At 56.4% G+C, this 55,142-nt stretch carries 58 protein-coding genes (2 of these 58 cut by a window edge); 25 read left to right on the top strand and 33 right to left on the bottom strand.

Annotated elements, in window-relative coordinates; genetic code table 11:
* The 5 genes from typA to fabY all read left to right on the top strand — a co-directional run.
* On the top strand, positions 1–333 hold the 3' portion of the coding sequence (gene typA, locus MKZ79_RS20610; protein WP_336144488.1) for a ribosome-dependent GTPase TypA. 1,491 nt of this gene lie to the left of the window's left edge; only the last 333 of its 1,824 coding nucleotides appear in the window; its start codon lies off the left edge, out of view; the stop codon is at positions 331–333.
* A 153-nt stretch (positions 334–486) separates the two neighbouring features.
* Positions 487–1,086 carry a glucose-1-phosphatase gene (yihX, locus tag MKZ79_RS20605; RefSeq protein ID WP_336144487.1) on the top strand — a complete coding sequence of 200 codons (600 nt, stop codon included), beginning with the start codon at positions 487–489 and terminating at the stop codon, positions 1,084–1,086.
* The gene (locus MKZ79_RS20600; protein WP_442897180.1) at positions 1,043–1,975 is read left to right on the top strand and encodes a virulence factor BrkB family protein; all 933 of its coding nucleotides are present in this window, start codon (positions 1,043–1,045) and stop codon (positions 1,973–1,975) included. Before yihX ends, MKZ79_RS20600 begins: the two co-directional genes overlap by 44 nt.
* Positions 1,923–2,360 (top strand): D-aminoacyl-tRNA deacylase, encoded by a 438-nt coding sequence (gene dtd, locus MKZ79_RS20595; protein WP_336144486.1) that lies wholly within the window; start codon positions 1,923–1,925, stop codon positions 2,358–2,360. The genes MKZ79_RS20600 and dtd overlap by 53 nt, the downstream gene beginning before the upstream one ends.
* A 47-nt stretch (positions 2,361–2,407) precedes the next feature.
* Entirely contained in the window at positions 2,408–3,349 is a 942-nt protein-coding gene (fabY, locus tag MKZ79_RS20590; protein WP_336144485.1) for a fatty acid biosynthesis protein FabY, read from the top strand.
* Here the strand turns inward: fabY and rluF are convergent.
* From rluF to MKZ79_RS20575, 3 genes are all read right to left on the bottom strand, one after another.
* On the bottom strand, positions 3,346–4,245 hold the full coding sequence (rluF, locus tag MKZ79_RS20585; protein ID WP_336144484.1) for a 23S rRNA pseudouridine(2604) synthase RluF: 900 nt from the start codon (positions 4,243–4,245) through the stop codon (positions 3,346–3,348). The genes fabY and rluF overlap by 4 nt on opposite strands.
* An 87-nt stretch (positions 4,246–4,332) precedes the next feature.
* Positions 4,333–6,012 (bottom strand): AsmA family protein, encoded by a 1,680-nt coding sequence (locus tag MKZ79_RS20580; RefSeq protein ID WP_336144483.1) that lies wholly within the window; start codon positions 6,010–6,012, stop codon positions 4,333–4,335.
* Between the two features lie 104 nt (positions 6,013–6,116).
* Positions 6,117–7,499 (bottom strand): uracil-xanthine permease family protein, encoded by a 1,383-nt coding sequence (locus MKZ79_RS20575; RefSeq protein WP_336144482.1) that lies wholly within the window; start codon positions 7,497–7,499, stop codon positions 6,117–6,119.
* A 169-nt stretch (positions 7,500–7,668) separates the two neighbouring features.
* Between MKZ79_RS20575 and MKZ79_RS20570 the strand changes: the two genes are divergently transcribed.
* Positions 7,669–8,331 carry an SDR family oxidoreductase gene (locus MKZ79_RS20570; protein WP_336144481.1) on the top strand — a complete coding sequence of 221 codons (663 nt, stop codon included), beginning with the start codon at positions 7,669–7,671 and terminating at the stop codon, positions 8,329–8,331.
* Between the two features lie 16 nt (positions 8,332–8,347).
* Here the strand turns inward: MKZ79_RS20570 and recG are convergent, their stop codons facing one another.
* Genes recG through gmk form a run of 5 tightly spaced genes read right to left on the bottom strand, consistent with a single transcriptional unit; the run spans position 8,348 to position 14,217 of the window.
* Positions 8,348–10,429 carry an ATP-dependent DNA helicase RecG gene (recG, locus tag MKZ79_RS20565; protein WP_336144505.1) on the bottom strand — a complete coding sequence of 694 codons (2,082 nt, stop codon included), beginning with the start codon at positions 10,427–10,429 and terminating at the stop codon, positions 8,348–8,350.
* Positions 10,426–11,124, bottom strand: coding sequence for a tRNA (guanosine(18)-2'-O)-methyltransferase TrmH (trmH, locus tag MKZ79_RS20560; protein ID WP_336144480.1), 699 nt, complete (start codon positions 11,122–11,124; stop codon positions 10,426–10,428). The genes recG and trmH overlap by 4 nt, the downstream gene beginning before the upstream one ends.
* A gap of 3 nt (positions 11,125–11,127) precedes the next feature.
* Positions 11,128–13,242 carry a bifunctional GTP diphosphokinase/guanosine-3',5'-bis pyrophosphate 3'-pyrophosphohydrolase gene (gene spoT / locus MKZ79_RS20555; RefSeq protein WP_336144479.1) on the bottom strand — a complete coding sequence of 705 codons (2,115 nt, stop codon included), beginning with the start codon at positions 13,240–13,242 and terminating at the stop codon, positions 11,128–11,130.
* 22 nt (positions 13,243–13,264) lie between these two features.
* On the bottom strand, positions 13,265–13,540 hold the full coding sequence (rpoZ, locus tag MKZ79_RS20550) for a DNA-directed RNA polymerase subunit omega (RefSeq protein ID WP_016191359.1): 276 nt from the start codon (positions 13,538–13,540) through the stop codon (positions 13,265–13,267).
* A 53-nt stretch (positions 13,541–13,593) separates the two neighbouring features.
* Positions 13,594–14,217 (bottom strand): guanylate kinase, encoded by a 624-nt coding sequence (gene gmk / locus MKZ79_RS20545; RefSeq protein WP_336144478.1) that lies wholly within the window; start codon positions 14,215–14,217, stop codon positions 13,594–13,596.
* A 252-nt stretch (positions 14,218–14,469) separates the two neighbouring features.
* On the opposite strand from gmk, the gene ligB reads away from it, so the two are divergent.
* Positions 14,470–16,134, top strand: a complete 1,665-nt coding sequence (ligB, locus tag MKZ79_RS20540) for an NAD-dependent DNA ligase LigB (protein ID WP_336144477.1) — start codon at positions 14,470–14,472, stop codon at positions 16,132–16,134.
* A gap of 5 nt (positions 16,135–16,139) precedes the next feature.
* On the opposite strand, the gene MKZ79_RS20535 is transcribed toward ligB, so the two are convergent.
* A complete protein-coding gene (locus MKZ79_RS20535) occupies positions 16,140–16,757 on the bottom strand; it encodes a trimeric intracellular cation channel family protein (RefSeq protein ID WP_336144476.1) in 618 nt (205 codons plus the stop codon).
* Positions 16,758–17,017: 260 nt separating this feature from the next.
* Here MKZ79_RS20535 and MKZ79_RS20530 point away from each other — a divergent pair, with 260 nt between their 5' ends.
* Positions 17,018–17,419, top strand: coding sequence for a hypothetical protein (locus MKZ79_RS20530; protein ID WP_336144475.1), 402 nt, complete (start codon positions 17,018–17,020; stop codon positions 17,417–17,419).
* A gap of 71 nt (positions 17,420–17,490) precedes the next feature.
* Here the strand turns inward: MKZ79_RS20530 and MKZ79_RS20525 are convergent, their stop codons facing one another.
* Complete coding sequence (locus tag MKZ79_RS20525; RefSeq protein WP_336144474.1) at positions 17,491–17,829, bottom strand: zinc ribbon domain-containing protein YjdM; 339 nt, start codon at positions 17,827–17,829, stop codon at positions 17,491–17,493.
* A 252-nt stretch (positions 17,830–18,081) separates the two neighbouring features.
* Here MKZ79_RS20525 and MKZ79_RS20520 point away from each other — a divergent pair, with 252 nt between their 5' ends.
* Complete coding sequence (locus MKZ79_RS20520) at positions 18,082–18,702, top strand: SHOCT domain-containing protein (protein WP_336144473.1); 621 nt, start codon at positions 18,082–18,084, stop codon at positions 18,700–18,702.
* A gap of 81 nt (positions 18,703–18,783) precedes the next feature.
* Here MKZ79_RS20520 and MKZ79_RS20515 read toward each other — a convergent pair whose 3' ends face one another.
* The gene (locus tag MKZ79_RS20515; RefSeq protein WP_336144472.1) at positions 18,784–19,647 is read right to left on the bottom strand and encodes a YicC/YloC family endoribonuclease; all 864 of its coding nucleotides are present in this window, start codon (positions 19,645–19,647) and stop codon (positions 18,784–18,786) included.
* A gap of 683 nt (positions 19,648–20,330) precedes the next feature.
* Between MKZ79_RS20515 and MKZ79_RS20510 the strand changes: the two genes are divergently transcribed.
* The 6 genes from MKZ79_RS20510 (at position 20,331) to pyrE (ending at position 26,580) form a co-directional block, all read left to right on the top strand.
* Positions 20,331–22,028 carry a lysophospholipid acyltransferase family protein gene (locus MKZ79_RS20510; RefSeq protein ID WP_336144471.1) on the top strand — a complete coding sequence of 566 codons (1,698 nt, stop codon included), beginning with the start codon at positions 20,331–20,333 and terminating at the stop codon, positions 22,026–22,028.
* A gap of 74 nt (positions 22,029–22,102) precedes the next feature.
* Entirely contained in the window at positions 22,103–23,047 is a 945-nt protein-coding gene (locus MKZ79_RS20505) for an HlyD family secretion protein (protein ID WP_336144470.1), read from the top strand.
* Positions 23,040–23,963: an ABC transporter ATP-binding protein gene (locus MKZ79_RS20500; protein ID WP_336144469.1), complete on the top strand. Its 924-nt coding sequence runs from the start codon at positions 23,040–23,042 to the stop codon at positions 23,961–23,963. The genes MKZ79_RS20505 and MKZ79_RS20500 overlap by 8 nt, the downstream gene beginning before the upstream one ends.
* The gene (locus tag MKZ79_RS20495) at positions 23,956–25,083 is read left to right on the top strand and encodes an ABC transporter permease (RefSeq protein ID WP_336144468.1); all 1,128 of its coding nucleotides are present in this window, start codon (positions 23,956–23,958) and stop codon (positions 25,081–25,083) included. Before MKZ79_RS20500 ends, MKZ79_RS20495 begins: the two co-directional genes overlap by 8 nt.
* A gap of 85 nt (positions 25,084–25,168) precedes the next feature.
* Complete coding sequence (rph, locus tag MKZ79_RS20490; RefSeq protein ID WP_336144467.1) at positions 25,169–25,885, top strand: ribonuclease PH; 717 nt, start codon at positions 25,169–25,171, stop codon at positions 25,883–25,885.
* A 53-nt stretch (positions 25,886–25,938) separates the two neighbouring features.
* Complete coding sequence (gene pyrE / locus MKZ79_RS20485) at positions 25,939–26,580, top strand: orotate phosphoribosyltransferase (RefSeq protein ID WP_336144466.1); 642 nt, start codon at positions 25,939–25,941, stop codon at positions 26,578–26,580.
* Positions 26,581–26,610: 30 nt separating this feature from the next.
* Here the strand turns inward: pyrE and slmA are convergent, their stop codons facing one another.
* From slmA to coaBC, 3 genes are all read right to left on the bottom strand, one after another.
* Positions 26,611–27,207, bottom strand: coding sequence for a nucleoid occlusion factor SlmA (gene slmA / locus MKZ79_RS20480; protein ID WP_336144465.1), 597 nt, complete (start codon positions 27,205–27,207; stop codon positions 26,611–26,613).
* A 97-nt stretch (positions 27,208–27,304) separates the two neighbouring features.
* On the bottom strand, positions 27,305–27,763 hold the full coding sequence (gene dut / locus MKZ79_RS20475) for a dUTP diphosphatase (protein WP_336144464.1): 459 nt from the start codon (positions 27,761–27,763) through the stop codon (positions 27,305–27,307).
* Positions 27,741–28,952 (bottom strand): bifunctional phosphopantothenoylcysteine decarboxylase/phosphopantothenate--cysteine ligase CoaBC, encoded by a 1,212-nt coding sequence (gene coaBC, locus MKZ79_RS20470; protein ID WP_336144463.1) that lies wholly within the window; start codon positions 28,950–28,952, stop codon positions 27,741–27,743. Before coaBC ends, dut begins: the two co-directional genes overlap by 23 nt.
* A 185-nt stretch (positions 28,953–29,137) precedes the next feature.
* On the opposite strand from coaBC, the gene radC reads away from it, so the two are divergent.
* The 4 genes from radC (at position 29,138) to mutM (ending at position 31,399) form a co-directional block, all read left to right on the top strand.
* Complete coding sequence (gene radC / locus MKZ79_RS20465) at positions 29,138–29,806, top strand: RadC family protein (RefSeq protein ID WP_336144462.1); 669 nt, start codon at positions 29,138–29,140, stop codon at positions 29,804–29,806.
* A gap of 283 nt (positions 29,807–30,089) precedes the next feature.
* Positions 30,090–30,326 (top strand): 50S ribosomal protein L28, encoded by a 237-nt coding sequence (gene rpmB / locus MKZ79_RS20460; RefSeq protein WP_004154798.1) that lies wholly within the window; start codon positions 30,090–30,092, stop codon positions 30,324–30,326.
* A 16-nt stretch (positions 30,327–30,342) separates the two neighbouring features.
* Positions 30,343–30,510 (top strand): 50S ribosomal protein L33, encoded by a 168-nt coding sequence (rpmG, locus tag MKZ79_RS20455; protein WP_001051798.1) that lies wholly within the window; start codon positions 30,343–30,345, stop codon positions 30,508–30,510.
* Positions 30,511–30,589: 79 nt separating this feature from the next.
* Complete coding sequence (gene mutM / locus MKZ79_RS20450; protein ID WP_336144461.1) at positions 30,590–31,399, top strand: bifunctional DNA-formamidopyrimidine glycosylase/DNA-(apurinic or apyrimidinic site) lyase; 810 nt, start codon at positions 30,590–30,592, stop codon at positions 31,397–31,399.
* Position 31,400: 1 nt separating this feature from the next.
* Here mutM and coaD read toward each other — a convergent pair whose 3' ends face one another.
* The 8 genes from coaD to MKZ79_RS20410 form a co-directional block, all read right to left on the bottom strand.
* Positions 31,401–31,883, bottom strand: coding sequence for a pantetheine-phosphate adenylyltransferase (gene coaD, locus MKZ79_RS20445; protein WP_336144460.1), 483 nt, complete (start codon positions 31,881–31,883; stop codon positions 31,401–31,403).
* Entirely contained in the window at positions 31,880–32,671 is a 792-nt protein-coding gene (locus MKZ79_RS20440; RefSeq protein ID WP_336144459.1) for a glycosyltransferase family 2 protein, read from the bottom strand. Before MKZ79_RS20440 ends, coaD begins: the two co-directional genes overlap by 4 nt.
* On the bottom strand, positions 32,672–33,946 hold the full coding sequence (gene waaA / locus MKZ79_RS20435; RefSeq protein WP_336144458.1) for a lipid IV(A) 3-deoxy-D-manno-octulosonic acid transferase: 1,275 nt from the start codon (positions 33,944–33,946) through the stop codon (positions 32,672–32,674).
* 103 nt (positions 33,947–34,049) lie between these two features.
* Positions 34,050–35,183 (bottom strand): glycosyltransferase family 4 protein, encoded by a 1,134-nt coding sequence (locus tag MKZ79_RS20430; RefSeq protein ID WP_336144457.1) that lies wholly within the window; start codon positions 35,181–35,183, stop codon positions 34,050–34,052.
* A complete protein-coding gene (gene rfaQ, locus MKZ79_RS20425; protein WP_336144504.1) occupies positions 35,176–36,255 on the bottom strand; it encodes a putative lipopolysaccharide heptosyltransferase III in 1,080 nt (359 codons plus the stop codon). Before rfaQ ends, MKZ79_RS20430 begins: the two co-directional genes overlap by 8 nt.
* Before the next feature lie 70 nt (positions 36,256–36,325).
* Complete coding sequence (locus MKZ79_RS20420; RefSeq protein ID WP_336144456.1) at positions 36,326–37,327, bottom strand: glycosyltransferase; 1,002 nt, start codon at positions 37,325–37,327, stop codon at positions 36,326–36,328.
* Between the two features lie 2 nt (positions 37,328–37,329).
* Positions 37,330–38,427: a glycosyltransferase family 9 protein gene (locus MKZ79_RS20415; RefSeq protein WP_336144455.1), complete on the bottom strand. Its 1,098-nt coding sequence runs from the start codon at positions 38,425–38,427 to the stop codon at positions 37,330–37,332.
* Between the two features lie 216 nt (positions 38,428–38,643).
* Complete coding sequence (locus MKZ79_RS20410; protein WP_336144454.1) at positions 38,644–39,729, bottom strand: glycosyltransferase; 1,086 nt, start codon at positions 39,727–39,729, stop codon at positions 38,644–38,646.
* Positions 39,730–40,039: 310 nt separating this feature from the next.
* Between MKZ79_RS20410 and MKZ79_RS20405 the strand changes: the two genes are divergently transcribed.
* A complete protein-coding gene (locus MKZ79_RS20405; protein WP_336144453.1) occupies positions 40,040–41,002 on the top strand; it encodes a deacetylase in 963 nt (320 codons plus the stop codon).
* Between the two features lie 15 nt (positions 41,003–41,017).
* Here MKZ79_RS20405 and MKZ79_RS20400 read toward each other — a convergent pair whose 3' ends face one another.
* The 8 genes from MKZ79_RS20400 to envC form a co-directional block, all read right to left on the bottom strand.
* The gene (locus tag MKZ79_RS20400; protein ID WP_336144452.1) at positions 41,018–41,935 is read right to left on the bottom strand and encodes a glycosyltransferase family 2 protein; all 918 of its coding nucleotides are present in this window, start codon (positions 41,933–41,935) and stop codon (positions 41,018–41,020) included.
* On the bottom strand, positions 41,932–42,915 hold the full coding sequence (gene rfaC / locus MKZ79_RS20395) for a lipopolysaccharide heptosyltransferase RfaC (protein WP_336144451.1): 984 nt from the start codon (positions 42,913–42,915) through the stop codon (positions 41,932–41,934). Before rfaC ends, MKZ79_RS20400 begins: the two co-directional genes overlap by 4 nt.
* Entirely contained in the window at positions 42,903–43,952 is a 1,050-nt protein-coding gene (gene rfaF, locus MKZ79_RS20390) for an ADP-heptose--LPS heptosyltransferase RfaF (RefSeq protein ID WP_336144450.1), read from the bottom strand. The genes rfaC and rfaF overlap by 13 nt, the downstream gene beginning before the upstream one ends.
* A 16-nt stretch (positions 43,953–43,968) precedes the next feature.
* Entirely contained in the window at positions 43,969–44,901 is a 933-nt protein-coding gene (rfaD, locus tag MKZ79_RS20385) for an ADP-glyceromanno-heptose 6-epimerase (protein WP_336144449.1), read from the bottom strand.
* Positions 44,902–45,034: 133 nt separating this feature from the next.
* A complete protein-coding gene (locus MKZ79_RS20380; RefSeq protein ID WP_336144448.1) occupies positions 45,035–45,943 on the bottom strand; it encodes a hypothetical protein in 909 nt (302 codons plus the stop codon).
* Entirely contained in the window at positions 45,936–47,171 is a 1,236-nt protein-coding gene (locus MKZ79_RS20375; protein WP_336144447.1) for a glycosyltransferase, read from the bottom strand. The genes MKZ79_RS20380 and MKZ79_RS20375 overlap by 8 nt, the downstream gene beginning before the upstream one ends.
* A gap of 45 nt (positions 47,172–47,216) precedes the next feature.
* A complete protein-coding gene (locus MKZ79_RS20370; protein ID WP_442897182.1) occupies positions 47,217–48,095 on the bottom strand; it encodes a divergent polysaccharide deacetylase family protein in 879 nt (292 codons plus the stop codon).
* A gap of 48 nt (positions 48,096–48,143) precedes the next feature.
* Positions 48,144–49,445 carry a murein hydrolase activator EnvC gene (envC, locus tag MKZ79_RS20365; protein WP_336144503.1) on the bottom strand — a complete coding sequence of 434 codons (1,302 nt, stop codon included), beginning with the start codon at positions 49,443–49,445 and terminating at the stop codon, positions 48,144–48,146.
* Positions 49,446–49,758: 313 nt separating this feature from the next.
* Between envC and MKZ79_RS20360 the strand changes: the two genes are divergently transcribed.
* The 5 genes from MKZ79_RS20360 to cysE are packed head-to-tail and all read left to right on the top strand — an operon-like array spanning position 49,759 to position 52,859.
* Entirely contained in the window at positions 49,759–50,190 is a 432-nt protein-coding gene (locus MKZ79_RS20360; protein WP_336144443.1) for a rhodanese-like domain-containing protein, read from the top strand.
* Positions 50,191–50,207: 17 nt separating this feature from the next.
* The gene (gene grxC, locus MKZ79_RS20355) at positions 50,208–50,459 is read left to right on the top strand and encodes a glutaredoxin 3 (RefSeq protein WP_336144442.1); all 252 of its coding nucleotides are present in this window, start codon (positions 50,208–50,210) and stop codon (positions 50,457–50,459) included.
* A 48-nt stretch (positions 50,460–50,507) separates the two neighbouring features.
* Complete coding sequence (gene secB / locus MKZ79_RS20350) at positions 50,508–50,975, top strand: protein-export chaperone SecB (protein WP_336144441.1); 468 nt, start codon at positions 50,508–50,510, stop codon at positions 50,973–50,975.
* Positions 50,975–51,985: an NAD(P)H-dependent glycerol-3-phosphate dehydrogenase gene (gpsA, locus tag MKZ79_RS20345; RefSeq protein WP_336144440.1), complete on the top strand. Its 1,011-nt coding sequence runs from the start codon at positions 50,975–50,977 to the stop codon at positions 51,983–51,985. Before secB ends, gpsA begins: the two co-directional genes overlap by 1 nt.
* 52 nt (positions 51,986–52,037) lie before the next feature.
* On the top strand, positions 52,038–52,859 hold the full coding sequence (gene cysE, locus MKZ79_RS20340; RefSeq protein WP_336144502.1) for a serine O-acetyltransferase: 822 nt from the start codon (positions 52,038–52,040) through the stop codon (positions 52,857–52,859).
* Positions 52,860–52,907: 48 nt separating this feature from the next.
* On the opposite strand, the gene trmL is transcribed toward cysE, so the two are convergent.
* The 3 genes in view from trmL to cpxR are tightly spaced (at most 42 nt apart) and all read right to left on the bottom strand, a layout consistent with a single transcriptional unit that may run on beyond the window.
* Positions 52,908–53,381 (bottom strand): tRNA (uridine(34)/cytosine(34)/5-carboxymethylaminomethyluridine(34)-2'-O)-methyltransferase TrmL, encoded by a 474-nt coding sequence (gene trmL / locus MKZ79_RS20335; protein ID WP_336144439.1) that lies wholly within the window; start codon positions 53,379–53,381, stop codon positions 52,908–52,910.
* 42 nt (positions 53,382–53,423) lie between these two features.
* Positions 53,424–54,800, bottom strand: coding sequence for an envelope stress sensor histidine kinase CpxA (gene cpxA / locus MKZ79_RS20330; protein ID WP_336144438.1), 1,377 nt, complete (start codon positions 54,798–54,800; stop codon positions 53,424–53,426).
* Positions 54,797–55,142: the 3' portion of an envelope stress response regulator transcription factor CpxR gene (cpxR, locus tag MKZ79_RS20325; RefSeq protein ID WP_336144437.1), read on the bottom strand. The gene runs 353 nt beyond the window's last position; only the last 346 of its 699 coding nucleotides appear in the window; its start codon lies off the right edge, out of view — the gene reads right to left on this strand; it ends in the stop codon at positions 54,797–54,799. The genes cpxA and cpxR overlap by 4 nt, the downstream gene beginning before the upstream one ends.

The raw sequence follows: 55,142 nt of genomic DNA, 5'->3' as shown, positions 1-55,142 counted from the left end.
GCGTTCGCCCTGTACAGCCTGCAGGATCGCGGCAAGCTGTTCCTGGGTCACGGTGCAGAGGTTTATGAAGGCCAGATCATCGGTATTCACAGCCGCTCCAACGACCTGACCGTGAACTGTCTGACCGGTAAGAAGCTGACCAACATGCGTGCTTCCGGTACTGACGAAGCGACTACGCTGGTTCCGGCCATCAAGATGACCCTTGAGCAGGCGATTGAGTTTATCGATGACGACGAGCTGGTGGAAGTGACTCCGCTGTCCGTACGTATTCGTAAGCGTCACCTGACCGAAAACGATCGTAAACGCGCTTCACGCGGCAGCAAAGACGCTTAATTCTCGTTTTTAAGCTGTTAGACAGGGCCGGAGCTTTCCGGCCCTGTTTTTTTCCTCAGTGGAACCTTCCTTCCATATTTCAAATTCCCGCCCTGTTCAGCTTCTCTTTTTACCGCTAGAGTGATTATCTTGCCGGAACAAATGGAGATGACCATGCTGTATATCTTTGATTTAGGTAACGTCATTGTTGATATTGATTTCAACCGGGTGCTGGGCGTCTGGAGCGATCTGGGACGCGTACCGCTGGCCACGCTGCAAAGCCGCTTTACGATGGGCGAAAGCTTCGAGCGTCATGAACGGGGAGAAATCAGCGACGAGACGTTCGCCGACCAACTGTGCGACGAGCTGGGGCTGGCGCTGAGCTTCGAGCAGTTTACCGCCGGCTGGCAGGCTGTTTTCGTCGGTGTCAGGACGGACACTATCCGTATTATGAATACACTGCGCGCCCGCGGCGAACGCGTGGTGATCTTATCCAACACTAACCGCCTGCATCATCGCTTTTGGCCGTCGCAATACCCCGAGGTACAAAGCGCGGCAGACAAGCTCTACCTCTCTCAGGAAATGGGGATGCGCAAGCCGGAGGCGCGGATCTGGCAGCAGGTATTGAGCGAAGAAGGCTTTACTGCCGACCAGGCAATCTTCTTTGACGACAACCAGGAAAATATTGCAGCGGCGCAGGCGCTGGGTATCCAGAGCGTGCAGGTTTTCGATGCGACGACTATTCCGGCCTTCTTCGCTAATGCGGCGGATTAACCATCGCTCGCGTGCTATCTGGCGCTGGATCAAACTGCTTTGGCTACGTATAGAAGAAGACGGCATGACCACGCTGGCGGGTCATCTTGCCTACGTGTCGCTGCTGTCGCTGGTGCCGCTTATCGCGGTGGTGTTTGCGCTTTTTGCCGCTTTCCCTGCCTTTTCCGATATCAGCAGGCAGCTCAAGCTCTTTATTTTTGAAAACTTTGTGCCGGCTTCCGGCACGGTGATCCAGAGCTATCTGGAGCAGTTCGTCGCCAACGTCAACAAAATGACGGCGGTAGGCGCCTGCGGCCTGGTGGTGACGGCGCTGCTGCTGATGTATTCCATCGACAGCGCGCTGAACGTTATCTGGCGCAGCAAGCGCAAGCGGCCCATTGTTTACTCCTTTGCGGTTTACTGGATGATCCTGACGCTTGGTCCACTGCTGGCGGGCGCCAGCCTGGCGATCAGCTCTTACCTGCTGTCGCTGCGCTGGGCGTCGGTTACCGGCGTCAGCGGGCTAATCGATTACGGGCTGCGTATTTTTCCGCTGCTGCTGTCGTGGCTCTCTTTCTGGCTGCTCTACAGCATTGTGCCGACGCGCCAGGTGCCGGGCAAAGATGCGCTGGTCGGCGCGCTGGTCGCCGGACTGCTTTTCGAGCTGGGTAAAAAGGGTTTCGCGCTCTATGTTACGATGTTTCCTTCATACCAGCTGATTTACGGCGTGCTGGCGGTGATCCCGATACTGTTTCTTTGGGTTTACTGGACATGGTGTATTGTCCTGCTGGGCGCGGAAATCACCGCGGCTCTTGGCGACTATCGCCAGCTGATAAAAGAAGAAGAAAAGGAAGAGAATGATAGCCTTAATTCAACGAGCGCTGAACGCCAGCGTGACGGTGGCCGGTGAAACCCTCGGTGAGATCGGGCCAGGATTGCTAATCTTGTTGGGCGTGGAAAAAGGCGACGACGAACAAAAGGCGCAGCGGCTGTGCGATCGCGTGCTGGGGTATCGCATCTTTAGCGATGAGAACGGCAAAATGAACCTTAATGTGCAGCAGGCGGGCGGCAGCGTGCTGGTGGTTTCACAGTTTACGCTGGCGGCCGATACGCAAAAAGGGATGCGCCCGAGTTTTTCGGGCGGCGCGGAGCCTGCCGAAGCTGAGCGTCTTTATGACTATTTCGTCGCCTGCTGTCGCGAAAAAGGCATTGTTACCGAAACGGGCCGCTTTGCCGCGGATATGCAGGTCGGGCTGGTCAACGACGGGCCGGTCACCTTTTGGCTGCAGGTTTGACGCGATCTCAATGGCACGGAAGCGACCCGGAAAGAGAGAACCCTTTTATGTATCATCTTCGTGTACCTGAAACCGCAGAAGAGCTGGATACCTACTATCAGTTCCGTTGGGAAATGCTGCGCAAGCCGCTGCGCCAGCCGAAAGGCTCGGAGCGGGATGCCTGGGACGCGCTGGCGCATCACCAGATGGTGGTCGACGAAAACAACAGGCCGGTTGCCGTTGGCCGACTCTATATCAACGCGGACAACGAGGCGGCGATCCGCTTTCTCGCCGTGCATCCTTCGGTGCAGGGCAAAGGCTTGGGGACGCTGGTGGCGATGACGCTGGAGTCCGTGGCGCGTCAGGAAGGCGCCAAGCGCGTGGTCTGCAGCGCCCGTGAAGACGCCGTCGAGTTCTTCGCCAAGCTTGGCTACGTTAACCAGGGCGAGATCACCGTGCCGCAGACAACGCCGGTACGCCACTTTTTGATGATCAAACCCGTGGTGACGCTTGACGATATCCTGCATCGCGCCGACTGGTGCGGTCAGCTGCAGCAGGCCTGGTACGAGCACATACCGCTCAGTGAAAAAATGGGCGTGCGCATCCTGCAGTATACCGGGCAAAAATTTATCACCACCATGCCGGAAACCGGTAACCAGAACCCTCACCACACGCTGTTTGCGGGCAGTCTGTTTTCGCTGGCGACGCTGACCGGCTGGGGATTGATCTGGCTGCTGCTGCGCGAGCGGCATCTGGGCGGCACCATTATTCTGGCGGACGCGCATATCCGCTACAGCCATCCGATTAGCGGCAAACCGGGTGCGGTAGCGGATTTAGGCTCGCTCAGCGGCGATCTGGACAGGCTGGCGCGAGGCCGCAAAGCCCGTGTGCAGCTGGAGGTGGAGCTGTTTGGCAATGAAGAGTGCGGCGCGGTGTTCGAAGGCGTCTATATTGTGCTGCCTGCCGATCCGAACGGCCCGCTGGAGCCGGCCGGATCGAACATGCCTTAACGGCCTTTTTTCTTGCGGCCCGGCTGAGTAAAGCGCTTGCGGGAAGCCAGGTTGCCTGGCGTTTTCGCGCCGTCCTTGCCGCCTTTGTCGCCGCCTTTTGGCCCGCCCGTCGCCGGTTTTTTCGCGGTGGCGGGCTTCGCTTTGTTCTGCGGTTTTTTAGCGGGCTTCGCCTCTGATGAAGAGTCCTCAATCAGCCTGAACAGCTCGGTCAGCTCGTCATCGGTCAAATCGCGCCATTCGCCTAATGGCAGCCCTTTCAGGCTGACGTTCATGATGCGCGTACGTTCGAGTTTGGTCACCTCGTAGCCGAAGTGTTTGCACATGCGGCGGATCTGGCGGTTAAGCCCCTGTACCAGCGTAATGCGGAAAACAAACGGCGCTTCTCTTTGCACTTTGCACTTCAGCGTTACCGTACCCAGCATCGGCACACCGGCGCTCATCCCTTCGATAAACTCATCCGTCACCGGTTTATTTACCGTCACCACGTACTCTTTTTCATGATTATTGCCGGCGCGCAGGATTTTATTCACCAGATCGCCATGATTGGTCAGGAAAATCAGTCCCTGGGAATCTTTATCCAGGCGTCCTATCGGGAAAACGCGCTTGCTGTGGTTAACAAAATCGCTGATGTTGTCCCGCTCGCCTTCTTCCATCGTGGTGATAATGCCGACGGGTTTATTCAGCGCGATAAAAACCAGATCCTCTTCATCACGCGGCTCTATCAGCTGACCGTTCACTTTCACCACGTCGCCGGCAAAAACCTGCGCGCCTACGGCGGCCCGCTTGCCGTTAATAAAAACATTTCCCTGTTCGATATAGCGATCGGCGTCGCGACGAGAACAGATACCGCTCTCGCTAATGTATTTATTGAGACGAATGGATGAGTTGGTCAGCATGGTTCCTCCGTAAAAAAGCGGACTATACATTAACCGCGCTACGTTGCGAATATCGGTTAATCATATAGTCCGCTGGTTGCGGGACGCTTACTGGCTGGTGAGCTCGCCTGCCTGCACGTTCTGCTGTAGGGATTTGTCGCCCGCCACCGCGGAAAGCGTGCCGCTAACGGAAGGCTTCAGCGGCGCGTCCTTCGCCAGGCTGGCCTGCATTTTCAGCGTCAGCTCGCCGTTGCCCTCCAGCGGCACGGCGGGCCATCCCCAATCCTGCAGCAGATTCAGCGGCGCTTCGCGCCCGTGTAGCGACAGCGACAGCGCGCGCTGCGGCTGTTGGGAAACCGTCGCCAGACCTTCGATCATACCGCTGCGGGGAAACGCGCTCATCTCGGTGACGTTAATGCTGTTGCTGTCCGCCGTTATGGCGATGGAAGGGTGACGCAGATCCACGCGGTTAAAAGTGGCTTCCGCCGCGTTAAAATTCAGGTTGCCGTTCCAGATGCCCCATTCACGATCGCGCGCCAGCAGCAGGTTGCTGCCCGTGCCGTCCAGAGAGGTCATTTGAAAAGGAAAAGCCGGATCGATATCGATAATCAGGTTATGACTGAGGCTGAGTTTGGTCACCGCCACGCTGTGCAGCCACTCCGGCAGGCGCGTCAGCCAGAACGCTCGCCAGCTTTGCGGCAGCGTGTACTCCAGGCCGCCGACAGCCACTTCGTCCAGCGTCAGCTTCTTGTCGCTGCGCGTCCAGTTACCGGAAGCGCGCACCAGTCCGTTAACCCAGCGGGAACTTAGCTGCGTCAGCGCCACGCCCTGCGGCGAAAGCGTCATATTGACGATAGGGTCGTTAAACTGCAGCGTATCGTCCACAAAGCTGCTGGCGTTCATCGACAGCGAGCCATCGTCACTTGCCCAGTCGCCATCGCGCAGCGTGATATTTTTCAGCGCCAGGTTAAGGTCGGTAACCGCCCAGTTCTGGCCTTCCAGCCGCGCGTTGGTAACATCTACCCGGCCAAAATGCACGGCTGGCAGCGTCAGCAAAGGCTGTAAGAAATCCACCAGCGTTTTGCTGCTTTGCAGACGAAGATCGTTCAGCCTTAACGCGTCGACCTGCCAGTTACCCTGCGCGTCGCGCTGTGCGCTGGCCGTCACCGAACCGCGCGCCACGTCGGCGCCCAGGTTGCTTACTATCAGCTGCTGCTTGTTGATTCGCCCCTGAATCAGCACGTTGCTGACGGGCGTCTCTTTAAACGTTAGCGCGCCTGCGCTGAACTGAAAGCTGGCGTCGCTGCCGATAAAGTTTTCCGCTTCGGGCCGCCACGGCACGATACCGCCGCTAACCCGTTGCGCGGTCAGAGGCAAAGGATTGTGAAAACTGTCGATCGCCATATCTTTTAGCTGGAGGCGGTCAGCGGAAAAAGGCAGCGCGCTGGTTTTATCGGTCACCCGCAGCGTGCCGTTATTGAGCAAAATAGTGGCGAAACGCAGTGGTTGGGAGAACTGTGCGGCGCTCAGGCCCAAATCAACGCTTTTGGCGACCAGAATCGCCGGTCGGGTTTTATGCCCGAACGACACGTCACGCAAAATCAGATGCGATGGGGCGGAAAAGTTATGCTCCAGCTTACTGAACACCAGCTGATAGCTGCTGTGCTGGCTGAGCGTACGGCTGAGCCAGCTGGCGCCCCAGCGGGTTTGCAACAGTAGATACAACAGGATGATGAGCGCCAGCAGCAAAACCAGCAGCGAGAGGAGCATTTTTCCGACAGATTTCATGAGCTATCCCTGGGAGCTTTCAATAGGGGGTGTTATGCCTGATTTATTGGCGAAGCTCAACCCTGGACGGATGGCAGAAGGCGCGTCGCCCTCTGCCGTTGGCGCTATTTTTCCTGAGGGAAAAGCAGGTTCAGAACGATAGCGGTAAGACCGCCGGCGGCGATGCCGGAAGAGAGCAGCGTTTTCAGCCATTCCGGCGCGAATTGCAAAATAAGCGGCTGCTGTGAAACGCCGAGCCCTGCCGCCAGCGACAGCGCGATAATCATAATGGCCCGACGATTCAGCGGCTCGCGCGAGACGATACGCACGCCGGAGGCGGCGATAGTGCCGAACATCACAATGGTCGCGCCGCCCAGCACAGGCTCGGGAATATGCTGCACAAAACCGCTTACCGCCGGGAAAAGCCCCAGCGCAATCAGCATCAGCGCCACCACGAAACCGACATAGCGGCTGGCGACGCCGGTCAGCTGGATCACGCCATTGTTTTGACCGAAACAGGAGTTGGGAAAGGTATTAAACAGCGCGGAGACGCAGGAGTTCAGGCCGTTCGCCAGCACGCCGCCTTTCAGGCGCTGCATATAAAGCGGGCCGCTGACCGGTTGTTCGGAAACGTCGGAGGTCGCGGTGATATCGCCGATGGTTTCCAGAGAGGTCACCATAAACACCAGCATCAGCGGGATCAGCAGATTCCAGTCGATGCCTAGCCCGTAATAAAACGGCTTCGGCACCGCGATCAGCGGCTGGTTCGCCGCAGAAGAGGCGGCAGGCAGCATATCCATCAGCCAGGCCAGCAGATAGCCGACGGCCATCGCGATGACCAGCGAAGCCACGCGCAGCCATGGATTGCGCTGGCGGTTCAGCAAGATAATCACCAGCAGCACCGTGCCCGCCAGCAGCAGGTTTTTGGGCGCGCCGAAAGTATGGTCGCTTATCGCGGCATAACCGCCGCCAATAGAAGTGAGGCCAACCTGAATCAGCGACAGGCCGATAATCATCACTACGACGCCGGAAACCAGCGGCGTAATAATCCGGCGCGCCAGGTGCAGCACGCGGGAAAGCGCCATTTCAGTAACCGAAGCCAGCATCAGCGTGCCGAACAGCGCGGCCATCATGGCCGGTACGTCGGCGCCGCCGTTTTTCAGCGCCATACCGCCCATAATCAGCGGTGTGACAAAGTTAAAACTGGTGCCCTGAATTGACAGCAGGCCGGAGCCTATCGGGCCCCAGGTCTTGATTTGCAGGATTGAGGCGACGCCGGAAGCGAACAGCGACATGCTGATAATATGCCGCGTATCCTGCTCAGGCAGGCCCAAAGCCTGACAAATCAGCAGGGCTGGCGTGATTACCGCGACAAACATCGCCAGCAGATGCTGGCCGGCGGCAAACAGCGTTTGCGGTAGTGGCGGCCGATCTTCAAGCCGGTAGATTAATTCGCTGGTGGCAGCGGGCGCGGCGCTGCGGCTGGTTTCAGTGCTGTTAACGGACATGCGTGGAGTTCCGAGGCGAACAAAGTGGCGATTTTAAGCTTCTGCGCCATAAAAGCAAACGATTGCCAACAACATAAAGCGCAGATGGGCAAATGGCGGACAGCGAGGCGAGCCACAATTCACTAAGCTTAATTCTCGCAGTTTGCGTTAGCCAAAAAGGGAACATGTTATGAACGTATTTATTATCGGCGCAACGGGCGGCGTAGGACGTCGTCTGAGAAAGCGGCTGGTCGGCGCTGGCCATCAGGTTACCGGATTGTACCGCCGCGACAGCCAGAAAGCGTCGCTGGAAGCCGATAACGTCACGCCGGTGAATATTGACCTGATGAACACCAGCAGCGAAAGACTGGCAGCGGCGATGCAAGGTTGTGACGCCGTGGTGTTCTCCGCTGGCGCAGCGGGCGCGGGCATGGATCTCACCGACGGTATCGACGGACGCGGCGCGCGCTTTGCTGCCGAAGCTGCCAGGCTGGCAGGCATCCAGCGCTTTCTGCTGGTTTCCGCGTTTCCGGAGGCTGGCAGGGGAAAAGAGCCTTCACCGGGCTTCGAACACTATATGCAGGTAAAAAAACAGGCCGATGTGATGTTAACCGCCACTTCGCTGGATTGGGTGATCCTGCGTCCCGGTACGCTGATTAACGAAGCGGGTACGGAAAAAGTCAAAGCCGGTTTGGCCATACCTTACGGATCGGTTCCGCGCGATGATGTGGCCGCCGTGCTGCACGAGCTGATCGAACAGCCGGAAGTGAAAAGGGTGATTATCGAACTGACAGCAGGCGAACAGCCGGTCGGTGAAGCGGTTGCCGCGATGGCAGCGTTCAGCGGACGTTAACAGCCGCCATTGCGCGTCAGGCGTTGGTGTAGCGTTCCGTTTCCGGCATCCAGCGCTCGATCAGCGCCTGCGCCTGCTGAGGATAGTGCTGATGAATATGGCGGGCGACGCGCTGCACTTCCGGGATCATTGCGCCGTCGCGTACCAGATCGGCCACTTTGAACTCGGCGTTGCCCGTCTGACGCGTGCCCAGCAGCTCGCCAGGGCCGCGAATCTCCAGATCGCATTGTGCAATCACAAAGCCGTCATTGCTGTCACGCAGCACCTGCAGACGCTTCTGTGCCGTTTTGCTCAGCGGCGCTTTATAAAGCAGCACGCAGTGAGAGGCGACCGAACCACGTCCGACACGACCGCGCAGCTGGTGCAGCTGAGCCAGACCCAGCCGTTCCGGGTTCTCGATAATCATCAGGCTGGCATTAGGCACATCCACGCCGACTTCAATTACCGTGGTGGCAACCAGCAGATCGATTTCGCCCTGTTTAAAAGCCTGCATAACCGCCTGCTTCTCGGCAGGCTTCATCCGGCCATGCACCAGTCCGACCTGCAGTTCAGGCAGCGCCAGCTTTAACTCTTCCCAGGTGGCTTCGGCAGCCTGAGCTTCCAGCTGTTCAGACTCTTCAATCAGCGTACAAACCCAATAAGCCTGACGACCTTCACCGCTACAGGCGTTCTGCACGCGGGTAATAATATCGGCCCGGCGAGTATCGGGAATGGCTACGGTGGTTACCGGCGTACGGCCTGGCGGCAGCTCGTCAATGGTGGAGGTTTCCAGATCCGCATAGGCGGTCATCGCCAGCGTGCGCGGGATCGGCGTTGCGGTCATGATCAGCTGATGAGGATGAAAGCCCTGCTGCAGGCCTTTCTCCCACAGCGCCAGCCGCTGGTGGACGCCAAAGCGATGCTGCTCATCGATAATGACCAGCGCCAGGCCGTTAAACTGTACCTGTTCCTGAAAAATCGCGTGGGTGCCGACGATCATCGACACCTGACCGCTGGCGATAGCTTCCTGTTGTGCCAGACGCGCCTTGCCTTTCTGTTTGCCAGCCAGCCAGCCCACTTCGATACCCAGCGGCGCAAACCACTGGCGGAAGTTGTTGGCGTGCTGTTCGGCCAGCAGTTCGGTAGGCGCCATTAGCGCCACCTGTTTGCCCCAGGCGATAACATTTAACGCGGTCAGCGCCGCCACCAGCGTTTTGCCGGAGCCGACGTCGCCCTGCACCAGACGCATCATCGGATAGCTCTGCGCCAGATCCTGCTCGATTTCCTTCACTACCCGCGCCTGGGCGTTGGTGGGTTTAAAAGGCAGTGCGGTCAGTAATTTATCGCTTAGCTCATGGCGAGCCGGCATCGGTAAGGCATGATAGCGCTGCGCGCCTGCGCGCACGGCCAGCATACTGAGATTGTGCGCCAGCAGCTCTTCCATTATCAGGCGCCGCTGTGCGGGATGCCTGCCGTTTTCCAGATCTACTAACTCCATATCGGGCGGCGGCCTGTGCAGCATACGCAGCGCATCTGGCAGGCTGATCATGCCCTGGCTCAGCTCCGGCGGCAGCAGCTCGGCGATGGCGCAGCTCTCCAGCAGCTTCAGCGCCTGATCGGTCAAATTGCGCAGCGTCGCCTGGCGTACGCCTTCGGTAGTGGAGTAAACCGGCGTCAGCGTTTCCTGTAGCTCGACCGCGCTGTTATCGCCCTGTACGCGATATTCGGGATGAATGATTTCAGCCCCGCGCTGCCCGCGCTTGATTTCGCCATAGGCGGTTACGCGGCGGCCAGGCGACAGGCTGTTTTTCATTCCGGCGTTGAAATTGAAAAAGCGCAGCGTCAGGATGCCGCTGCCGTCGCTAATCTGGCAGGTGAGCATACGACGACGGCCAAAAGAGATATCGCTTTGCAGCACTTCGCCTTCGACCGTGGCATAGATATTGGGCAAGAGGTCGTTAATGGCGTAAAGCCGGGTACGGTCTTCGTAACGCAGCGGCAGATGCAGCAGCAGATCCTGCACGGTTGACAGCCCAAGCTTTGCCAGCTTGTCGGCCAGGCTTGCGCCGACGCCGGAAAGCGTGGTGAGCGGGACGGCATCCAGCAGTTTCCCCGTCATCTTTTGCGAACCGAAGCCTGCATAGTGGCCCACCAGTCGTCATCAGCGATAACGTCGCCCGCCTCATCGATCTGCGGATAAGGCAGGCCTTTATGTTTGGCAACCCTTGCGAGAACCGGATAGCCGCCTTCGAACAGCAGGCGCTGCTGCTCGCTGTACGGCAGCTGGCTTTGCTGACGCTGGTACATGCCTGCGTTCTGGCGCTGACGCTGCGCTTCATAGAGGATCAGCGCCGAAGCCACGGAGACGTTCAGCGACTGCACCATACCCACCATCGGAATAACAATATCCTGGTCAGCCAGCTCAAGCGCCTGTTGGGTAATGCCGGTTTTTTCCTGCCCCATTAACACGCAGGTTGGGCGGGTATAGTCGATCTTGCGAAAGTCTACTGCTTTATCGGAAAGGTGCGTCGCCAGGATCTGCATTCCCTGGCTTTTCAGGTGGGCAACCGCTTCCACAATAGTCGGATGCGTTTTTACCTGCACCCAGCTGTTGCTGCCGGCAGCGGCCGAAGCCATGGTGCGCATTCGGCTGCCGGGCCAGACCGCATGGACTTCGTGCACGCCGACCGCATCCGCCGTACGGATCACCGCAGAGACGTTATGCGGCTTGTGAACCTGCTCCATACAGACGGTCAGATCGTGCTGGCGGGCAGCCAGCATTTCACGGATACGGGCAAAGCGTTGCTCATTCATGCGCTAGTTTCTGTTGCGGTGAACTTTGATCACGTCAGGCATTACGCGGATTTTGCGCATAATATTCGCCAGGTGAACGCGATCGCGTGCCGTCAGCCGGATAAAGGCGCTGTAAACGCGGCCATCTTTCTCTTCCGTGTTCAGGCTCTGAATATTCGAACCGGCGGTGTTGATCGCCGCCGTAAGATTCGCCAGCGCGCCCTGATGGTTAAACATATCCACCTTGATCTCCGCCACAAACTCCTGCTCGGTGACTTTATCCCACTCTACCGCCATAAATTTCTCTGGCTCTTTCTGGTAGCCACGGATATTTCGGCAGGATTCATGATGCACCACCAGGCCTTTTCCCGGACTGACGTGCGCCACGATAGGATCGCCCGGAATAGGGCGACAGCACTTGGCAAAGGTGATCAGCACGCCGTCAGCGCCCTTGATCGGCAGCTTGCCGCGCGATGGCGTATTGGAGATAACCGGCGCAGGCTGATCGCTTTGCTGCAGGTTTTTCGCCACCACTACGCTCATGGCGTTGCCCAGACCGATTTCGGACAGCAGATCGTCCAGCGTCGCCAGCTTCATGCGCTCCAGCTCGTGCTGGATGCTTTCCGGCGAAATTTCAGCCAGCTTGCGGCTGCCGCCCAGCGCGTGGTTCAGCAGACGACGTCCCAGGCTGACCGAATCGTCGCGCTTGAGGTTCTTCAGCAGCTGACGGATTTTCGCGCGCGCTTTGGAGCTGACGACAAAGTTCAGCCAGGCCGCATTGGGCCGCGCGCCCGGCGCCGTAATAATTTCAACGGTTTGCCCGCTGGTCAGCGGCTGAGAGAGCGGATAAGGCTGGCGATCGACGCGCGCGCCCACGCAGGCATGGCCGATATCGGTGTGCACGGCATAGGCGAAGTCGACCGGCGTCGCGCCTGCAGGCAGTTCGACGATGCGGCCTTCCGGCGTGAAAACGTAAATCTCGTCCGGGAAAAGGTCGGATTTTACGCTTTCGATAAATTCAAAAGAGCTGCCCGCGCTCTGCTGCAGCTCCAGCAGGCTTTGCAGCCAGCGCTGGGCGCGGATCTGCGCGGTGGTGCTGCTTTCGCCCTGTTCTTTATAGGCCCAGTGCGCCGCCACGCCCATCTCCGCCATCTGATCCATATCTTCCGTACGGATCTGCACTTCGACCGGTACGCCGTGCGGGCCGATCATGGAAGTGTGCAGCGACTGATAGCCGTTGGCTTTGGGAATGGCGATGTAGTCTTTTACCCGCCCAGGACGAGGCTTATAGAGGCTGTGCATCTGGCCCAGCACCCGATAGCAGGTGTCCACGTCATGCACGATCACCCGAAAGGCGTAGATATCCATAATGGAATGGAAACGCTGTTCTTTCAGGTGCATTTTGCAGTAAATGGAATAGAGGTGTTTCTCCCGGCCGCTGACGCGACAGGGAATGCCGGCTTCCTGCAGGCGACCGTCGATTTCCGAGAGGATTTTCTGGATCATCTCTTTACGGTTGCCGCGTGCCGCTTTAACCACCTCTTTAATGACGCGGTAGCGGTTAGGGTAAAGCGCCTCGAAACCCAGCTCTTCCAGCTCGGTTTTCAGATGGTGAATACCCAGGCGGTGCGCCAGCGGGCTGTAGATCTCCAGCGTCTCCAGCGCGATACGGCGGCGCTTATCCGGACGCAGCGATCCCAGCGTGCGCATATTATGCGTACGGTCGGCCAGCTTGATCAGAATGACGCGGATATCCTGCACCATCGCCATGATCATTTTGCGAAAGTTTTCGGCCTGGGCCTCTTTCTTGTCGCGGAATTTAAGCTTATCGAGCTTGGATACCCCTTCCACCAGCTCGGCGACGTTCTTGCCGAACAGCTGTTCCATATCCTGATAGGTGGCAGGCGTATCCTCGATAACGTCGTGCAGAAGCGCGGCCATGAGCGTTTCATGGTCGAGCTTCATCTCTGCCAGGATGCAGGCGACGGCAACCGGATGGGTGATATAAGGCTCACCGCTGGAGCGAGTCTGTCCCTCGTGAGCATCACGTGCGACAAGGTAAGCTTGCTTGAGGCGCTTTATCTGATCCTCAGGCAAGTATTTTTCAATCAGCTGATTGAGACTTTCAAACAGATACAAGGGCGAGCCTTCCGGCTAATGATTAACGACGACCTTCAGCGATCGCGGTAACAGCCTGCAGTTCTGCGGCTTCCTGCTCCTGCTGTTCCTGACGATCACGCACATCCAGAATTTGGTTGGTGATCAGACCTTCTTCGATCTCGCGCAGCGCGATCACGGTAGACTTGTCGTTTTCTTCCGGAACCAGCGGATCTTTACCGCCAACCTGCATCTGGCGAGCGCGACGAGCGGCGACCAGAACCAGGTCAAAACGGTTACCAATTTTTTCTACTGCGTCCTGTACGGTTACGCGTGCCATAAGTGTGATACTCCACGGTTGACGAAATGACTGGGCATCATACTGAGTTGTCCTCAGTCTGCCAACAGTTTGCTGATTAAAGCATCATGACGGGATTTTTGACGGCCCATTCGCAGACGCTCGGCGCGAATAATGGTTTTCAGATCGGACAGCGCCAGATCGAAATCATCATTCACAATAAGGTAGTCGTACTCCGCATAGTGGCTCATTTCCGCGACGGCCTGCGCCATACGTCGGGCAATCACCTCTTCGCTATCCTGGCCGCGGCCGCGCAGGCGACGATCCAGCTCGTCTTTGGACGGCGGCAGCACGAAAATACTGCGCGCCTGCGGCATTTTCTGGCGGATTTGCTGCGCGCCCTGCCAGTCGATATCCAAAAAGACGTCCACGCCGGTCGAGAGCACCTGCTCAATCGCCTGGCGGGAAGTGCCGTAGTAGTTGCCGAATACTTCGGCATGTTCCAGAAAGGCGTCCTCTTCGATCATCTGACGAAACTCATCATGGTTGACGAAATAGTAATGCTCGCCGTGATTCTCTCCCGGACGCACGCCGCGGGTGGTGTGAGAAACAGAAACCTGGGTGTCGTACAGCGGTTGCGTTTTTAACAGCGCGTTAATCAGGCTGGATTTACCCGCGCCGCTTGGTGCTGAAACAATAAAGAGTGTGCCTTGAGCCATGATGATTTCTTGATATGCCAGTCGAAGTCTACTTCCTGCACAGTATACACGGGTGGCGGGCAGGATGCAGCGTTTCGGCTGTTTCGCCGCGTATTTTCTCAAAAACTGGAAGATAACTCGCAGCACTAATGAGACGTTTCATGCTAGGCGCAAAAAGATTTCGAGACGATTCCCGGAACAGCGTTATCGCTATCGCTACGCCGTTGCTTTGTCGGTTTAATCGGCACAGCAGGGCAACAAAGGAGTGTGGAGATGCGAAGTATAGTGATGATGGTAAGTCTGGCATGGTGCGCAATCGCTCAGGCGTTTTGTCCCGTCTGGTCGCCCGCAAGGGCGGAGGCGGAGGTAAAAGCGCTGGAAAAACAGCTGAGCGACTGGGATCGCGCCTACTATGAGCAGGGCGTCAGCCTGGTGACGGATGAGCGCTACGACGCCTTAGAGAAAAAATATCGCGACTGGCAGCAGTGCTTCCGGCCTGGAAGCCAGCCACGCTCGCCAGCGCTGGCGAACAACGGTAAGACACAGCATCCGGTAGCGCATGCTGGGGTCAGAAAGCTGCCCGATCGTCAGGCGGTGGCGCGCTGGATGATGGGCAAACAGCCGCTTTGGGTGCAGCCCAAGCTGGACGGCGTCGCCGTAACGCTTCACTACCGGCATGGAAAGCTCGTGCGGATGATTAGCCGCGGCAATGGGCTGCGGGGCGAAGACTGGACGGAAAAGGCGCGGCATATTCCCGATATTCCGCAGCGCGTGGCGCTGGATGACGATCCCCTTGTGCTACAGGGCGAGCTCTACCTGAAGATGACCGATCATCAACAGGCCAGCCAGGGCGGCGTTAACGCTCGTTCAATGGTGGCGGGCGCGATGCGGCGCAGCGAAAATTCGCCGCTGCTGGCGCGGCTGGGGATTTTTATCTGGGCCTGGCCGGACGGGCCGGCGCCGATGCCGCAGCGTTTGCAGCTGCTGAGCAAGATGGGTTTCAGCGTTATGCAGGCATGGAGCAAACCTGTCGCTAACGTCGACGAGGTTGCCGACTGGCGCGAGCGCTGGTTTCGTCAGCCGCTGCCTTTCGTGACGGATGGCGTTGTTATTCACGGCACGCCAGTGAGAGGCGCTTACTGGCTGCCTGGCGAGAATAGCTGGTCAGCGGCCTGGAAATATACGCCGCGCAAAGTCACCACGGAGGTGTTGTCAGTAGATTTTCCCATCGGGCGTACGGGGAAAACAGGCGCGGTACTGAATCTTTCTCCTGTGCAGCTGGACGATAAAAAAGTCAGCCGGGTCAATATCGGCTCGCTGAAACGCTGGCAGGCATTGGATATTGTACCCGGAGATCAGGTTGCCGTTAGTCTGGCTGGCCAGGGCATTCCCAGGCTCGACGAGGTAATTTGGCGGGTAACGAAGCGCGACAGGCCGCCAGTACCCGACGCGAAGGCTTTCCACTCGTTAAGCTGCTTTTTCTATACGCCAGCCTGCCGCGAACAGTTTCTGGCCCGCCTTGTCTGGCTAAGCGGCAAGAAAGCGCTGGCGATGACGGGCATCAGTCGCAGCAGCTGGCAGCGCCTGATACAGGCAGGACAGCTAACCCACCTTTTTTCCTGGCTGTCGCTGTCACAGGAAGAGCTGCGTAACATAACCGACATTACGCCTGCTCGCGCGGACTGGCTTTACCACGAGTTTTCGCTGAGCCGACAGCAGCCTTTTCGACGCTGGGTAAGGGCGCTGGGCGTGCCCATTCCTGAAGAGGCGCTTAACGCTATCACGGACAACAGCTGGTCAACGCTGCTGACCCGACAAGCTCAGGAGTGGCAGCAGCTGCCAGGCACAGGCAAAACGCTGGCAGGCCAAATCGTTGCTTTCCTGCGTCATCCTGAAGTGCGGCAGATGATCACTTATTTAGAAGAGGCGCAGCGATGAGCAGTTCAATGATCGGCGTGAGGATAGTTGAATACCGGCAGTCCCAGCCGAAAACGCAGCGCCAGCAGGCGTGCCAGAAAGCCAAACAGCAGCGTAATGACGATCGTCAACTCGTGGGTAAGCGGTGTTTTCAGCAGCAGAATATAGAGCCAGCCAGAGGCGAAAGCGATGCCCGCATACAGCTCTTTCTGGAAGACCAGCGGGATACGGTTGCAAAACATATCGCGCAGCACGCCGCCAAAGACGCCGGTGATGACCGCGCTGATAGCGGCGATAATCGGCGAATGGCCCATATCCAGCGCAACCTGAGTACCGATAACAGAAAACACGGCCAGGCCCAGCGCATCCAGTACCAGAAAAACCTTGCGCAGATGCGGCATCAGCGGCGCAAGCTGAGTGGTGGCTACGGCAGCGATAGCGACAATCACAATGTATTCAGGATGCTTTACCCAGCCGAGCGGATAGTGACCGAGCAGCATATCGCGAACGGATCCGCCGCCGATAGCGGTAACGGAGGCGATAATAATGACGCCAAACATATCCATTTTACGACGGCCCGCAGCCAGCGCGCCGGTCATGGCTTCTGCGGTAATTCCGATCAGATAAAAAACAGTAAGTAGCATAGCCCGCTCCTGAATAATCGGCGGCAAGCCTGCAGGATTGCAGACGGATTGGCGACTGAAATTTTTTAAACGGCACCAGATTAGATGAGTTTACCTAATCTGAAGACAAAATAACTGCGTTGTTTTCTATAGCAACCCTTTATTTGGTATATGTTTTTCGTGGCGCTTCAGGCAGAAACGAACCGCTTTCCACGGCCGACGTGATTAAAAAACCGCATGTCTGCTTTCCCGGAAGGCTGGCTATAACAAGGACGAGAAAAATGATGGCAGGTGAAATCTTCCGACTGCTGGCAAAAGGCATACATCCGGAAACGGGCGAGTTGCTGCCGCCAGCTTCTGTTGTCCATACACCGGACGCCATAAGGCTGCTTTTCGCTCTCGCCGAGGAGTTCAGCGGCGTTAATTTCAGCATGGCAGCCAGAAAAGAAAAAGTGAAGCTGACGCCGGAGCAGCGGCGCGAAAAAAATCGGGCGGAAGGACGTCCCGCCAACGCTTATCTGCCCTGGAGCGAAGATGAAAAGCAGACGCTGGTTCTGCAGTTTCGTCAGGGCTGTTCAATCAGCGATTTGGCGGGGATATGCGAGCGATCGCCGCGTTCAGTCGCCATGCAGCTGGAAAGGCTGGCGCTTATCAGCGCTGAAGAAGCGGCGGCCTATAACTGAACCGATATTACCAGGCCGAATGCCGAAGCTGAAGCTCGCAAAGCTGAGAACCATCTGCAGAGCAGGCCGCATCAGTTCTTTTTAACGAACTCCGATTTCAGCTTCATCGGGCCAAAGCCGTCAATTTTGCAGTCGATATTATGATCGCCTTCTACCAGGCGAATACTTTTAACACGGGTGCCGATCTTCAGCGGCGTTGAGCTGCCTTTAACCTTAAGATCTTTAATCACCGTCACGCTATCGCCATCGGCCAGCAGATTGCCGTTGGCATCTTTCACGATTAGCGCATCGCCAGCGGTGGCTTCCGCGCTGTCAGACCAGACGTGGCCACATTCCGGACAGTTGAACAGCTCGTCATCCTGCCAGCTGTATTCGGAGTGGCATTCAGGGCAGGGAGGAAGGGTATGCATAGAAACCTCAAATTAATCCATAGAAAAAGAGGGGGATTCTAGCCTGGTGCAGCCCGGAAGCCTATTTATCTTTACCGGCAATAACGTCTTCAGCTGCAAATATAAAAGATGATTTAGCCTGATCAACACAGGCACCGCTGTTTAAAGAAATTCGGCGCTATCACGTTAAGAAAATTCTTAAGCAACCGATAAAGAGCAGGTATATTAACCATTAAGCTTTTTTTATCATTAATGACACAGCAGGAGCCCATTATGAGTACCCAGGATAGCCAGCAAACCGTTGTTCCCGAGAAGGGGTTAGAGAAAGCCTTTGGGTATCTCGCTTCTATGCTGGTGCCGGGAGAAACCTTGCTAAAAGTCGGCATTCAGCGCCGCCTGTTTGCCCTGACGCATCGTCGAACCATGGTGAGCGCCACTTCCGGCCGCTTTATCGGCACGAGTCGCGGCCTGCTGGGCGGTTTTACGCCGGTAGATGTTCGCTGGCAGGATTTAAAAAATGCGCATATCAAAGCGGGCATATTTGGCAGCACGCTCTATATTATCGCGCTGGAACAGCCTGACCTGGCGACGCAGGGCAGAGTGATGCGCTTTCAGTTCAGCGGGCTACGCAAAGACGAAGCGCAGGAAATCTACAAGATTGCCCAGACCCACGAGCAAGCATGGCGGGAAAAAAGGCGCCAGCGAGAGCTGGAAGAGCTGCGGGCAAAATCCGGCGGCTTCGGTAACTTCGCTAACAGCACGCCCGTAACGGAACCCAGCCCGGAAGCCAGCGCCGTTGAACGCCTGAAGAAAGCGAAAAAGCTCTATGAAGAAGGGCTAATCAGCGATTCCGAATATGAAACCACCAAAGCCAGGATTGTAAGCGAGCTTTAAGCTACCGGAGGTGGAAATCGGGTACTGTTGTGGAGTGCAAAGAGCCCGTAATACGGGCTTTTTTATAGAATGTCGGTCTGGTTACTCGATATTCTGAATCTGCTCACGCATCTGTTCGATCAGCACTTTGAGCTCGATAGCGGAAGTAGTCACCTCAGCATTAATCGATTTAGAAGCCAGCGTGTTCGACTCACGGTTGAATTCCTGCATCATAAAGTCGAGACGACGCCCAACGGCTTCCTTTTTCTTCAGGATGTTGTAAGTCTCTTTCACGTGCGCTTCCAGCCGATCCAGCTCTTCCGCCACGTCAACACGCTGCGCCAGCATAATCAGTTCCTGCTCGACCCGGTTGCTGTCCAGTTGAACCTGCGCCTCTTCCAGTTTGGTAACCAGGCGCTCACGCTGCCATTTCAGCACGTCCGGCATCTGCGCGCGTACCTTAGCGACTTCAGTGCTGACGCCTTCCAGCCGCTGCTCGATTAGCGATTTCAGCGCGGCGCCTTCGGTTTCGCGGGCGGTGATAAAGTCGTCCAGCGCCACATCCAGTGCGCTCAATAACTCTGCGGAAATGACGTCCAGATCCTGCTCTTCCGCTGACATCACGCCTGGCCAGCGCAGAATATCAACCGGATTAATTTCACCTTCATCGCTCTGCAATTTGACCCAGTTGGCAGCTTTTACCAGCTGGATAGCCAGTTTCTCATTCAGCACCAATGAGCTTTGCGCGCGAACGTCAGCGTCGAAACGCAGATTGCATTCAATCTTACCGCGCGTCAGACGATTGCGAATGCGTTCACGGATCACCGGTTCCAGACCGCGGAACTGTTCGGGCAGACGGATATAGGTTTCTAAGTAACGCTGGTTTACGGAACGAAGCTCCCAGGCTGCGCTGCCCCATTCGCCTTTGGTTTCACGCCGGGCGTAGGCGGTCATACTGCGGATCATTGTGCGTACCCGTTTTCAGATTAAGTTCAGGTGATTATAGCGGCGCGCATCCTGGCTTAACAGGCATCTGGTCAAACTCTGTAAAATTTCGGGACAGGTCTGGTTTTTCAGCCACCGAAGTGAACGGTGCCCCCTACGAAACCGCTAAGCTGCGCGCTATTTTATTTTCATTAACATAACGGTGATGCGGCTGCCGGAAATCATTCGTCACGGATAAATTAATCAGCATTACGCATAATCAAATCTATTACTGGAAGAGATATTGCGGGAAAAATCTGATAAAAACCACAATATGAAATAGATGTGATTTTACAAATAATTTTTTATTTCCTGCGGGGCTGGGTAAGGTATGAGGCGAAATCATTGGTCTTGTCTGTATTTATTTTTTTCAGGTTAAGAATAATTCACAGCAAAAATAGCGATTAGCTTGTTTATTATAAAGGATTAGTGGTGTGTTTGGGTGTTTATTGTTTTATTCTTGTTCAATAAAGAGTTTGCTAAAAAATAGGGTGATTTGACCTGGATCAAATACAAGGATTTGTCTGATCACATATATTTGCTCAGCTAATTATTTGCAAAATAAGTAGAAAGATAAAAAATATTGCTTATTAATATTTGATAAGTATTGGATGGTATTTCCTGTTGAAACTACACGTTAACGCAGCAATTAAAAGGGTGAAATCATGGATGTTACCGATGGAATTATTAACGAGTTTTTTCCGGAGAATAATTTTTCTTCGCGAAAGCGCCGCATTATCGAATGGTTAATTGGCCTGAATAAAATGAATCCCTATCTGGACTGCGCAAAGGGAAAGCAGGGTATAGAGTGGGTAGAAACTCTCATGGAATCATTGCGAATTCGGTGTGAAACTCACTGTGGTGATTACCAAAACATTCCGGAGAAAGGGCCGGTGGTTGTTGTCTCTAATCATCCTACCGTGATGGACGGCATAGTGATGATCAACAGCCTTGCTGTGGTTAGAAAAGATATAAAAATCGTGGCTAACCATGTGCTTACTACGACATTTCCGGAAATAGAAAGCATTTCTATCGGCATCAGAAATATGCAAGGAAAAATGAGTCGCAGACAGCTTAAGGAGATGAACGATCACCTGAAAAATAATGGTCTTTTGCTTATTTTTCCGGCTGGCCGACTGGCCAGCATCACGCCATTGGGTTTAAAAGAGTCGCCGTGGCTGGAAGGGTTTCTTCGGCTGGCTTCTAAAAATAATGCTGCCATTGTGCCTGCGCATATAAGAGGACGAAACAGTCTGATTTATTACATAACGGCGCTGATATGGCGACCCTTATCTAATCTGATGATATTCCGTGAGTGTGTACGGCATAAGGGTAAGACGCTCAAAGTAAAGATATTTCCCCAGATAAACCTTGTAGAAGCTGAAAAAAATATAGAGTCTCCTCTGGAAGCGCAGGAATGCCGGCATCATCTGCTGCAGCTGGCAAAAAATCGACCGGCGCCATTACCCATGGTTGCGCCCGTAGCCAGGCCTGAAAACAAAGGGCTTCTGGCGGAAGCGGTCGAAAAATGCGAGCTTCTGGAAACCCTCAGCAGCGGTAAGAAGCTGTTTCTTTACCGTTTTAATGGTGAAGGACATTCTCCTGTTCTGTCTGAACTGGGCAGGCTGAGAGAAATTTCTTTCCGGGCAACAGGCGTAGGAACCGGAAAGAAAAGAGATAATGACGTTTACGATTTTGACTACTACCATATTTTCCTTTGGGATCCACAAAAGATGGAAATAGCTGGCGCCTACCGACTTATGCCCGTTGGCGAGCAACTTGCGGCTAAAGGTCTTAACGGATTATATAGCAGCACCTTATTTAACTACACCAACAGTAATCTTTCACTACTCAACAAAAGTATTGAAATAGGTCGCGGGTTTGTACAGCAGAGCTATCAAAAAACCAATGCGCTGGACAGCTTGTGGAAAGGGATATTCAGGTTCGTATCTCGTTATCCGGAGTATGAAAATCTTATCGGCGTACTGACCATTCCCAGATCTTTTACTCTGCTTGCACAACAAATTATTGTGGCATTTTATCGACTCTGGTTTTCGCCCGATGAAAAAATGGCGTCAGAAAATGAGTTTCTGATCAATGATAGTGCAGTTAACAAATTCTTTTTGGGAAAAGAATTTCAACAGGATTGGTCAATATTAAACGCTATCCTGAAAGAACAGGGATGTGAACTCCCCTGGCCTTACAAACAGGCAGCGAAATGGTATCAACTTGGAGGATCGAAGATTTTCTCTTTTGTTGAGGATAAAACCTTCAATTCCGTAGCAGGCTTAAATGTATGCAATATAGAAAATTTAAAAAGAAGTTATTACGCGCATTTTATTACCAGAAAAAAAGCCTCTTAATGCCGTTTAAAGTTCAATTGTAAAAATAATGGATTCTCTTTCTTTGGGTTTGAAGTGGCTTACACGGCGAAAATATGAAAAAAGTAATATTTATTGTTCCTCTTTTTATTGTTTTTTTATTGGCGGGTTGTGATGGTTCTTCCCCTCTTTTATCGGGCTACGCTTATGGCGATTTTATCTATCTTTCATGTGCTACTACAGAAAAAGTGGAGAAGATTCTGATCGAAAAAGGCGACAGCATAAAGGCAGGACAGCCACTGATGGTTATGGAAGCTTATCAGGCGGACAACGCGCTGCGCATTGCGGATAAGAATTACCAGGCGGAAATGGCTACCCTGCATAATCTGGAAACAGGAGAGAGAACGGAAGAACTCAATATTATTTACTCCCAGCTGCGTCGCGCGCAATCGGCCGCCGATCTCGCCAAAAGCCAGCTTGAGCGCTACCGTCCGCTTTACCAGCAAAAGACGGTTTCAAAAGCGGAATGGGAACAATGGCAGGATAATTACAGGCAAAGGCAGGCCGAAGTAAACCAGCTTGAACATCAGCTTGAGGCTAAGAAATTACCGGCCCGTAAGGCGCAAATCGAGGCGCAGAAGCTGAGAACACAGGCAGCGAAACTGCAGTTGGATAAAGCGCTGTGGGATCGGCAACAGCTGATTATTACCGCGCCACAGGATGCGCAGGTTTACGATATTTTGTATCGTCCCGGCGAACGACCCACGGCTGGAAAACCGCTCGTCAGCCTTCTCCCCCCTGACCGGTTAAAAATAAGATTCTTTATTCCTGAGAAGTATGCCGGCGCTTTTCATACCGGCACGAGAGTGAAAATCCATTGCGATGGTTGTCCGCAGCCCGTAAATGCCTCGATTAACTATATCAGTCCGCAGGTGGAATACACTCCGCCGGTTATCTATAGCACCGCGCGCCGTGAAACACTGATGTTTATGGCCGAGGCGTTACCTGAGAGTTTCGTCAGGCCTGGTCAGCCGGTAAGGGTAGAGCTGGCGTATGAGTGAGTTCTGCATTGAGGTGAATAATCTCAACAAATATTTCGGCGAGCATCACGTAGTAAAAGATTTTTCTCTACAGATAAAAAAAGGAGAAATTTACGGCTTTCTTGGCCCTAACGGCAGCGGAAAAACCACCTCTATCCGCATGATGTGCGGCTTGCTGACTCCCGATTCGGGCAGCGGCCACTGTCTTGGGCTGGATATTTTTACCCAGCGTCAGGTGATTAAGCGGCATATCGGCTACATGACGCAGCACTTTTCACTGTGGGGCAATCTGACAATCAGGGAAAACCTGCAGTTTATTGCCCGTCTGCACAGCCTGGACGATCGAGCACGGCTGATAGAAACCGTGTTAAGTGAATCAGGCCTGCTCTCCCGCCAGCATCAGCTGGCAAAATCGCTTTCCGGAGGCTGGAAGCAGCGAATGGCGCTGACGGCCTGTATGCTCCATCAGCCTTCTCTGCTTTTTCTGGACGAGCCTACGGCAGGTGTGGATCCCAAAGCGCGGCGTGAGTTCTGGCAGACGCTGCACCGCCTTTCCGATCGGGGAATTTCGGTGCTGGTCAGTACGCATTACATGGATGAGGCGGAACGCTGTCATAAGGTGGCCTATCTCTCTTACGGCAATTTACTGGCCAGCGGCACCATTCCATCAATTATCGCGGCTCAGCAGTTAACGACGTTGCAGATACGCGGCAGCGGTTTGATAAGTCTTGAAAATCAGCTGCAGCAATTTTCCTGCGTCGAGCAAACGGTGATGTTCGGCAACACGCTATACGTTACCTCGCGTCATGAAGGGGAGCTGCGTGCTGTACTGGCGCGAAGGGTGCCGAAACAGTGCAGCATCGAAGCGGCGGAAACCAGGCTCGAAGATGCCTTCACCTGGCTGATGAAACAAAACGATGGAAATACCGATGCATAAATTTTCGCTGGTACGCTGGTCGGGCGTAGTGTTAAAGGAGCTGCACGAACTCAGCCGGGACAAGATCAGCGCCGCCATGATCTTTCTGACGCCGCTTCTTCAGCTTATCCTGCTGGGCTATGCGGTAAATATGGACCCTCATCATATTCCGGCGGCGTTGCTTAATTATGATAACGAGCGCCTGAGCGAAGTGTTTGTCTCCACCGCGCAAAACACCGGCTACTTTTCAATCTCTCCCTTTGAATCGGCAACGGAAGCGGAGAAAGCATTTTCCCGAGGCGACGTGCTGTTTATCATCACGATTCCGCAGGGTTTCACAGAGAAAATCCTGCGCGCGGAGAAACCACAGCTGCTGATTCAGGCCGATGCCATCGATCCTATGGCGACCGGCAACGCGCTCAACGCCATCGTCATGGCTTCAAAAACCTTGTTTCAGCACGATCTGCCGCCGTCTCTGGCAGGACAGCAAAGCGATGATGTGTATGACCTGGTGATTCATCGCATGTTTAATCCGGAAGGTATCACGCAGTTTAATACCATTCCGGGAATTATCGGCTCGATACTCAGCACTACGCTGATTCTGATGACGGCGCTGGCGGTCACTCGCGAGCGGGAAAGCGGTGCAATGGAGAATCTGCTGATTTCGCCCGTAACCGCTTTTGAAGTCATGATGGGGAAAATCACGCCTTTCGTGCTTATCGGTGTGATTCAGGCGGCGCTGATCCTCGTCAGCGCGATAGTGATATTTGAGCTGCCGCTTGTGGGAAATTTGCTGTTAGTCTTCTTTATTTTGATGATTTACATCTTTCTTTGTCTGTCGATAGGCATCACCATCTCCAGCCTGGCGCATAGTCAGCTGCAGGCTCTGCAGATGTCCTCTTTCTATTTTATTCCGTCGGTGATGCTTTCGGGATTTATCAGCCCTTTTATCAGCATGCCTTTTTGGGCGCAGTGGCTTGGCTCGTGTCTGCCGCTAACCTACTTTATCCGCCTGATGAAAGGCGTCATGCTGAAAGGCTATTCGCTCGACGCGATATGGCCCGATCTGATGATGCTGGTCGGGCTAAGCGCCGTAATTATGTTAATCGCGCTGAAATCCTGGAATAAAACGCTGGATTAAAGGCGGCCTGAAGCCGCCATAGGCATTCGGCTGCGAAATCCGTATAATGCGCAGCCAATCCTGATTTACAAGCCGGAGAAAAACCATGCGTCCAGCAGGCCGTAATGCCCATGAGGTGCGTCCCGTCACCCTGACCCGCCACTATACCAAACATGCGGAAGGCTCCGTTCTGGTTGAATTCGGTGAAACCAAAGTTCTCTGTACCGCCACGATTGAAGAGGGCGTGCCGCGCTTTCTGAAAGGGCAGGGCCAGGGCTGGGTAACCGCAGAATACGGGATGTTGCCGCGCGCCACCCACAGCCGTAACGCGCGTGAAGCGGCCAAAGGCAAACAGGGCGGCCGCACGCTGGAAATCCAGCGCCTGATCGCCCGCTCCCTCCGCGCCGCGCTGGATTTAAAAGCGCTGGGCGAGTTTACCATTACGCTGGACTGCGACGTGCTGCAGGCCGATGGCGGCACGCGTACAGCTTCCATCACCGGCGCCTGCGTGGCGCTGGCCGATGCGCTGAATCATCTGGTGGCTATCGGCAAGCTGAAGGCTAATCCGATGAAAGGCATGGTCGCTGCCGTTTCCGTAGGTATCGTCAACGGCGAAGCGCTGTGCGATCTGGAATACGTTGAGGATTCCGCAGCGGAAACCGATATGAACGTGGTGATGACAGAAGATGGCCGCATGATTGAAGTGCAGGGCACCGCGGAAGGCGAGCCGTTCACTCATGACGAGCTATTGACGCTGCTCTCGCTGGCGCGTGGCGGCATCGACACCTTGATTCAGGCGCAGAAAGCGGCGCTACAGAACTGATTTCCCAGGCGACCAGAGAGTCGCCTTTTTTATAAGTGATTGAGGAGCGAAACATGAAAGCCTGGCAGCGCCAATTTATTGAATTTGCCATCAATAAGCAGGTCCTGAAATTCGGAGAGTTCACGCTGAAATCGGGCCGTAAAAGCCCCTATTTTTTTAACGCGGGCTTGTTTAACACGGGCCGCGATCTGGCGCTGCTGGGCCGCTTCTACGCGCAGGCTTTGGTGGATTCCAACATCGATTTCGATTTGCTGTTTGGCCCGGCCTATAAAGGCATTCCCATCGCTACCACCACTGCCGTCGCGCTGGCGGATCATCACGACCGCGACGTGCCTTACTGCTTTAACCGCAAAGAGGCGAAAACTCATGGTGAAGGCGGCACGCTGGTAGGCAGCCCATTGCAGGGCCGTATTATGCTGGTGGATGACGTCATCACCGCCGGCACCGCTATTCGTGAATCCATGGAAATCATCGCCGCGAACAACGCGACGCTGGCTGGCGTACTGATTTCGCTGGATCGTCAGGAGCGCGGCCGCGGCGAGGAGTCTGCCATTCAGGAAGTCGAGCGTGACTACGGCTGCAAGGTAACCGCTATCATTACGCTGAACGACCTGATTAGCTATCTGGAAGAGAAACCCGAACTGGCCGATCATCTGGCCGCCGTTCGCGCCTACCGTAAAGAGTACGGCATCTGAAAAAAGGGCCGTCGATGACGGCCCCGTTCTTTATACCAGCTGGCAGGCCAGCAGCGGCCAGCGCGTTTCAAACTCCACCGTCGGACGATAGCGGAAATCAGAGCGGACAAAGCGCGACAGCAGCCCTTCGCAGAAAGCCAGCAGCTGTGAAGCCAGCAGCGCCTCATCCGTGCGGAAGCCTTCGCCGGTACGCATCTTATGCTCGCGCAATACCTGTTTCAGCTGCACCTCGATGCGTTCGAACAGCTGGTTTATCCTGCCCTGCAGGCGATCCTGTTCAAACATCAACGCATGGCCGGTCAGGATGCGCGATAAACCCGGATTACGCTCACCAAAGCCCAGGATAAGCTGGACAATCAGCCGCAGGCGCGGCAACGTCTCTTTTTCATCCTGCAAAATCAGATTGATGCGCGTAATCAGGCTGTCTTCAATAAACTCAATCAGGCTGTCAAACATGCGGGTTTTGCTGGGAAAATGCCGGTAAAGCGCAGCTTCAGAAACCCCCACGCTCGCCGCCAGTTTGGCGGTGGTTATCCGCTGGCTGCCGTCGCTGGATTCCAGCATTTGCGCCAGAGCCTGCAGTATTTCTTCGCGACGATTCCTTTTCGCACTTTTTTTCTCTGCCATGTCCTGAAAGACCCCTGAAATATCACCTTGTACGGGCAAACGCCCACGCAACATCCGTGAGCCGAAACGCTCACGGTGGAAATAAGGACGAGAGCTACTACTGACGGCCGGAGTGGCCGAAGCCGCCTTCGCCGCGCGCGCTGGCGTCGAAGTCGTTAACCAAATTAAATTCAGCCTGCACCACAGGGACAAACACCATCTGAGCGATACGCTCGCCTGGCTCGATGCTGAAGGCATCCTGACCGCGGTTCCAGACGGAAACCATAAGCTGTCCCTGATAATCGGAGTCGATCAGGCCGACCAGATTGCCCAGCACCACGCCATGCTTATGGCCCAGGCCGGAGCGCGGCAGAATAACGGCCGCCAGCTGCGGATCGCCGATATGGATAGCCAGGCCTGTCGGCACCAGCACGGTGGCGCCCGGCGCCAGCGCTATCGCCTCATCAAGGCAGGCGCGAAGATCAAGACCAGCGGAGCCGGAGGTGGCGTAAGCGGGTAAAGGAAAAGTGGTACCCACGCGCGGGTCTAAAATCTTAACGTCGATTTTTTTCTTCATAACGGCTGACTATCTCGTCCAGTAATTGTTGGCCCAGGAGCTGCTTATCGCCAGGCGGTAAGACTTTATCCCCATCCTGCCAGAAAAGATGCAGGGCATTGGTGTCGCTGTTAAATCCCTGCCCGGCTTTTGATACATCGTTGGCGCAAATCAGATCCAGATTCTTCCGAATTCTTTTTTGCCGGGCGTATTCTTCCACATTCCGGGTTTCCGCTGCAAATCCCACCACGTAAGGCCGGTTTTGCTGCATGGCCGCCACGCCCGCCACGATATCCGGGTTACGGATCATCTTCAGGAGAATCTCCTCGCCCTGCTTTTTAATTTTGTCGCTGGAAAACTCGGCGGCGCGGTAGTCGCCGACAGCGGCCGCGGCGATAAATATCTGCTGTTCGGCGGCATTCGTCATCACCGCTTTTTCCATCTCCAGCGCGCTGACAACATCAATACGCTTCACGCCGGGCGGCGTCGCTAAAGCGACCGGGCCAGCAACCAGCGTCACGCTGGCGCCCCGTTTTGCTGCGGCAGCGGCGACAGCGAAGCCCATTTTACCGGAGCTGTGGTTGGTAATGAACCGGACTGGATCAAGCGATTCGCGGGTAGGGCCGGCCGTCACCATAATATTAAGATGCGTCAAATCATGCTGCGGAGCGGCCCAGCCGACGGCTTCCGCCACGATAGCCATTGGGTCCAGCATACGGCCAGGGCCGATATCGCCGCACGCCTGGCTGCCGCTGTCCGGCCCCCAGATCATCAGGCCACGCGCTTGTAAAACCTGAAGATTATGCTGCGTGGCTGCCGCGCGATACATCTGCTGGTTCATCGCCGGGACAACCGCAACGGGCGCGGCCGTCGCCAGACAGATTGTGGTCACCAGGTCGTTCGCCATGCCGGCGGCAATGCGGGCAATCAGATCGGACGTAGCGGGCGCCAGAATCACCAGATCGGCCCATTTACCCAGTTCGATATGGCCCATCGCCGCTTCCGCCGCCGGGTCCAGCAGATCGTCGCTGACCGGATGGCCGGAAACGGCCTGCAGGCTCAGAGGCGTGATAAAAGCTTTCGCCGCCGCGGTCATCACTACCCGCACTTCCGCGCCGCGATCGCGCAGGCGTCTTACCAGCTCAGGCGCCTTATAGGCGGCGATACCGCCGCTTACGCCCAGCACAATACGTTTACCGGTTAGTGTCATAGTCTCTGCTCCGTTGAGCCAGCAGGGCGCCCGTGCGCCGGAAGAGCGTCATTTTATCATACTCGCTGCCGGCTGACTTTTGGCGCAACGGCCACTTTGTAAAGCAGCTCGCAATACGGGAGAAAAGCGTGGAAAACTACTGTATATAATGCCATGCTTTTGCCAATTGCGGAAGGAGAAAGCCAATGAAAAAGCCATGGAAAAAAATGCCGCCACGCGAAAAGCTGGTAACGGATGGGCCTGACGCGCTGACGGATGCGGAGCTGCTGGCGCTTTTTTTACGTACCGGCGCCAACGGCGTGCACGTGATGACGCTGGCGCAGCAGCTGCTGGAGGAGTTTGGGTCGCTCTACCGGTTAATGACGGCGGATAAAGAGGCCTTTTTGCGGATTAAAGGCGTAGGCGTGGCGAAATATGCCCAGCTGAGCGCTATTGCCGAACTGGGCAGGCGATTTTTCACCTGCGCGGACTCGGTGAAAAACATGGTGCAGAACCCGGCCGATATGGTGAATTTTCTGCACAGCAAGCTGGGGCATCGGGAAAGAGAGATTTTTATGGTGGTTTTTTTCGATAACCAGCTTCGGGTGATTCATAGCTGCGAAATGTTTGCGGGCACCATAGCCAGCGTTGAGGTGCATCCGCGTGAAATCGTGCGCGAGGCGCTGAAACACAATGCGGCGGCGATTGTGCTTGCCCACAACCATCCCTCGGGCGTGGCGACGCCCAGCATGGCGGATCGTGATGTGACTCAACAGGTTATCGACTGCTGCCAGCTATTTAATATTCGCGTGCTCGACCATATCGTTATCGGGCAGGGCGAACACGTTTCCTTCGCGGAGAGAGGCTGGCTTTAGCGCCGGCGCAATGCCCTGGCCGCCCGTTTTTCCCTGGCGCGACAGGGCTTTTCCCATTCAAACGCGGCAATTTTGCGCGATCCTAAGGGATCTTTATCTGTTCGGGACTTGAGCACCAGCGCCGCAGAGCGTATACTACGCCACCTTTGAGAATCTCGGGTTTGGCGTTTGGGCCTGCTCAGCGGGTTCACATAGAACTCGCCTGGATAGGCTAAGAGCCTGACGAGGCGGCCAGGACCCTTATTTTTAAAGCTCGAGCTTATTTGATTTTTGGAGAATTGACATGTCACGAGTCTGCCAGGTAACTGGAAAGCGTCCGGTAACGGGTAACAACCGTTCCCACGCAATGAACGCGACGAAACGCCGTTTCCTGCCGAACCTGCACTCTCACCGTTTCTGGGTTGAGAGCGAAAAGCGCTTCGTTACACTGCGCGTATCTGCCAAAGGCATGCGCGTAATTGATAAAAAGGGTATTGAGACGGTTCTGGCCGATCTGCGTACCCGCGGTGAGAAGTACTAAGGTAAGGAACTGAAACATGGCTAAAGGTATTCGTGAGAAGATCAAGCTGGTTTCTTCTGCTGGTACAGGTCACTTCTATACCACCACGAAGAACAAGCGTACTAAGCCGGAAAAACTGGAACTGAAGAAATTCGATCCGGTTGTCCGCCAGCACGTGATCTACAAAGAAGCTAAAATCAAGTAATTGAGTTTAGCGACTGAAAAACCCTGCCTCGGCGGGGTTTTTTCTTTTGTGCGTCTGAAAACATTTGCGGGAGGTTTGCATGCCGGAATTACCAGAGGTTGAAACCAGCCGACGCGGTATTGAGCCGCATCTCGTCGGCGCCACTATTCTGCACGCCGTGGTGCGCAATGGCCGCCTGCGCTGGCCGGTAGCGCATGAAATTCACAGCCTCAGCGATCGGCCGGTGCTCAGCGTACAGCGTCGCGCCAAATACCTGCTGCTGGAGCTGCCCGAAGGCTGGATCATTATCCATCTCGGCATGTCCGGCAGCCTGCGGATATTGTCGGAAGAGACGCCGCCGGCGAAACATGACCATGTGGATTTGGTGATGAGCAACGGCAAGATACTGCGCTATACCGACCCGCGACGTTTCGGCGCCTGGCTGTGGAGCCGCGATCTGACCGCCAGCAACGTGCTCGCCCATCTTGGCCCGGAACCGCTCAGCGAAGCGTTTAACGCGGATTACCTGTTTGAAAAGTCTCGCGGCAGGCGCACGCCGGTTAAACCCTGGCTAATGGATAACAAGCTGGTGGTGGGCGTCGGCAACATCTATGCCAGCGAATCGCTGTTTGCCGCCGGGATCCATCCCGATCGACCCGCTATGGCGCTGACCAGAGAAGAGATTGTGCTGCTGACGGAAACGATCAAGGCGGTGCTGGTGCGATCGATAGAGCAGGGCGGCACCACGCTGCGGGATTTTTTACAGACGGACGGCAAACCGGGCTACTTCGCTCAGGAGCTGCAGGTTTATGGCCGCGCAGGCGAACCCTGCCGCGTTTGCGCCACGCCAATCGTGGGCGCCAAACATGCCCAGCGCAGCACCTTCTATTGCCCGAACTGTCAGAAATAGCTCAGGCGGAAAGCTTCGCCAGCAGCGCGCTGTGCACCGGCGGCGGCAGAAAAGCGCTGACGTCGCCGTTATGGCGCGCGACTTCTTTGACCAGCGAAGAAGAGATAAACGAATACTTTTCTGAAGGCATCAGAAAAACGCTTTCCAGCTCCGCCAGCAGATGGCGATTCATATGCGCCAGCTGCATCTCATATTCAAAATCGGATACCGCCCGCAGACCGCGAACCAGCACGTTAGCCTGCTGATCCCGCGCGAAGTTTGCCATTAAATCGCTGAATCCCACCACTTCGACGTTCGGCAGGTGCGCCACCACCTGTTGCGCCAGCGCCACGCGCTCGTCCAGCGAGAACATCGGCTTTTTACTGGGGCTGGCGGCGATAGCCAGCACGATATGATCGAACATCAGCGCGGCGCGCGTGACGATATCCAGATGGCCGTTGGTCATGGGATCGAAAGTGCCGGGATAGATCGCTTTTGTGCTCATGCGCCGCCTTTGCCGGATACGTGATGAATGGAGTGGTTCAGCGCCCACAGCGCCGTATATTTGTTGAAGGTGTACTGCGCGTTGACCACGGCGAGCAGCCAGCCCTGTTTGCCGTCCAGAAAACCGGCGCGCAGCACCAGGGTTTTCAGGAAGGCGCCCAGCGTATGGGCGAAAATCGACAGCAGGCCGCACTTTTTACCCTGATGATAACGCTGTTTCGCCCAGGCTTCCGCGTAGGCGAACTGTTTCCACTGAAAGGCGGAAAAATCGCGGCAGGTCAGATGCAGCAGATCGCCTTTCAGCGCTACCGTTGTCGCGTTGCCGGTTTCCAGCGACTCATGCACCTGATGATCGTTATAGCTGAACTGGCGCGGATAGAGGCGCGTAACGCGATCGGGATACCAGCCGCTGTGGCGCATAAAACGCCCCAGAAACAGGTTGCGACGGCCCAGGCTGTAAACCTTATCCGCAGCGGCAGGCTGGGCCAGCACGGCTTCAATGGCGGCGCGCAGCTGCGGCGTGACGCGCTCGTCGCTATCGATCATCAAAATCATCGGATGCGTGGCGTAGCTTTGCGCCAGCTGGCGCTGTTTACCATAGCCGTGCCATTCGCGAGAGTGATAGACCTTAGCGCCGTGTCGGGCGGCGATTTGCGGCGTGCCGTCGTGGCTGCCGGAATCCAGCAGCACAATCTCATCGGCCCAGCTGACGGACTCCAGGCATTCCGGCAGCAGCTCCGCTGCATCTTTAGCGATCAGGACGACCGACAGAAGCTGACGTGAAGACATTTAGTGATTCCGCTGTGGCAGATAAGGTTCGAGTAACTGTAGCAGACGCTGCAGCGCGCCCTGATTCTGATGCAGCACTTCCACGGCGTGGCGGCCGTAGTAAAGACGGTAATCCTCATCGGTGAGCAGATTACCGATCTCTTTATCCAACGAATCGGCGTCGGTCACGGTGATCAGACCGTCCGCCTGCTGCAGTTTGGCGCAGATATCCTTGAAGTTAAAGATATGCGGCCCCATCAGCACCGGAATAGCGTGCGCGGCGGCTTCCAGCGGGTTGTGTCCGCCTCGCTCCACCAGGCTGCCGCCGACGAAAGCCACATCGGCGATACCGTAGAGCAGCATAAGTTCGCCCATTGTATCGCCAATCACCACCTGAGTGCTGCCGGAAGGAATTTCGCCGCTGCTGCGCAGGGTGTAGCTGAAGCCCGCCTTCTGTGCCATTTCGCGCGCGGTGTCGAAGCGCTCCGGATGACGCGGCACCAGAATCAGCAGCAGGTCAGGGAAACGCGCCAGCAGTTTGCGGTGCGCCTCCAGAATAATGCTCTCTTCGCCGTCGTGGGTGCTGGTGGCGATCCAGACCGGACGGCGCGGCGCCCACTGGCGCCGCAGCGTCACCGCGCGGGCGGCCAGCTCGGGCGTAACCGAAATATCGAACTTCAGGCTGCCGGTCACCGCCAGCTGCGAGCGTTTCAGGCCCAGCGTTACAAAGCGTTCGCCATCTTCTTCGTTCTGCGCCGCGATCAGCGTAATTTTCTGCAGCAGGCGCTGCATAAATTTACCCAGCTTGCCGTAGCCTTTCGCCGACCGTTCGGAAAGACGGGCATTGGCGATCACCAGCGGAATTTTACGGGCGTGCAGCTGACCAATCATATTTGGCCACAGCTCGGTTTCCATAATAATCACCAGCCGCGGGCTGACGTTGTCCAGAAAGCGGTTCATCGAGCCGGGAAGATCGTAAGGCAGATAAACGTGATGCACATCTTTACCAAAGGCGGAAGCCGCCCGTTCCGAACCGGTCGGCGTCATGGTGGTGACGGTGATCGGCATCGTTGGGTAGCGATGACGCAGCGCCCTGACCAGCGGCACGGCGGCCAGCGTCTCACCGACGGAAACGGAGTGCAGCAGAATGCCGTCCGGCCTGACCTTGCCTTTACAGTAGCCGTAGCGTTCGGCCCAGCGTTTCCGGTAGGCGGGCGCTTTTCTGCCGCGTAGCCAGAGCCGGAGCCAGATCAAAGGCTGAATAAGATAGAGCAGGGCGGAATAAATTGTTGTCATCACAGTGTTTACGGATTACGGAGAGACTCGCGTCAGAAAATGCCGGAAAAGAGAAACATTACCGCATGTTAGCAGATAAGTCGCGCTCGCTCATATCTTCTTCTCAGGCCTGTCGCAACACTTGTTGATACAGCGCATGAAGCTGGCTCGCCAGCTGCTGCGGCGAACAGGGCAGAACGCGTTCGCGCGCCGCCTCGCCCATACGGGGATCCTGACTTCTCACCGGCACCGCCTGCGCCGCCGCAGTCAGCGCCGCGATATCCAGCGCGTCGCAAACATAGCCCTGTTCGCCATCGACGATAAACTCCGCGCCGCCGCAGGTAAAGCTGGTAATCACCGGCAGGCCGCAGGCCATCGCTTCCAGAATCACGTTAGGAAAAGGATCGTAGAGCGTAGGCAGCATCAGCGCGTCGGCCGCGTGATAGTAAGGAATAACGTTGTGCTGAACGCCGACAAAATGGATACGCTTTTCGCAGCCCAGCGCGCGAGCTTGCTCCACATAGTGCGCCTGCTGTTTATCCTGACCTACCACCAGCAAATGCGCATCGGTAGCGGCCAGCGCGCTGACAGAGGCCTTTAACCCTTTGCGCTCGAAACCGGAGCCGACGTAAATAAACACTTTGGCATCGGCGGGCAGATTCAGTGCCGCGCGCGACTGCTGACGTTCGGCTGGCGTAGCGGGCTGGAAACGCTGCGCGTCGATAGCGTTATAGATAACCGCGAACTTCTCTTCCGGTACCTGAAAGCAGCGCATGATGTCGTTTTTCACCATCAGCGAGTTACAGATGATTTTTTTCAGCGCGGGCGAACGAAACATCTCTTCTTCCGCCGCCATGACATAGCGATGATACGGACTTAAGGCGGTCAGCAGTTTTTGCGCGGGCGAAACGATACGCGCCCTTTGCTCCAGCCAGACACGATGCACGCCATCGCCTGCGCGAAAGATATCGCAGCCCGCGATGCGTTCGTGGCTCTGCACGATATCAAATTTCTCCCGCTGCCAGCATTCGCGCGCCGCCAGGGCAAAGCCGCGCTCGCGCGAGATGCGTCCCCACTTTTTTGGGTTGCAGATATGCAGATGCCATTCGGGCTTCGGATCGCCCTGCCAGCTGCGGGTAATAATATTCAGATCCAGGCTATCGTCGTCCAGCGCCTCAAGCGCCCGCGAGATAAACCGCTCGGCGCCGCCGTCGGGACGATACTTTTGCCGTACTATGGCCAGTCGAACTTTACTCATCCAGATAGTTCCTTGCGGCTTTCACCACGTCTTCAAGCGGAATAGCGGAAAGATAGCGAGTCTCGGTATTGGTATTGATGCTGTCCGGCGCCGGCAGCGGCGCGTAGTCTCCGGCCCAAATCACCTGATTATTGTCGCCCCAGGGACGCCACTGCTTCAGTTTAGTGGGGCCGAACAGCGCGATACACGGCGTATTCAGCGCGGCGGCCATATGCATCGGCGCGGAGTCGACGCCGATAAACAGGCGCGCGTGATCGATCAGCGAAGCCAGCTGCGGCAGCGTCAGCTGACCGGCCAGCGAAATCGCCTTGCCGGGGCAAAGCGAGAGAATATGCTCGATCATCGCCAGCTCTTTTTTGTCCGGCGCGGCGGTCAGCACGATAGCTGTCTGCTCGTTCGCCAGCGCTGCCACCAGCCCGGCGACCTTCTCATCTTCCCAGCATTTGAACAGCCAGCGTGACGTTGGCTGAATCACGATATAGGGATGCGTCACCTTGTGTTGCGCCAGCGTAGCCTGGGTGTGGCGCCAGTCGCTGTCGCTGTAGTGCATCGCCGCCGCAAAGCCCTCAGAGGCGATGTTCAGCGGCTGCAGCGCGGTCAGATTCTGTTCAACGGTATGCAGCTGGCCGTGGTTCCGGGTGGAGACCAGATGCGTATGCGCCTGCCGCCAGAAAGCGTTGCTGCGCTTGTTGTAGGCGAAGCCGATCCTGACCTTCGCGCCGGAAAGCGCGGTAATGATCGCGCTGCGCCACTGATCCGCCAGGTTAATAACCAGATCGTAGCCTTCGCGGCGAATTGTTTTCAGCAGAGCCGCCTCGTGGCGCATATGCGCCAGCTTTCCCTCGTTTTTCCATTTGCGATCGATAAAGCGCAGCTGACGAATATGCGGATGCGCCTGCAGCATCGGCAGCGTCTCTTTATAGAGCAGCACGTCGATGCTGGCCTGCGGATAACGCTGGCGCAGCGCGGCGATAACCGGCGTGGTCAGCAGCATATCGCCATGATGACGCAGCTTGATCAGCAAAATCTTTTGCGGCGCGAAGGCGGCGGGAATCGACTGAGGAGTGGCCATGCTCATGAGATCTCAAAATAAAGTGGACCGATTGTAAGGGAAAGCCCGAACAGGGAAAAGCCGTCGCGCATCAGCGCCTGCGCCAGCGATAAATCCGGCTCAGCCAGAGCAGCAGCTGATACCACTGCTTTAAGCCGCGCGCGTTGCGCAGCATACGGCCAGGGGTTTTGCTGTCCAGCAGATCCGCAATCATCGCCTGGCGCGCTGCGGCATCGGGTTCGCGCCGTAGCGCATGGCAGACAGTCAGCGCCTCTTTGGTTACCTGACGATAAATTGCCGGGCCGATTTTAACCTTATGGCGATAGCGCAGGTTGATCTCGTCCAGCATGCGGGCGATTTTCAAATAGTGACGCTGATAGTCGACGTTGGCCATGCCGGTACGCTTGCGGTTGCTGATGGACTGGTCGTGGACGTAATAGCGATAGAACACCTGCTCGGTATAGCGCACGCGACGGGCGTTCAGCATCAGTTCCGTAGTCCAGGGAATATCCTGATGGTGCAGGCCAGGCTCAAACAGCAGGTTTAGCTGCTCGATCAGCGAGCGGCGATAAATCCCCAGCCAGACCACGTGCAGGTAGCGATTGCTCGACAGCGCCTTGTTCAGCCACTCCGCGCCGCTCAGCACCGGGGTGGAGCGCAGGCGATCCGCAGGAATCAGCGTTTTCGCCCGTCCCGACCCCCAAAACACACGTTCCGCGTTGCACTGCGCCACGTCCAGGTCATCCTGTTCAGCCATAGCGATCAGCGTGCTGTACATCTCTGGCGCCAGCGTATCGTCGGCGTCGGGAAAGGTGACGTATTTACCGCGAGCGATTGCCAGGCCCGCGTTGCGCGCGCGCGACACGCCGCCGTTGGCCTGATCGATAACCTGAATATGCGGATGCTCGCTGGCGTAGCGGTGCGCCAGCGCTGCCGACTCATCGGTCGAGCCATCGTTAACGATAATGATTTCCAGCGACGGCAGCGTTTGCGCCAGCATGGAGTCGATAAAAGCCTGAAAGCTGGTTCCGGCGTTGTACATCGGGACGATCGCACTCAGCAAAGGCGCTGAGGAGTTATCTTGCGGTTTCATGCTCAGGATTGCGTCTTCTTTTGTAACGGCGGCTTGCGCGCGCAGATAAAATCATAAATATCATTGAGCTTACGGTTATCCAGCTCATAAAGTTGTTCGACCGGATGGTTGAACTTATACAGCGCGTGAAACACAAAAGAGCTGGGCGCGATATGGTTAGGGCCAATCAGCAGCACGTCGCCCAACGGACGCTGCTCTTCGACGCAGCATGGGCCATAGATCAGGATCACCGGCACGTTCTGCGCATCGGCGATATAGACATTGCCCGAGTCGGAAGCCACATAGAAATCCATCTGGCTGATGGCGTAAGGCAGCCCTTCCAGCGACACCTTGCCAATCAGGTTAACGATATTGTCGCGCTCGCCCACCACCTTATTGAGCTCGTGCAGGCGAGTAAGTTCATTCGGCGCGCCAAAAACATAAAACAGGCAGGGCAGCGTGCTGAGTCGGTCGAACAGCGCTTTCCAGATGGCAGGCGGAATGGTTTTCGCCTGGTTTCCGGCGGAGATGCTGATACCGATTTTGATTTTATCCGTTCTGAATACTTCTTCCGGCGTGTTCGCCGGCTTTAGCAGCGGCAGCGTGGCGTGTTTGGGGTAGCTCTCTTTGGTCAACGAGCGGTCGGCCAGCTTGAGGTAGTTCTCCAGCGTCAGCGTATACTTGCCGTGCTCTACCGTGCCGGTAGCCGTCAGATAAAAAATTCCCTGATACCATTTGCGGCGATACATCGACAAAAACTGCTTGTTGCCGGCATTGCAGCAGGCGGCATAAAACAGGTTGGTGTTGTTGGGATGCAGCAGATAGACGTTTTCGTAGCGGTTCATCAGCTTAAAAGCGAGCTTCAGCTTACTGAGCGTGCTGCTTTTATGCTCTTCGATATAGAAGATCTCCGCCAGCGTCTCGTCGTGCTGCGCCAGCGGCGCAACCGTGCGGCTCAGCAAGGCGTCGCTGCAGCCAAGATGCCTGAGCAAAGGGGTAATATTGATAAAATCGCCGATTTTCGCCGTCTGGATCACCAGGTTGCGCGCCTGTTTTTTATGGCTTAACTTCATCAACAGTTTAAAAGGCAGCAGTAATATAAATAGCAGCACATAATTCACGCTCTGTTCTCCCTGAGCGAAAAACGCCGACCTGCAGACGGCGAAATAGCATATTGTCGTTTTATCACTGTGCTCTGATAGCCGTTTTCGGTTATGAGCGTCGCCATACTAAAACCTTAAAAGTAAAAAATTCACGCTGTCGGCCGTGCCGACGATCGCGCCAGAATAAACGTCTGATTCTTTCAGACATCTCCGATCCGCAAATGTTGCGCCCGACTAACCCTCGGTCAGTGCAATATACTGTTTGCAGATTGCTTCGATACTGTAGGCCTCTAAATTCAGCTGCGAGACGTCAGGCGGATTCGACCAGATATCCACTATCGCTTTCGCCAGTGAATCCACATCCAGATTCGCCAGACCGCGAGCCAGTTCGCCGGTCATAATCGAAACGGGGCCGCCGGGACAGCGGGTGCTGACCACAGGCACCTGACAGATCAGCGCTTCCACCAATACGTTGCCGAAGCCCTCGCTGTCTGAACTGACCACCAGCAGTTTCGCATGACGGATCCACGGATAAGGGTTACTGGTAAAGCCTTTAAAAATTACCCGATCCTGAATGCCCAGCGACAGCGCCAGTTTCTTGATGCGCCCCATCGCTTCGTCACTGCCTTTGCCAATCAACACCAGCGGCGCGGTTATGCCCGTTTTGGCATAGGCGCGCAGCAGGCGATCGTGACGTTTCGTTTGGTGAAAACGGCCGACATGGATCAAATAAGGCTTTCCCGCCATCTCGCAAGGCTGCCGGGCGGCTTCACGTACAGTATCAAAGTCGAAAGGATTAAAAATTATCCGCTCATGCTTTGGCTGCACCGCAAAGCAGCGCTTCAGGTCGTTAACGACATACTGTGAAACGCCAATGATATTTCGGTGTTGGTAAACGCGACGTGTCTTAAGCTTCTTTTGCCACAGAGAAAAGCCGTGACGGTGAGCCAGATAGGAGGCGGAAAAAACGCCGTGCAGGCAGAACCAGGTTTTGTCCGCGGCAAGATGGCGGCAGCGGCTGACGATCCTGTCGGTTTTATGCAGATGGGAAACCACCAGATCGAAGCGGCCACTCTGCTGTTCGGCCTGCATGATAGCCCGATCCAGACTGGCTGCGCGTCGGCTCAGCTCGGTGAGCTTTCGCCACGGCAGACGGCATCTGTCGTCAATAACCTGATAATCGAGCCCTGCGGGAATAGCATAATCGCAGACGGCGCGCAGCGAAAACAGTGAAACCCGGTGACCGCGCTCGATCAATCCTTTGGAAAGCGTCAACACGACTTTTTCCGCTCCCCCGCCGGGTAGACCGTCAATGATCATTAACACGCGCTTGGACAATTTTTTACCCTTAGCAGAGGAAATCATGCGATGTCGGAAGGTTCCTGACCGCTAACCACACGAAAACAAAAACTTTTTATCCATTCAGGCAATCCTGTTGCCGAAACCCTGTTAAATCTGTCCCGCCGTTTTTAACCTATTGTCAGGCTTAGTCAGCTTTATTTGTTTATCTTAGAAAAATAAAAAAGATAGCGCCACAGCGATTATCCTTCAGGCTGTCCGCAAATCCTTTTGCGTCCTGTCAGGCCGCTGCTAACATAGCGACAGAGTTAATACGGAGCGCCGCATCGACATGAAAAAACCTGCTTTTTTAATCACCATCGATACGGAAGGTGACAATCTCTGGCGTAACCGCTCCGGCCATGTTACGACCAAAAATGCGGCTTATCTCGCCCGCTTTCAGCAAATTTGCGAAAAATATCGTTTTAAGCCAACCTGGCTGACCAACTATGAAATGGCCATCGATCCCGTTTATATCGACTTCGCTCGCGACGTTATCGCCCGTGGCCAGGGTGAAGTCGGCATGCATCTGCACGCCTGGAACAGTCCGCCCGCATTCGCGCTGACCGATAACGACTGGCAGCACCAGCCTTATCTGATTGAATACCCGCGTGAGGAAATGCGTAAAAAAGTCGATTTTATGACTCAGCTGCTGCAGGAGACGTTTAACGTCAAAATGCTCAGCCACCGCGCCGGCCGCTGGGCATTTGACGAATACTATGCTGAATTACTGATCGAGCACGGCTACCGCGTTGACTGCTCGGTCACGCCGGGCGTTAACTGGCGCTTTTCGCCGGGCGCGCCACAGGGCAACGGCGGCTCGGACTACACTCGTTTCCCGCGCGAGGCTTACTATCTTGACGCGGCCGATATCGCCCGACCGGGCGCGTCGCCGCTGTTAGAAGTGCCGATGACCATCCGCTACAAGCATTCCGGGCTGATGAACACGCTTAAGCAGGGTTACGATCGCCTGCGCGGCAAGCGCCGCACTCCTTCCGTTTACTGGCTGCGCCCAACCGGCGGCAACGCTCAGCAGATGATAACGCTGGCGGAAAAAACGCTGGCGGACGGTGCCGACTACGTGGAATTTATGCTGCACTCCAGCGAATTTATGCCTGACGGCAGCCCGACCTTTACAACCGAAGCCGATATCGATCGCCTCTATGCCGATCTTGAGCAGCTGTTTAGCTGGCTGCAAAGCCGCACCCAGGGCATGACGCTGGCGGAGTACGCCGCCGCCAAATCCGCGACCTGAATAAGAACGAGGCCTTTACAGGCCCCGTTTCCTCACCGTCAGCATTTTTCTTTTGTAGCTTGTCCTGATTTTACCGTTCAGCAAAAAGCGTCCGAGGCTGACCCGCGCAATGCGCGCTTTTACCTTGTCGCCGTGCGGCGTTCCCCGCAGCTCGGCGTGATAACGGTTGGCGATATCCAGCCAGTGACAGGTGATCAGATGTTCATACTGTGGCGGCAAGACCTCATCCATATGCGCCGTAGCGGCGATCAGACAGGCGATTTTTTCCGCGTTGATAGCGGAAGAGAGGCTCTGGCTGTGTTTGCGGTAGAGATAAAAACCGGCAGAGGTAAACAGCGTTTTGCTGCTCTGCATCAGCAGCTGCGGAAACAGCCAGCTATCTTCATAGCAGATAAAATCGGGAAAGGCGTGTCGCTGAAGTAACTCGCGCGAGAAAAACTGGCCGATAAAATGCGCCTGATAATCGCGATGAATCAGAAAGCGCTCTACCGCGTCATGCGTGGTCAGCAATTCGGGCTCAGCTGGCTGCCATTCAGGCGCAGGCGAGAATGAGCGCACTTCGATAATCCTGCTGAGCAGGATATCCGGCGAGGCCTGACGCAGCGTCTCCAGCCTGTGCGCCAGCGCGCTGGGCAACAGCGTATCGTCACCGTCCACCATCAGCACATAGTCGCCGCGAGCCAGGCTTACCGCGTGATTGCGTACCTTGCCAACGTTGCGATAATGCGTATGGCTGCTGCGAAGCTGCGGCAGCCGCGCGGCATAGCTGTCAATAATGCTTTGCGTCGCGTCTGTCGAGGCGTCGTTGACCACGACAATTTCTGCCTGGTCGAGCGCAGTGCCCAGCGAAGCGACAACACTGTCGAGCGTGTCGGCAAGCGTATCGCCGCAGTTATGGGCGGCAATCAGTATGCTCAGCGGCAGATTGTTCATCCGTTTTCGCCGGTAGAGAGAAGCGGCGCCAGCTGTGCCAGCACATTATCTGCGGAGATATCCGCCATCCGATTACCTTCTGCAGGCCGCAGCACAAACTGATTTTTCCCATAGCCGCCGATCAGACCCGGATCGGTTGGGCCGTACAGCGTGATATTGGGACGATCCAGCGCCGCCGTTAAGTGGCTTAATCCGGTATCCACCGATACCACTGCGGTCGCGCCTGCTAAAGCGCGAGCTACCTGTTCCAGCGATAATTTCGGCAGCACTTCCACATGGTCAAAACCCGCCGCCAGCCGCTGTGCGCGCTGGTGCTCGTGCTCTGCGCCCCAGGGCAGTTTGATTTTCAGGCCGCTATCCGCCAGCAGTGCAATCAGCTCGCGCCAGTGCGCTTCCGGCCAGTGTTTTTCATCACGCGTGGTGGCGTGCAGAAAGACCAGATAGCGTCCGCCATCGGCAGACCCTTCAGTGCTGAAATGCTGCGCGATAGCGTAATCACCGGTAGTTTCCGGCAGCGGATAGCCCAGGCTTTTAGCGAACAGTTCGCGCGTGCGCTGGACGGCATGCTGCTGCTTGCCGATCTCATGACGTTGGTCGTACCACCAGCTGGCGAACGGCTCGCGCGCACTGCGGCTATCCTGACCGTGCTTGACGCCTTTGGCGATGCGCGTCACCAGCGCGGCGCTTTTGATCAGGCCCTGCGCGTCAATCACCACGTCATACTGGCGCGACTGTACTTCGCGCTTGAACAGAAAGCGTTCTTCACGCACTTCGCTGCCGAACCAGTGCTTGCGCCAGCGACGAATCGCCACGGGGATCACCTTATCGACCGCCGGATGCCAGGAAGGGATCTGCGCGAAGCCTTCTTCCACCACCCAGTCGAAACGGATACCGGGGATCGCCCGCATGGCGTCAGTCAGGGCAGGCAAGGTGTGTAGCACATCGCCCATTGAGGAAGTTTTCACAATCAGGACGTGCATGCGCTCTCCAGCAGCGTAGCCAGCTCTGCGCTAACGCGTTGCGGTGTAATATCGATCAGGCTCTGGTGGTAGCCTTCGTCAGCATCGCCTTTGCGCACCTTGTGATAGCCGGTAATCAGGCGGATAACGCGCGCCTTGTGCGACAGCGGCGGCGTAAAGTCCGGGCTGCTCGGGCCATAAAGCGCGACCAGCGGACGATCCAGCGCGGCGGCGATATGCATCAGGCCGGAGTCGTTGCTGATCACCGCTTTGCAGTGCGCCAGCAGGCAAACCGCCTGCTCCAGACGGGTTTCGCCGGCCAGGTTATGGCAATGCTGCCGCGAAGCTTCCTGCAGACTTTGCAGGATCTGCTCGCCGGTTTCTTTATCTTTGGCCGAGCCGAACAGCGCGATCTGATAGCCCTGGTCAATCAGCTGCTGCGCCAGCGCCGCGTAGTGATAGTGCGGCCAGCGCTTGGCCGGGCCGAACTCCGCGCCGGGACAGAAGCCGATAACCGGCCTTTCTGCATTCAGGTTGAATTCCGCCGCGGTGTCGAGTTTTTCCTGCTCGTTCACCAGCAGCTGCGGCCAGAGCAGCGGCTGTGGCAGATCGCTGGCGCGGGCGACGCGCTCTTTATCGTAGCCCAGCGCGACGTAGCGCTCGACCATCAGCGGAAAGGCGGCTTTGTCCAGCGTCCGAATATCGTTCAGCAGACCGTAGCGCATTTCGCCGCGCCAGCCGGTGCGAACTTTTATACCGGCGAAGAAGGGCACCAGCGCGGATTTAAACGAGTTAGGCAGCACGTAAGCACGATCGTAGCCTTTGTCGCGCAGCGCGCGACCAAGACGGCGCCGTTCGCCCAGCGCCAGCGCGCCGTGGCCCAGCGGCATCGCCAGCGCCTCGTTGACTTCAGGCATCCGCGACAGCAGAGGACGGCACCACGCGGGCGCCATCACGTCGATCTCGGCTTCAGGCCAGCGCTGTTTCAGCGTGCGATAAAGGCTTTGCGACATCATCATATCGCCGACCCATGACGGCCCGATCACCAGAATTTTCATTGCCGAATCCGTCCCGTTACGCGTTGCGGTTCAGCCAGGCCATATACTCGGCCACGCCTTCCGCCACGGTTTTAAACGGCTTGTCGTAGCCCGCCGCGCGCAGTTTGGTTTGATCCGCCAGCGTATAGGCCTGATAGCGTCCCTTTAGTTTTTCCGGGAAAGGAATGTATTCAATCTGGCCTTTCTGGTGATATTTCAGCGCGGCGTCGGCCACTTCCTGGAAAGATTCCGCGCGGCCGGTGCCGCAGTTGAAAATGCCGGAAACGCCGTTTTGCCAGAACCACAGGTTGACGCTGGCGACATCTTCCACATAGATGAAATCGCGTTTGAAGTTGTCACTGCCTTCAAATAGCTTTGGATTCTCGCCGTTGTTCAGCTGCGTGTTCAGATGGAAAGCCACGCTGGCCATGCTGCCTTTGTGGCCTTCGCGCGGGCCGTAGACGTTAAAGTAGCGGAAGCCGCAAACCTGCGACTGCGCTTCCGGCAGGATCTGGCGCACGTAGTGATCGAACAGCATTTTCGAGTAGCCGTAGACGTTCAGCGGCTCTTCATACTGACGCTCTTCGATAAAGTTATCGTTGCGGCCGCCGTAGGTCGCGGCGGAAGAGGCGTACAGGAAGGGGATCTGGCGCTCCAGGCAGTAGTGCAGCAGCTCTTTGGAGTACTGATAGTTGTTGTCCATCATGTACTTGCCGTCCCACTCGGTGGTGGAAGAGCAGGCGCCTTCGTGGAAAACGGCTTCCACGTCGCCAAAATCCTCATCGGCCAGCACGGCGATCAGAAAGTCTTCTTTGTCCATGTAATCGGCGATATCCAGATCGACCAGATTGGCGAACTTGGTGCCGTCTTTCAGGTTGTCGACCACCAGAATATCAGTGTGGCCCTGGTCATTCAGCGCCTTGATGATATTGCTTCCAATAAATCCTGCGCCGCCAGTGACGATAATCATGAGTTTTAACCTTTAAATAATATGGGTGAAACGGAAAGTTCACGCGCTTATGGCCGTTATAATAACATCTCATCACGTCCCGGGCAGCCGGATGACTCCGTAAGAGAAGGTAAATTCCGCGCCCGGCGCCGTGCTACTTCAGCTTTTCCGCGTCGGTCAGATAGCGCACTTTGCGCGTATAGTCCTGACCTTTAAACGTCAGCGGCGCTGTCGGCGACTGCAGATATTTCTGCCATTCCGTCAGCGGGAAACCGCCGTGCGCGCCGACCACTTCTGACGGGATCGCCGCGGTGGTGCCGCCGATTTTTTTGGAAACCGGCCAGTTCATCCAGTCGCCCAGGTTCACCGTTTTCAAATCCAGCATATCCAGCAGCGCGGCCAGCGGTAGCTGGTCGGTCGGCGGCTGCGAGTCGTCCATCAGCTCCCAGGTATCCTGGAACAGCGTCAGCCAAAGCGGGCAGATGCGCTTCCAGGTCTGGCGCGTGGCGGCCAGAAAAGCGCCGTTAACGTGATCGACGATAAACGGGCGTACGCTGTTGCGGTAATAGGCAGGACGATTCTGCTCCGGCGCGTTCATCAGCTTGGCGATCATTTTGCCCTGACGGAAGCTGGAGTAGATATGTCCGTCCAGCATATGAATTTCCGGCATTTTCAGCAGGTTCAGGTCGGAATCGATCATCAAAATCCCTTCGGTGCGCGCCTGAAGCGGCGCCTGGAGTTTAATCAGTCGACTGCGGTAAATCTGCTTGTAGCGGTAGCTCTCTTCGCGGAAAGGCACATCCAGCGTGACAATGCGGGTTTTTTCCGGCAGCTCGCCAAAGGCATCGGCAGCCTGATCGCTAACAATCACGATCTCTTCGGCGGCGGGCGCAAAGCGGGAAGCAAACAGCGCGCTCAGCTTAGCTTCCTCGACAAAATCCGCGCCCGTGCAGGGAATAACGATCGACGTAACCGCAATGTCGCCCTGCACGTCACGCTGCTGATAAGAAAGGTTGTGTCGGGCGCGAATATAGCGAAATCGGGGATTTAAAAATTCAAACATGCGATGAGTTTCCGTAAGCCGCATTTTCCAAAATAGTTTCCACGCCAGCGACATAGTGCTCGATAGCATAGCGCGCTTTGACGTGGTGATTTGCCTGCAGCAGCAGCTGGCGACGCTTTTCCGCGTCAAGCCACAGCGTTTCCATCTGGCGGAACAGGCCCTGAATATCGCCGTAGTCAAACAGCAGGCCGGTACTGTCGTGCTGGATGAGTTCTGCTGTGCCGGTTACTTTTGAGCCGATTACCGCCGTATTAAGCAGCATCGCTTCCAGCACCACGCGCGGCAGACCTTCGCTTTTCGATGCCAGGATAAAAACGTCGAAAGCGGCGAGATAATCGAGCGGATTGCTGCGAAAACCGGTGAAAATCACTCGATCCGCTATGCCGGCCTGCGACGCCTGCTGCTGCAGCGCCGCAAGATCCGGGCCTTCGCCCAGAATCACCATGCGCCAGTCGGCCTGAGGAAAGGCGGCGGCGAACTTCGCCAGCGCCTGCAGCGTGTGCTGATTGGATTTTCGGGCGATCAGCGAGCCGATGCTGCCGAAAACAAAAGTCTCGTCCGTGACGTTCAGCAGCTGCTGGCGCATTGCGGCACGCTCCGGCAGCGGCTGATAAATATCGATGGCGTTAAACACGGTAAAACATTTTTCCGCCTTTACGCCGTTCGCCATCAGCACGTCGCGTACGCCGTTGGAAACGGCGATAACCGCATCGGCGCGTCGGTTGACCATATTGACCAGTTCGCTGTCCAGCACCGGCTCGATACGACAGTGCTGCACCACGCTGACGGCGAGATCGCTCGCGGCCAGGTAGCCTTCAGCATTGGTTCCGGGCTGATTGTTCATATAGATCATATGGAAACGCTGCTGCACGAGAAGCTGGCGAATAGCACGGGCGTTGGGCCGGATGCGCCACAGCTTGTCGACAAAGCGCGTGGCTTTTAGCCGCAGCTTGCGGTTGAAGAACACCAGCGAACGCAGCAGCTCCTTCAGAATCTTCGCCCAGCGCGGCTGTTTACGCTGGGGAATAAAGGTCACGGGAATCGCCAGCGAAGTCAGCACCTGCTCTATGGAGTCGCCGCTGCCGCGCCGGTAGTTACGGTAAAAGCAGCAGTGGATATCGAACCGGTTGCGGTCGATGCGCTTCAGCAGCTCAAGCATACTGTTGGTGCCGCCGCCCCATTCATTGCCGGTATCCAGTAACAGGATTTTTATACGCTGTGGCTCCATTATGCCGTTTCCAGATTTATTCAGCCTGCGCGATGCGGCTGACTATTAATTGTTGCCCAATTCCAGCCTCAGGCCGGAAAAATAAGTGTGCAGATAGCGAACGCCTGCGCTGTCGGCAAGGCTTTCCGTTATCACGTTCAGCGCGCGACCGGCCGGGACATATTCAGCCTTGCCCGGACAGGTTTTCACGCCGCGAAACGGGTTGCGCGCCGGTTTGGTTACGGGCGGCGGCTGACTGCCGACACGCTGCGGCTCGTTCAGCAGCTGGCTCGGCCTGACCAGCGTGATATCAGCTGGCAGCGTCGGCAACATCTGCTGCAGCACTTTTACCGTGGTCGGATGCGGATGACCGATAGCGATGGCGGAACCGTCGCGCTGCGCCAGATGCACCGCACGCGAAAACTGTTTGCGAATATCTGCTTCGTTTTGCGTATCGTCAAGGAAGACGCGACGCTTGATAACCTTCACGCTGGTGCCTTCCGCAGCGCGGGTCGACTGGCTGTTGCCGATGGTCATGCTGTCAAGGAAGTAGAAATTATAGTGGTTCAGCACCTGCATGACTTTCTGCATGCCAGGCAGGCTGGAGGTCATCGCGCTGCCCATATGGTTATTCAGCCCGACGGCGTAAGGCACTTTGGCTACGGCGTCGTGGATAATCCGCTCAATCTCCTGGCTGGACATATCCGGACGCAGGGTATTTTTCTCCAGCGGCTGCTTGCTTAGCGGCGCCATCGGCAGATGGATCAGCACCTCATGGCCGCGCTGGTGGGCTTTAGTCGCCATTTCATGCGCGTGCGTGGCGTCCGGCAGCACCGCAACGGAGATTTGCGGCGACATCTGTAAAACCTGATTTTCCTGCGCCGGCCGATAGCCGAAATCATCAATCACGATAGCGAGTTTGCCCGCCTGCGCCGAACAGGCCATCAGCAGGCCCGCCAGCGCGCCGCCGATTTTATAAAGATAAGACAAAAGTTATTTTCCCAACCACGGAAGTGGATTAACGGCCTGTCCCTGGCGACGGATTTCAAAGTAGAGCGAAGGCGTGCCGCGTCCGCCGCTGGTGCCGACCAGCGCGATCGGCTGGCCCGCTTTCACCTGAGCGCCCACGCTGACCAGCGCGCTCTGGTTGTAGCCGTAAAGGCTCATATCGCCTTTACCGTGTTCCACCACCACAACCAGGCCGTAACCCTGCAGCCAGTCCGCCATCAGCACGCGGCCATCGGCGACGGCTTTGACTTCCTTGCCTTCCGGCGCGTCGATCACCAGCCCTTTCCAGCGCAGCTCGCCCTGCAGCTGTTCGCCGAAGCGATGCTCAAGCGTGCCTCGTACCGGCCACAGCAGCTGGCCGCCTGGCCTGCCCAAACCGCCGGTTCTCGCCATCAGCGAGCGTTCGCCTTCGGTTGGCTTGTAGGTGGTGCCTTTACTTTTCGCCTGCGCCTCGCGTTCACGCACGCGCTGCGCTTCTTTAGCCTCTTTCTCGGCTCTGGCGCGCGCTTCGCGCTCTGCTTTGGCTATTTTGTCACGCAGGCGGCTTTCGTTCGCCCGCATCTCTTCCAGCTGCGCCTGATCTTTTTCCAGCGAGGACTCCAGCGAGGCCAGCGTTTCCTTACGCGCCGCGCGAGCCTTTTCCAGCGCCTGCTGCTGCGTTTCCTGCTGCGCGAGCATCGCCTTTTGTTTAGCCTGTTTTTCTAACAGTGAGGCTTTTTGCGCAGAGAGATCGCTGCGCGTTTTTTTCAGCTCGTCGATCGATTTCTGGCGGGCGTCGTTCAGGTAGCCGAAATAGGCCAGGATGCGCTCGCTGCGCTGGCTCTCTTCGCCGCTTAAAACCAGCTGCAGGCCGTTGTGCTGTCCCTGACGAAACGCGGCGTCCAGCTGGTCAGCCAGCATTTTCTCCTGCTGCGTCTGCTGTGTCTGCAGCTTGCTGATAGAGGCGGTCAGCGAGGTAATCTCACCGTTGAGACCTGCAAGCGTAAGCTGAGTTTCGCGCAGCTGACGGCTGGCCTGAGCGATGATTTTTTCCTGGCTTTGCAGTTGGTCGAGCAGCTTGCTGCGCTGCTGCTTCTGCTGCTGAACGCTTTTCTCTTTGGCGGCGATGTCGGCACGCAGGCTGGAGAGCGCGGATTTGCTGTCTTCCGCCTGGCCGATCGCGGGCAGCAGCAGCAGACCCGCGCAAAGCAGGCCTGACAGGCTGAACATGCCCAATCGTAACGGGGTGACAGAAGCCAGTCCGTTAGCTGGGGTTCGTTGATATGAAACTGTCGATTTTTCCCTCATAGGGGGAAGATTATTCCACGATGAACAGCGCCTTACCAGCGTCGACGGCGGCTTTTGCGTTTCCATCGGTGACAAAGCGATGCTGTCGGCGGCCAGGCCGCGCCGCCGCGAGGCTCGTTGCGTAATAAATCGCCGCATGGAATTACCGCGTTGCTCTACCGGCAGGGCCTTTATGACTTAAGGCAACTTTTTTGGGAAATCTGCCGCAGAAAACGTAACTCTGAAGGCATCACGTCTGTACATGAAACGCCTGGCAGGTATACTCAGAAGCCTTGTTTTCGCTTATTAACCCTTTCGGGAGTTGTTACCCCTCATGCAAGATATTATGCAGTTCGCAGGCAACCATACCATCCTTAGTCTGGCATGGGTCGTCCTGCTGGTTTTGGTGATCGTGACCACCGTTAAGGGCATGTTCTCCAAGGTAAAAACCATTAGCCGCGGCGAAGCGACCCGGCTGATCAATAAAGAAGAAGCCGTGGTGGTCGACGTGCGCGGGCGCGATGACTTCCGTAAAGGCCATATCTCCAACGCGATCAACGTCCTGGCTGCCGACATCAAAAAGGGCAGCTTTGGCGAACTGGAAAAACACAAGGCGAAGCCGGTAATCGTGGTGTGCGCTAACGGCGTATCCGCAGCCGATCCCGCTGCTGCGCTGAACGCGGCCGGTTTTGAACAGGTTTTCATTCTGAAAGATGGCGTGTCTGGCTGGAGCGGTGAAAACCTTCCGCTGGTGCGCGGCAAATAATTTCCGGAGACGAAGGTATGGCAAACGTTGAGATCTACACCAAAGCAACCTGTCCTTTCTGCCATCGCGCCAAAGCGCTGCTGAGCCAGAAAGGCGTCGACTATCAGGAAATCGCTATCGACGGCGACGCTGAGAAGCGCGAAGAGATGATCAAACGCAGCGGCCGTACCACCGTTCCGCAGATTTTCATTGATGCACAGCACGTTGGCGGCTGTGACGACCTCTATGCCCTCGATGGCCGCCAGGGCCTCGACCCGCTGCTGAAGTAAAGCGGGCAAGTGGCGAAATAACGGATTATTAACCCATAGGATTATAATATGTCAGAACAAAACAACACCGAGATGTCTTTCCAGATCCAACGTATCTATACGAAAGATGTCTCTTTCGAAGCGCCAAACGCTCCTCAGGTTTTCCAGAAAGAGTGGGAGCCGGAAGTGAAGCTGGATCTGGATACGGCTTCTACCCAGCTGGCTGACGATGTCTACGAAGTGGTGCTGCGTGTGACCGTAACCGCTACCGTTGGCGAAGACACGGCTTTCCTGTGCGAAGTGCAGCAGGCGGGCATCTTCTCCGTAGCGGGTATCGACGGCAATCAGATGGCGCATTGCCTGGGCGCGTACTGCCCGAACATCCTGTTCCCTTATGCTCGTGAATGCATCACCAGCCTGGTTTCCCGTGGAACCTTCCCGCAGCTTAACCTGGCGCCGGTCAACTTCGACGCGCTGTTTATGAACTATCTGCAGCAGCAGTCAGGTGAAGGCGCCGTTCCGCAACAGGACGCATAATGCCTGCCTCAATGAGTGTTCTCGGTGCCGGCTCGTACGGCACCGCATTGGCCATCACGCTGGCCCGTAACGGGCACGACGTGGTGATGTGGGGCCATAACCCACAGCATCTGGCACAGCTACAGGCTGACCGCTGCAACGCGGCTTTCCTGCCCGATGTCCCTTTTCCCGAATCGCTGAGCCTGGAAAGCGATCTGGCCGCGGCTATCGCCGCCAGCCGCGATCTGCTGGTGGTCGTACCCAGCCACGTGTTCGGCGATCTGCTACAGCAAATTAAACCGCATCTGCGGCCCGATTCCCGCATCGTCTGGGCGACTAAAGGTCTGGAAAAAGAGACCGGAAGGCTGCTGCAGGAGGTTGCGCGCGAGATTCTGGGCGACGAGATGCCGCTGGCCATCGTCTCCGGGCCAACGTTCGCTAAAGAGCTGGCTGCGGGACTGCCGACGGCGATCGCGCTGGCGGCGACGGACGCCGGGTTCGCCGAAGATTTGCAGCAGCTGCTGCACTGTGGCAAAAGCTTCCGCGTCTATAACAATCCCGATTTCACCGGCGTGCAGCTTGGCGGCGCGGTGAAAAACGTTATCGCCATTGGCGCCGGTATCTCCGACGGCATCGGCTTCGGCGCTAACGCCAGAACGGCGCTGATTACGCGCGGCCTGGCGGAGATGACCCGTCTGGGCGTAGCGCTGGGCGCCGATCCCACCACTTTTATGGGCATGGCGGGGTTAGGCGATCTGGTGCTGACCTGTACCGACAATCAGTCGCGCAACCGCCGCTTCGGCATGATGCTGGGCCAGGGTCTGGACGTGGCGACGGCGCAGAATAACATCGGTCAGGTCGTGGAAGGATTCCGAAATACCAAAGAGGTCAGGGCGCTGGCCGCGCGCTGCGGCGTAGAGATGCCGATAACCGAGCAAATTTATCAGGTATTATATTGCGAAAAAAACGCGCGAGAGGCAGCATTAAGCTTGCTTGGGCGCACAAGGAAAGACGAAAACAGCACTGGCTGAGACAGGGAAACGCCGCGCCGCAGCATTCTGTAATTTGATGGAGAGTAGAGTGATGCCGTGTGTAGAGCCGGGAGTTGTCTGGGATTATATCAAAGAGGAAGCGCGCGCGCTGGCGGAGTGCGAGCCGATGCTGGCCAGTTTTTACCATGCCACCTTATTAAAGCATGATGATTTAGGCAGCGCGCTGAGCTATATGCTGGCCAACAAGCTGGCTAACCCTATTATGCCCGCCATTGCCATTCGCGAGATTGTACAGGAAGCCTATAAGCAGGACGCTACGATGATTCAGTCAGCGGCCTGCGATATTCAGGCCGTGCGCCAGCGCGATCCCGCCATTGATAAATACTCTACGCCGCTGCTTTATCTGAAAGGTTTCCACGCGCTGCAGGCCTACCGTATTGGACACTGGCTATGGAACGAAGGCCGCCGGGCGTTGGCTATCTATCTGCAGAACGAAATCTCCGTTTCCTTTGCCGTGGATATTCATCCGGCGGCGAAAATTGGCCGCGGTATTATGCTCGACCATGCTACGGGGATTGTGGTTGGCGAAACGGCGGTCATCGAGGACGACGTCTCTATCCTGCAATCGGTCACGCTGGGCGGTACCGGCAAAACCAGCGGCGATCGCCATCCTAAAATTCGCGAAGGCGTAATGATCGGCGCGGGCGCGAAGGTGCTGGGCAATATCGAAGTAGGGCGCGGCGCCAAGATTGGCGCAGGTTCCGTGGTGCTGCAGCCGGTGCCGCCGCATACTACGGCGGCTGGCGTGCCGGCCCGCATCGTCGGTAAACCCAGCAGCGACAAGCCGTCAATGGAGATGGATCAGCACTTTAACGGCATGGTGCCGGGCTTTGAGTTCGGCGACGGCATCTGAACCCTTTACGCGGCGCATAACTGCCCGGGTTTACGTCGCGCGCTCCGCCTACTCCTTAAGCAGCGCGCCCGCATAGCCCAGCTGGCGCCACGCTTCATACACCACCACGGAAACCGCGTTTGACAGATTCATGCTGCGGCTGTCTGGCTGCATCGGAATACGAATTTTCTGCGCCGGCGGCAACGCGTCCAGAATCTCTTTCGGCAGCCCGCGCGTCTCCGGGCCGAAAAGCAAATAATCCCCTTGCTGATAGCTCACCGCGCTGTGTGCGGGCGTTCCCTTAGTGGTCAGGGCAAACAGACGCTGCGGCTTTTCAGCGGCCAGAAAAGCCGCATAGTCGGCGTGACGGCGAACGGCGGTAAATTCGTGATAGTCCAGGCCGGCGCGACGCAGGCGCTTGTCGTCCCAGGTAAAACCCAGCGGTTCAATCAGATGCAGGCGAAAGCCGGTATTGGCGCACAGGCGGATAATATTGCCCGTATTGGGGGGGATTTCAGGTTCAAAAAGTACGATATTCAGCATCAGCGGCGGCCCTCGTTCACAAGGGCCGCAGCATAGCAAAGATCAGCTTTGGCTGGTATAGAGCGGCAGCCATAGCGTCAGCCGCAGGCCGCCCAGCGGGCTGTCGTCCGCTTTCACCCAGCCGCGATGCTGCTGAATGGCGGTTTCCACAATCGCCAGTCCCAGGCCGGTGCCGCCGGACTCGCGATCGCGCGCCTCATCGGTACGATAAAACGGCCGGAAAATCTGCTCGCGATCTTCCGCGCTGACGCCCGGGCCGTCATCATCTACATGGATAGTTATGCCCTGCTTATCAACGGCAAAACTGACCATAATGCGGCTGTGCGAGTAGCGCAGCGCGTTGCGGACGATATTTTCCAGCGCGCTGTCGAGCGCGCTCGGGTTGCCGTAAAGCGGCCACGGGCCGGGCGGATAGGGCACTTCCAGCGTCTTGCCCATCTGTTCCGCTTCGAATCGCGCGTCATCCAGCACGCCCGACCAGAGATGGTTAGCCTTCATCGCCTCGCTGACCAGCGCGTTTTTATGCTGGGTGCGCGACAGTACCAGCAGATCGTTGATCATGCCGTCCAGCCTTTGCGCTTCCATCTCGATACGCTGCAGCTCTTTGCCTTCGCCCTGTCGGCGGCGCATCAGCGCGGTAGCAAGTTGCAGACGTGTCAGCGGCGTACGCAGCTCGTGCGAGATATCCGACAGCAGACGCTGCTGCGCGGTCATCATTCGCTCCAGCGCGCTGACCATCTGGTTGAAACTGGAACCGGCAGCGAGAAACTCCTGCGGGCCCGCTTCCAGCTCCGGTCGCTGTCGCAGATTGCCTGCCGCCACATCGTCGGCCGCATGTTTCAGCTTGCGTGCCGGTTTCGCCAGGCTCCACGCCAGCCAGAGCAGCAGCGGCGAGCTGATCAGCATGGTGACCATCAGCAGCAGCAGCGGTCGGTCAAACAGCAGGTTGATAAAATCCAGCTGCGAGCTGCCCGCCGGCCTGATCAGATAGAGCTGATAGCTGTCTTCGCCGTCGCGCACGGAAAACGGCCCAAGCATCTCAGTACGGCCATACTTTTTTTTCTGCGGATGATCGGCGTTATCGGACTGACCGATAAAGTTGCGGATCACCTGCATCTCATTATGCTGAGCGCCGATTACCCGGCCTTCGCTGGTGACCAGCAGCAGACGCTGGCCGGGCGGCGCCCACTTGTCGATAGCGCGAAAAAGCCTGCGCCACCACATCAAATCGTTGGGCGGATCCTGTCTCAGCTCCGCCTCGACATGTTGTTCAATCATGGTGCCCTGCCGCTGCTCGTTGTCGAGCAGCGGCGTCATCTGGCGCGTGTCCAGTTTGGGTACCATCAGCACCAGCATCAGCACCAGCGCCAGGGTTAGCCAGAAAATGGCGAAGATGCGGGTAGTCAGGCTGGAAATCATGTAGCGGAAACCATCAGATAGCCTCGACCGCGTAGCGTTTTAAACCAGGGATGCCCATCCTTGCGATCCGGTAATTTGCGGCGCAGGTTGGAGATATGCATGTCGATGGCGCGGTCGAACGGCGTTAAGCGTTTGCCCAGCACTTCCTGGCTCAAATGTTCGCGGGAAACAACCTGACCCAGATGCTGCGCCAGCAGATAGAGCAAAGTGAACTCGGTACCGGTTAAATCCAGCGTCACGTCGTCAAAGCTGGCTTCCTGACGGCCGGGATTCAGGCGTAGATGATCGACCTCCAGCGTCGGGGAGCTGCTGTCGTGCTGCTGTTGCTGTTCGCTCCAGTTG

This window comes from Erwinia sp. CGal63 (assembly GCF_037026505.1).
In the GTDB taxonomy this organism is placed as follows: domain Bacteria; phylum Pseudomonadota; class Gammaproteobacteria; order Enterobacterales; family Enterobacteriaceae; genus Erwinia.
Note: the sequence above shows the minus strand (reverse complement) of the source record. Positions and strands in the feature narration are given on the sequence as shown.

Bases quoted from the DNA above. Each gene is read 5' to 3' on its own strand.
- yihX (WP_336144487.1), top strand. From the start codon at position 487: ATGCTGTATATCTTTGATTTAGGTAACGTCATTGTTGATATTGATTTC.
- MKZ79_RS20600 (WP_442897180.1), top strand. From the start codon at position 1,043: ATGCGACGACTATTCCGGCCTTCTTCGCTAATGCGGCGGATTAACCAT.
- dtd (WP_336144486.1), top strand. From the start codon at position 1,923: ATGATAGCCTTAATTCAACGAGCGCTGAACGCCAGCGTGACGGTGGCC.
- fabY (WP_336144485.1), top strand. From the start codon at position 2,408: ATGTATCATCTTCGTGTACCTGAAACCGCAGAAGAGCTGGATACCTAC.
- rluF (WP_336144484.1), bottom strand. From the start codon at position 4,245: ATGCTGACCAACTCATCCATTCGTCTCAATAAATACATTAGCGAGAGC.
- MKZ79_RS20580 (WP_336144483.1), bottom strand. From the start codon at position 6,012: ATGAAATCTGTCGGAAAAATGCTCCTCTCGCTGCTGGTTTTGCTGCTG.
- MKZ79_RS20575 (WP_336144482.1), bottom strand. From the start codon at position 7,499: ATGTCCGTTAACAGCACTGAAACCAGCCGCAGCGCCGCGCCCGCTGCC.
- MKZ79_RS20570 (WP_336144481.1), top strand. From the start codon at position 7,669: ATGAACGTATTTATTATCGGCGCAACGGGCGGCGTAGGACGTCGTCTG.
- recG (WP_336144505.1), bottom strand. From the start codon at position 10,429: ATGACGGGGAAACTGCTGGATGCCGTCCCGCTCACCACGCTTTCCGGC.
- trmH (WP_336144480.1), bottom strand. From the start codon at position 11,124: ATGAATGAGCAACGCTTTGCCCGTATCCGTGAAATGCTGGCTGCCCGC.
- rpoZ (WP_016191359.1), bottom strand. From the start codon at position 13,540: ATGGCACGCGTAACCGTACAGGACGCAGTAGAAAAAATTGGTAACCGT.
- gmk (WP_336144478.1), bottom strand. From the start codon at position 14,217: ATGGCTCAAGGCACACTCTTTATTGTTTCAGCACCAAGCGGCGCGGGT.
- ligB (WP_336144477.1), top strand. From the start codon at position 14,470: ATGCGAAGTATAGTGATGATGGTAAGTCTGGCATGGTGCGCAATCGCT.
- MKZ79_RS20535 (WP_336144476.1), bottom strand. From the start codon at position 16,757: ATGCTACTTACTGTTTTTTATCTGATCGGAATTACCGCAGAAGCCATG.
- MKZ79_RS20530 (WP_336144475.1), top strand. From the start codon at position 17,018: ATGATGGCAGGTGAAATCTTCCGACTGCTGGCAAAAGGCATACATCCG.
- MKZ79_RS20525 (WP_336144474.1), bottom strand. From the start codon at position 17,829: ATGCATACCCTTCCTCCCTGCCCTGAATGCCACTCCGAATACAGCTGG.
- MKZ79_RS20520 (WP_336144473.1), top strand. From the start codon at position 18,082: ATGAGTACCCAGGATAGCCAGCAAACCGTTGTTCCCGAGAAGGGGTTA.
- MKZ79_RS20515 (WP_336144472.1), bottom strand. From the start codon at position 19,647: ATGATCCGCAGTATGACCGCCTACGCCCGGCGTGAAACCAAAGGCGAA.
- MKZ79_RS20510 (WP_336144471.1), top strand. From the start codon at position 20,331: ATGGATGTTACCGATGGAATTATTAACGAGTTTTTTCCGGAGAATAAT.
- MKZ79_RS20505 (WP_336144470.1), top strand. From the start codon at position 22,103: ATGAAAAAAGTAATATTTATTGTTCCTCTTTTTATTGTTTTTTTATTG.
- MKZ79_RS20500 (WP_336144469.1), top strand. From the start codon at position 23,040: ATGAGTGAGTTCTGCATTGAGGTGAATAATCTCAACAAATATTTCGGC.
- MKZ79_RS20495 (WP_336144468.1), top strand. From the start codon at position 23,956: ATGCATAAATTTTCGCTGGTACGCTGGTCGGGCGTAGTGTTAAAGGAG.
- rph (WP_336144467.1), top strand. From the start codon at position 25,169: ATGCGTCCAGCAGGCCGTAATGCCCATGAGGTGCGTCCCGTCACCCTG.
- pyrE (WP_336144466.1), top strand. From the start codon at position 25,939: ATGAAAGCCTGGCAGCGCCAATTTATTGAATTTGCCATCAATAAGCAG.
- slmA (WP_336144465.1), bottom strand. From the start codon at position 27,207: ATGGCAGAGAAAAAAAGTGCGAAAAGGAATCGTCGCGAAGAAATACTG.
- dut (WP_336144464.1), bottom strand. From the start codon at position 27,763: ATGAAGAAAAAAATCGACGTTAAGATTTTAGACCCGCGCGTGGGTACC.
- coaBC (WP_336144463.1), bottom strand. From the start codon at position 28,952: ATGACACTAACCGGTAAACGTATTGTGCTGGGCGTAAGCGGCGGTATC.
- radC (WP_336144462.1), top strand. From the start codon at position 29,138: ATGAAAAAGCCATGGAAAAAAATGCCGCCACGCGAAAAGCTGGTAACG.
- rpmB (WP_004154798.1), top strand. From the start codon at position 30,090: ATGTCACGAGTCTGCCAGGTAACTGGAAAGCGTCCGGTAACGGGTAAC.
- rpmG (WP_001051798.1), top strand. From the start codon at position 30,343: ATGGCTAAAGGTATTCGTGAGAAGATCAAGCTGGTTTCTTCTGCTGGT.
- mutM (WP_336144461.1), top strand. From the start codon at position 30,590: ATGCCGGAATTACCAGAGGTTGAAACCAGCCGACGCGGTATTGAGCCG.
- coaD (WP_336144460.1), bottom strand. From the start codon at position 31,883: ATGAGCACAAAAGCGATCTATCCCGGCACTTTCGATCCCATGACCAAC.
- MKZ79_RS20440 (WP_336144459.1), bottom strand. From the start codon at position 32,671: ATGTCTTCACGTCAGCTTCTGTCGGTCGTCCTGATCGCTAAAGATGCA.
- waaA (WP_336144458.1), bottom strand. From the start codon at position 33,946: ATGACAACAATTTATTCCGCCCTGCTCTATCTTATTCAGCCTTTGATC.
- MKZ79_RS20430 (WP_336144457.1), bottom strand. From the start codon at position 35,183: ATGAGTAAAGTTCGACTGGCCATAGTACGGCAAAAGTATCGTCCCGAC.
- rfaQ (WP_336144504.1), bottom strand. From the start codon at position 36,255: ATGGCCACTCCTCAGTCGATTCCCGCCGCCTTCGCGCCGCAAAAGATT.
- MKZ79_RS20420 (WP_336144456.1), bottom strand. From the start codon at position 37,327: ATGAAACCGCAAGATAACTCCTCAGCGCCTTTGCTGAGTGCGATCGTC.
- MKZ79_RS20410 (WP_336144454.1), bottom strand. From the start codon at position 39,729: ATGATCATTGACGGTCTACCCGGCGGGGGAGCGGAAAAAGTCGTGTTG.
- MKZ79_RS20405 (WP_336144453.1), top strand. From the start codon at position 40,040: ATGAAAAAACCTGCTTTTTTAATCACCATCGATACGGAAGGTGACAAT.
- MKZ79_RS20400 (WP_336144452.1), bottom strand. From the start codon at position 41,935: ATGAACAATCTGCCGCTGAGCATACTGATTGCCGCCCATAACTGCGGC.
- rfaC (WP_336144451.1), bottom strand. From the start codon at position 42,915: ATGCACGTCCTGATTGTGAAAACTTCCTCAATGGGCGATGTGCTACAC.
- rfaF (WP_336144450.1), bottom strand. From the start codon at position 43,952: ATGAAAATTCTGGTGATCGGGCCGTCATGGGTCGGCGATATGATGATG.
- rfaD (WP_336144449.1), bottom strand. From the start codon at position 44,901: ATGATTATCGTCACTGGCGGCGCAGGATTTATTGGAAGCAATATCATC.
- MKZ79_RS20380 (WP_336144448.1), bottom strand. From the start codon at position 45,943: ATGTTTGAATTTTTAAATCCCCGATTTCGCTATATTCGCGCCCGACAC.
- MKZ79_RS20375 (WP_336144447.1), bottom strand. From the start codon at position 47,171: ATGGAGCCACAGCGTATAAAAATCCTGTTACTGGATACCGGCAATGAA.
- MKZ79_RS20370 (WP_442897182.1), bottom strand. From the start codon at position 48,095: ATGGCCTGTTCGGCGCAGGCGGGCAAACTCGCTATCGTGATTGATGAT.
- envC (WP_336144503.1), bottom strand. From the start codon at position 49,445: ATGAGGGAAAAATCGACAGTTTCATATCAACGAACCCCAGCTAACGGA.
- MKZ79_RS20360 (WP_336144443.1), top strand. From the start codon at position 49,759: ATGCAAGATATTATGCAGTTCGCAGGCAACCATACCATCCTTAGTCTG.
- grxC (WP_336144442.1), top strand. From the start codon at position 50,208: ATGGCAAACGTTGAGATCTACACCAAAGCAACCTGTCCTTTCTGCCAT.
- secB (WP_336144441.1), top strand. From the start codon at position 50,508: ATGTCAGAACAAAACAACACCGAGATGTCTTTCCAGATCCAACGTATC.
- gpsA (WP_336144440.1), top strand. From the start codon at position 50,975: ATGCCTGCCTCAATGAGTGTTCTCGGTGCCGGCTCGTACGGCACCGCA.
- cysE (WP_336144502.1), top strand. From the start codon at position 52,038: ATGCCGTGTGTAGAGCCGGGAGTTGTCTGGGATTATATCAAAGAGGAA.
- trmL (WP_336144439.1), bottom strand. From the start codon at position 53,381: ATGCTGAATATCGTACTTTTTGAACCTGAAATCCCCCCCAATACGGGC.
- cpxA (WP_336144438.1), bottom strand. From the start codon at position 54,800: ATGATTTCCAGCCTGACTACCCGCATCTTCGCCATTTTCTGGCTAACC.